Source organism: Halovivax limisalsi (assembly GCF_023093535.1).
Lineage (GTDB): Archaea > Halobacteriota > Halobacteria > Halobacteriales > Natrialbaceae > Halovivax > Halovivax limisalsi.
In genome coordinates this window covers 2,448,094-2,502,770 of sequence record NZ_CP095757.1, presented here as the reverse complement: position 1 = coordinate 2,502,770, position 54,677 = coordinate 2,448,094, and the positions used below count along the sequence as shown (strand labels likewise).

Below are 54,677 nucleotides of genomic sequence, written 5' to 3'. Positions count from 1 at the left end.
ACCTCTCGATAGCCGTACGCGGACATGAGGACGGGATAGAACGGCTCGTCGGCCGTTCGGACCGAGCCGTCGGCAGCCGCGAAGGGAGTTCCCGACTCGACGCGTTCGAAATTGTCGACGAAGATCTCGTACTGATCGGCCGACTCCTTCGGGATCATCTCGACGAGCCGGAAGACCGGGAGCGATCGACTCGCCGCGTCGCCGGGAAGCACGCCAACGGCGGTGAGAAACGCAAGCGTCAGGCGGTACGCGTTCTCCGTCGCCGTCTCGGTCCCCTGCAGTCCGCACTCGACTTCGATCGTCTCGCCGCTCCCGAGCAATCGCCCCTCCGCGAACGGGCCGGTCTCGACCAGTGCCGTGATCGGCAGCCGAGGGCAGATGGACTTCACCCGGTCTGTCACGTCGTCGACGATCGCGAACGGTTTCGCGTGACTCTGCGTCGAGTGCATCGACCAGATCACACAGTCCTCGACTTCGTCGGCGAGTCGGGCGGCGAGACGTCCCTCGTGGGTCCCGGCCGACCGATCGCCGGGGAAGGCGCGATTCAGATCCTCGTCGACGTATCTGACGCCCGTCTCGAGGGCCCGCTCGTTCGCGATCACCAGTTTCACGGGCGCCGTCACCGAGGGGCGTTCGTCGAGGAGCCGCTCGATCGCGTTGACGCCGCAGGGTTCGTCACCGTGAATCCCGCCGACGACGGCGATCGACGGCGTCCCGGTGCCGAGCTGTTCGACGCGCATATCGTAGTACCCGGGCTCTCGGATACAAATACGATTCGAACTGGTCGGTTCCGCGGACCGTTGGACGGGCGACGGGTCGAGCGGGACGGATTCGGCGGTAGTCGTCGGCGATTACGCGACCGGTAGGAGGCGGATCAGATCGGAATCCAGTCGGTTTCGGCGTCGTCGTCCCTGAGGTTCCAGCGATGGGTCAGGTCGTCGCCGTCGGATCTGACGGTGATGACGGCGTCGAACAGCGGCTCGTAGAGGCGCACCGCCTCGTCGGTCCGATCGATCGGCAGGTGGTAGTGACCCATTCCGCGGCTCTGTCTGATCCGTGTCGTCATGGCGTGCAGGAGCCGGAAGACGTTCTCGGCATCGAAGGCGTCGATCAGGTCGGCGACGGAATCGACGCAGACCCGAAGCTCGGACGGGTCCAGGTCGGTATCGGCTTCGCACGCGTCGACCGTCTCGACGAACTCGGTCCCGAGCGTCCCGAGGAGGGAGACTTCCGTGACTTGATCGTCGTCGGCTGGCGTTCCCGCGGTGTCGTCTGTCCGAATCAGGAGATACCGCGTTTCCATCCCGCCGCACTCGCCGTGGCTCTCGATTCGGTTCGGATCGGTCGTTACGACGATGCGATACCGCGTCGATCCGCCCCCGTCGCCGAGCAACCGGTCGCATACGGCGTCCTGTGGTGCTCGGTTCTCCCCCCCGACGACCAGCACGTTGCTCCCCTGGCGCTTGAGTTCGTCGAGGGATTGGGCGAACGAAATCTGTTCGGATGCGCCGCCCCCTATCTCGCTTCCCATTCGGTATCATCCATACTGGGGCTACAAATAAGTATTCCGGTCGGAAATCCATCAGGTAGTAGTATCTACTGGCTATTGGCTCGACCGGGTCGGACGCCGGCGATACGTGATTCAGCTCCCATCGCTGCTCGTCGATCGCTCCGGTCGACGACCCTCGCCTTTTTCGTCCTGGGAGCGTAGTGTCAGGCATGGACGACGAACTCGCGAGTGCGATCGACGACCTCGCCGACGCAGTGGCGACCCTCGGCGAAGCACTCGACGCGCGGAGTGGCCCGCGGCTTCGACCGCCTCGCCCCGCAGAGGTGCTGCGAGCGACCGACGAGGTCGCGATTCCGACGTTGATCGCCGCGCTCGAGGCACAGATCCGGATGCTGGAACTCGCCCGGCGAGGGACGCGGCTCGTCCGGTACGACCGAGCGATCCGCGACCCTCCGCCCCGGGGCGATTCGACCCGACGGTCGGACGGACCGGATCGGCCCGAACGACTCCTCTCGCAGCTGGGACGGACCATCGACCGGATACGGAGTCAAGTAGACGCTGCCGAGGACGATCGCGTCGAGGATGCCCTCTCGCGAACCCAGTCGGTCTACGACGACCTCGAGCGTGCGCTTCTGGGGGCGTCCCAGTCCGATCGCGACCGAAGCGCCGATCGCCGCGCGACGACCGATTCGTCCCGGTCGACACAGGGGTTCGAGATCGAGATCGACGACGGGTCCGGGTCGACAGACGACGCCACGAGGGGATCGACGGACGACCCCTCGCGAACCGACGACGCCGGTAGCGTCGAGGTCGACGTCGACGCGGAACTCGAGACGCTCCGCGATCGGTATGGCAACGAGGACGAATCGGCGCACGCAGCCGACTCCGACGGGTCGACGCGCGCCGCCGACGACTCGGGGCCGGCCCCCGACCCGGACGGCTCGTCGAGCGCCTCGGCCGGGACGCCGGCGACATCCGACGACGCGGTCGCGGACGACCCGACCGAGACCGATCGGCGGTCTGGCGACCCACCGTCGGCCGAGTCGAACGAGGCCGACGCGGACGAGCCGGACGACGCCGATACCGATTCGACCGGGGAGTCGTCCGACGGAGCGGAGTAGTCGGTTTCGCCTCCTATCTGGCCCGCTGTTCCTGGGAAGTTCGATCCGGCGAGCAGCGTCACCGATCGACGGGTCGAAACCGGAAACCGTCCCAGGACTGGCTCTCGGCGGCCCTGATGCCGGCGGACGGGTCGCGCAACTCGTCGACGTGGATCGGTTCGACGGGATCGCCGTTCTCGACGGGGGCGTCGGCGACGCCGCCGATCGCGCGGACCGATCGGCCGTCGACGTCGAACTCGACGATCGCGAGCGCGTTCGGCTCTCGCACGCCGGGCGGCGTGGCCGTACTCGTCGTCCAGGTGAGAACGCGGGCCGGATAGGCGGCGAGATCGACGGTCTCGCTCGGCTCGGCGCCGCCGGGGCCGACCGGATGGCCGGGATACTCGATCGTGCCGTCGTCGTACAGCGTCGCTTCCATCGCCGGCCCGTCGTCACCTTGGTCGGTGAATCGGTCGCTCGGTTCGTCGCCGCCGTGGCTCGGTCGCTCGTCCGTTAGACCCGGAGTCCCGTCAGTTACGCCCGATTCTCCGTCCGACGTACTCGGGTTCCGGTCCGTCACGCCTCGTTCCCCGTTGGTCTCGACCGGTCTCTCGTCGCCCGCGCCGACTTCCAGTATGGTCGTCGTGACGCAGTTGCCGAACCCGCCGACGTTACAGCAGAGTCCGACGTCGGCGTCGACCTGCCGCGGGCCGGCCTCGCCCAGCAACTGCTCGTAAATTTCGACGGCCTGGGCGACGCCGCTCGCACCGAGCGGGTGGCCCTTGGACTTCAGCCCGCCGGAGGTGTTCACCGGCAGGCGGCCAGTGTCGCGGTCGAATTCGCCGGCTTCCACTCCCTTCCACGCCTCGCCCTTTGGGGCGAAGCCGAGCGCTTCGAGCTGGAGCAATTCGAGGATCGTGAACATGTCGTGTAGCTCGGCCACGTCGACGTCCTCGCGGTCGAATCCGCTCATCTCGAAGGCGCCCGCCCCGCTCCGTTCGACTGCGGCCATGTGCGTCGGCTCCGGGCGCTGGTGGACGACGTGGGTGTCCGTCGCGCCGTCGATCCCCGCGACGGTCACGTACTCGTCCGTGATCTCGCGTGCGACCGATTCGGGGCAGAACACCAGCGCGGCGGAGCCGTCCGTGATCGGACAGAAGTCGTAGAGACGGAGCGGATCCGCGACGATCGGCGACTCGAGGATCGTCTCGACGTCCACCGCCCGCTGGAACTGCGCGTTCGGGTTGTCGACGCCGTTTCGGTGGTTCTTCGCGGCCACCGCCGCGAGCGACTCTCGCGGGGCGTCGTACCGATCGAGGTAGCGTCGTGCGGTCAGCCCGGCAAAGGAAGGGAGCGTCACGCCGTGTTTGTACTCCGCCGGGTGGGTGAGCGAGGCGATGACGTCCGTCGCCTCGGCCGTCGGGCGGTGGGTCATCTTCTCGCCGCCGACCAGCAAGGTGCAGTCGCTCGCCCCGCTGGCGATCGAGCGCCAGGCGGCGTAGATGCCGGCGCCGCCGCTGGCGCTCGTCTGGTCGATCCGTTCGGTGTATGATCCCAGGAGGTCCAGATCGTGTGCGAGCGCGTTGGCGACGCCGGTCTGGCCCTCGAACTCGCCGCTTGCCATGTTCGAGACGTAGAGGTGATCGACCCGGTCCCCGTCGATCCCCGCGTCCGACAGCCCTGCCAGGCCCGCTTCGACGAGGAGGTCGCGAATCCAGCCTTCCCGCGAGCCGAAGCGGGTCATCGCCGCGCCGATGATCGCTACGCGTTCCATATCCCGTCGTCGGCCACCGGCCAGTTAAACGGTCCTGTTCGCGCAGTTCCAGCCGAGCCCCTTCGAGCGCGTCGAATGGAACCGTCAATCGCTGACAGCTGGTTCGAACGGCGCCGCGTCGATCGATTCGTCCGCCCGGAGATAGCCGATTCGTCCGGATTCCTCGTCCGCGACGCGCTCGGCGGCGCCGCGGTCGACGAGGTACTCGACGTGGGAGTGGGCTTCGCCGGGGCCGTGGAGGATGTGGACGCGATCGAGTTCGCCGAACAGTTCCGCGCTGATCTCCCAGGCCGTGTGCGTCTCGTCCGGTTCGAGGACGTCGAGAACGTTTTCGAGCCGGTCGCGGTGGTGGGCCAGGATTTCCCGCGCACGCGCGGCCGGTCCGTCGATGACGTCCCGGTGGCCCGGCCAGACGCGTTCGTAGTCGCGTTCGACGACGGCGGTGAGCGTCTCGACGTAGCGCGTCAGCGGGCGATCGAGCCGGAGGTCGGCCCCGCCCACGTTCGGCGTGTACGTCGGGAGGACGACGTCGCCGACGAGGGCCTCGGTCGCCCCCGCCCGGTCGAACTCGTAGATCGCGTGGCCGGCCGTGTGGCCGGGCGCGAATCGAGTCCGAAGCGTCGCGTCGCCGACGTCGATCTCGTCACCGTCGACGAGCTCCACGACTCGCGCCGGCGGTTCGGCCGTCGGCGCCCGATCGAAGAACGCCTGTAGCGCCGACCGCTGGTCGGCCGGCATGCCCCACTCGTCGAATCGCCGGGCGCGCAGCGCGTATTCGGTCGCGACCGCGTCGTCGTCGCGTCGAACCAGCGGCGCGTCCGTTTCGTGGACGAAGACGTCGGCACCTCCCGCGTCGGCGACCGCGCCGGCGAGTCCCGCGTGGTCGAGGTGGTGGTGCGTGAGGACCACGGCATCGACGTCCGCGAGCGTCCGGCCGGCCGCGTCGAGTCCGGCCTCGAGCTGGGTTCGGATGGCCGGCCGCGGGATGCCGGTGTCGATCAGGGCCACCTCGCCCGCCGACTCGAGGAGGTAGGCGTTGTTCTCCCCCTCGAATTCGTGATTTCCGAGGCTGATCGCGTGCAGGTTCACACGGCAGCACAGACGGCGGGGGACCGTATCGTTGTTGGATCCGGCGAACGGGCTGGGGGTAACTACGGGATCCCGGGCCTCAAGCGCGGACTTTCTCCCGAAACGCTTCCCGAACCTTCTCGATCTTCGGCTGGGCGTGCATCCTGCAGTAGGCGTCGTTCGGGTTCTTCTCGAAGTAGTTCTGGTGTTTGTCCTCGGCGCGGTGGAACGTCTCCAGCGGCTCGATCTCGGTCACGATCTCGTCGTCGTAGCCGCCCGCTTCCTCTAGGGCCTCGACGTAGTCCTCGGCCAGGTCGCGCTGGTCCTCGTCGTGGTAGAGCACGATCGAGCGGTACTGCGAGCCGACGTCCGGTCCCTGGCGGTTCAGCTGCGTGGGATCGTGAATCGTGAAGAACACCTCGAGCAGTTCCTCGTAGGTGATCGCGTCGGGGTCGAACGTCAGCTGGACGACTTCTGCGTGGCCGGTGGTGCCGCTGCACACCTCGCGGTACGTCGGGTCCTCGTCGTGACCGCCCGCGTAGCCCGAGGTCACCGACTCGACGCCGTCGATCTCCTCGAACGCGGCCTCGACGCACCAGAAACACCCGCCGCCGAACGTTGCGCGTTCCATACCCGATTGTGGTCGCCCGCGACCAAAGGCGTGACGGAGCCGCGGGCGAGCGCGGGTCGGGTTCGGGTGGGAACCGACGAGCGGAACCGTCGTCCTTTTTGCCCGACCACCCCTGACGTGGGGTATGGAACCCGAATCGGTCGAACGCCTCATCGAGGACGAACTCGAGGACGCGAGCGCGACGGTCCGTCGAGCGCGCGACGAGCACGACGACGATCACCTGGCCGCCACCGTGATCTCGCCCGCGTTCGAAGGCGAGTCGCTGGTCGACCAGCACCAGCTCGTCTACGACGCCCTCGGCGAGCACATGACGACCGACATTCACGCCTTGGAACTGTCGACGTACACGCCGGAGGAGGACGCGGAGTGACGACCGGCTGAATCGAGCGGGGAACGGTTACATCGGGGGACGCGACGTTCGTCGCCCGTCGCCGACGGCTCGGGACGACGAGCTGGGGACGGTAACCGGCTGTCGATGCTGTACTTTTATCGTTCGGCCCTGAAATATGCCGATCATGGAAGCACTGCACGGCCGGACTCGCCTCCTCTGGATGGTCTTCGGACTGGTGTGGGGGGTCGGCGCGGCGGTCTGTCTCCTGGCGATCGATCGGTGGCTGTACGGCCTCCCGACGACCGCCGTGGCCGCCGTCGGCGCCGTCGTCGCCCTCGTCGGGCTGCTCTACGGTGCCAGGCGGTACAGCGCCTGGGGATTCGAACTGCAGGCGGATTCGCTCTACCTGGAGCGGGGCGTCGTCACGTTCGTCGAGACGGCCGTTCCGTTCGTCCGGGTCCAGCACGTCGATACGCAGTTCGGCCCGCTCGAACGCCTCCTCGGACTCTCCTCGGTCGTCGTCTACACCGCGGGGTCGCGGAACGCGGACGTACGAATCCCCGGTCTCAGACCGGAACGGGCCCGCGAGCTCCAGGATACGCTCCGCGAATTGGCCGTCGAGAGCGCCACGGAAGACGCGGTATGAAGCGACTCCATCCGCTGAGCGCGGTGTTCCTCGCGCTCAACCGCGGCGTCTCGGCCATGTTCATCCTGTTCTTTCTGGTGTCGTTCGCGGAGAGCGTCTTCGAGTTGCCCGGCGTCGCGCTCCCGATCGTCGCCGGCGCGCTCGGCTTCGCCGTCGGGAGCGCGTACGGCGTCGCGTACTACTATCGCTTCGGCTACTCGCTCGAACCGGACACGTTCGACATCGCCTCGGGCGTGGTCGCCCGGCGCTCGCGCGAGATTCCGTATCGTCGGATCCAGAACGTCGACATCACGCAGGGGATCCTCCTGAAGCTGCTCGGCCTCGCGGTCGTCGCCATCGAAACGGCCGGCGGCGGGAGTACGGAAGGGACGCTCAACTTCGTCTCCAGGCGGGAGGCCGATCGCCTCCAGCGCGAGATCAGGGCCCGGACGGCGTCGTCGGACCGCGGTCGTCGGCGGCGATCGGCCGAGCGGGACGCCGCTTCGAGGACGGCGGACGATCGCGGCAGCGTCGCCGACGAGACCCTCGAATCCGGAACGGGGTTCCCGGCGTCGCAGCGGTCCGACGTCCCTGGTTCTGAAGACGCGGAGCGACGCGAAGAGGGCCAGCGCGACGAACCGGCCGGGGATGGATCGGACGAGTCCGGCGCGGGTGCGGAGCGCACGCTCGACGGAGCCGACTCGACGTATCGACCGCGAACCCTCTTCGAACTCGACGCGAAAGAGCTCCTCCTCTACTCGTTCGCCTCGTTTCGGCCCGCGGCGGTGGCCGCGGCCGGCTTCCTGTTCTTCTTCGCCAGCGAGTTCGCCCTGGAGTACCTGGTGCGGGCGGCCCAGCCCGTCGGCGGACCCAGCGAGATCGGCGCCGGCACGACCGGAAACTACCTCGTCCTCAGCCTCGTCTCGATGGTCCACGCCGTCGTCGTCACCTACGTCATCAGCGTCGTGTACTCGTTCGTCTCGTACTACGGCTTTCGCCTTGGGAAGGCGGGCGAGGACCTGGTCTACGAACGCGGGCTCCTCCAGCGCTACAGCGGCAGCATTCCCCTCGAGAAGGTCCAGTCCGTGACGATCACCGACAACCCGTTGCAGCGGGCCATCGGATACGCCGGTCTCTGGGTGGAGACGGCCGGCTACGGCCCCGAGAGCAACGGGGGCAGTCAGTCCGCCGTGCCGCTGGCTCGCGTGCCGCGCGTCCACCAGTTCACCGAGCGCCTCTCCGGGATCGAACCGCCGACGTTCGACCGACCGACGCGAATCGCGAGACGTCGCTACCTCGTTCGGTTCTCCCTCGTGGCGACCGCCCTGGTCGCCCTCGCGTACGGCCTCGACCGGGTGTGGACGTTCCCAATCTGGTGGCTCAGTCTCGCCGCTTACGTCGTCGTGCCGCCGGCGGCGCACCTCCGGTGGAAGCACCTCGGCTACTACGTCGGCGAGGATCACCTCGTGATCCGGCAGGGCTTCTGGCGCCGACGCACCACCGTCGTCCCGTACTACCGGGTTCAGACGGTGTCGACCAGGCGATCGGTCTTTCAGCGACGGCTGGGACTCGGCTCGCTCGTCGTCGACACCGCGAGTTCGCGGAGCTTCTTCTGGTCGTCGCCGACCATCCCGGACGTGAAACTGCCCGTCGCCAGACGCATCCAGCGAGCAACCCGCGACCGACTGCAGGAGGCGGTCGCCGAACGCGCGAGCGACGCCGCGTCCGACGTGGATCTGTGACGATATCGAGGCGCTGGGGTGGATCGCTCGAACGAGCCGACCGCACCGCTGTGGGACCGTGCGGGCCGACGCGAATATGTTCCGCCGAGAATAGGTGGATTTTATACGCCGGATGGTGCAAATTGCCGGTGGAGGTAAGTACTGTGACCGACGAACCACGCACCCGTCGACGGATCTGTTCGCTCATCGGAACCGTCGCGATCGGCAGCCTCGCCGGCTGTCTCGAAGGCGACGGCGGCGAGGATGGGTCCGCCGATCCCGGCGAATCGAACGAATCGACCGCGGACGCGGGATCGAACGATCAGTCCGGTGATTCGAACGAGAGCGATGACCAGCACGACGACGGCCACGGTGACGAACACGGAGACGACGATCACGGGCACGGGGATGGCGACGACGGTCACGGCCACGGCGGGCCACCGGACGAGCCGCGTTCGTCCGCCGAGGTCACGATGCTGACGTCGGACGGCGAGCACCACTTCGATCCGCACGTCGTCTGGGTCGAGACCGGTGGAACCGTTCGCTGGCACACAGAGAGCGGGAGTCACTCCAGCACGCTCTACCATCCGGACGCGGACCGACCGCGGCTCGCACCCGAGGGGGCCGAGGCCTGGGACAGCGGGACCCTGTCGACGGACGACGATCCGTTCGAACACACGTTCGAAACGGACGGAGTGTACCACTATTACTGCGTCCCGCACGAGGAGTCGGGCATGATCGCGAGCGTCATCGTCGGCGAGCCGGACCCCCACGAGCAGCCCGCCCTCGAGGAGCCGCCGACGGAGTTCTCCGAGACCGTTCGCTCGAAACTCCGGTCGCTGAACGAGACGTGCAACGAGGCGCTCGGGCACACCCACTGACCAGTTCGACGGGGCGCGTGCCGCCGTCCGACTCGGGACCGCCGGGTCGTTCGAGCGATCCGGATCGGTCGGACGCAATTTCCGTCTCGACGGATCGACGCCGATCGCAGCGGATCGGGTTCGGTGCCACCGACCGCTGGACCGACGGTGGCAGACCCGCCGGTTTTCGGTGCCCTGCCCGCTTTCGGTGGCTTTTACCACGCGCGCGGGCAATCGCCGGGTATGGCAGACGAGTTCCGAACGGAATCGGACAGTCTCGGCGAGATGCAGGTACCGGCGGACGCCTACTGGGGCGCCCAGACCCAGCGGGCGGTCGAGAACTTCCCCATCTCCGGCATCACGTTCGGTCGGCGCTTCGTGCGTGCGCTCGGCGTGGTGAAGAAGGCGGCCGCCCAGGCCAACCGCGATCTGGACCTGATCGATGCCGACGTCGCCGAGGCCATCGTCGAGGCCGCCGACGAGGTCATCGCCGGCGAGCACGACGAGCACTTCCCGGTCGACGTCTTCCAGACCGGCTCCGGGACGTCCTCGAACATGAACGCCAACGAGGTCATCGCGAACCGCGCGGCCGAACTGATGGGGGCGGAGATCGGCGACCGCGTCGTCCACCCGAACGACGACGTCAACTTCGGCCAGTCCTCGAACGACGTGATCCCGACGGCGATGCACGTCGCCGCCCTGGAGGCCGTCGAGAAGGACGTCATCCCCGCGCTGGACACGTTACGCGAGGCCCTGGAGGCGAAGGAGGACGAGTTCGACGACGTCGTCAAGACGGGTCGCACGCACCTGCAGGACGCGACGCCGGTCACGCTGGGCCAGGAGTTCGGCGGCTACCGCACCCAGATCGCGAAGGGGCTCTCCCGGGTCGACAAGACGCGCGAGCACCTCGCCGAGCTCGCCCTCGGCGGAACGGCGACGGGGACGGGACTCAACACCCACGAGGAGTTCCCCGGCCGCGCCGCGGAGTACATCACGAAGGAGACGGGCGTCCAGTTCCGCGAGGCCGACGATCACTTCGAGGCCCAGGCCGCCCACGACGCGATGAGCGAAGCTCACGGCGCGCTTCGAGTCGTCGCTGGGTCGCTCAACAAGATCGCCAACGACCTCCGCCTGCTCGCCTCCGGGCCGCGAAACGGCCTCGGCGAGATCGAACAGCCGGAGAACCAGCCCGGCTCGTCGATCATGCCCGGGAAGATCAACCCGGTCGTCGCCGAGGCGGTCAACCAGGTCCACAAGCAGGTCGTTGGCAACGACGCCGCCGTCGCCGCGGGCGCGGCGGAGGGCCAGATCGATCTCAACCTCTACAAGCCGGTCCTCGCGCACAACTTCCTCCAGTCCGCCGAGCTCATTTCGAACGCGAGCCAGGTGTTCGCCGAGCGGTTCGTCCGCAAACTGGAGGCCAACGAGGACTACTGCGAGGCGCGCGTCGAGCAGTCGATGGCGATGGCCACCTCGCTGAACGTCCATATCGGCTACGACAAGGCCAGCGAAGTCGCCAAGACCGCGCTCAAGGAGGACAAGACCGTCCGCGAGGTGGTCCTGGAGAAGGGCTACCTCGACGAGGACGAGGCCGACGAGGTGCTCGATCCCCGGAAGATGACCGAACGCGGCATTCTGGGCGACGACTGAGGGCGGACGGCCACGGCCGCCCGTCACCGCCGGACGGTCGGTCTCACCGACGTCCTGTGCGGCCGAGCCGAGACGCGCCCGATACGTCCGAATGCGACCGCGTCGACGTCAGAAGAGACCTGTGCGTGAACACGGCGCACGTTCCCGAACAACCGCCGGAATGCGCCCCGATCGCGAGGATCGCGTCCGAAATAAAATATCCAAGCGGTTTTCACGGCGACCGTCGTCGGACGAATCATGCACACCTGTCGCAACTGCAATCAGTCGTTCCAGACGGAATTAGCGCTCGAATTACACGGGGATTCCTGCGAGAACGGGCAGCTGTTCTGCCAGGTCTGTGGTGACCGATTCCGGGAGGCGGACGCGACGCGGGACGGCTGGCACTTCGCGTGTCCGAACGAGGGCTGCGACGGCGCCGGCCTCACGGAGGACCTCTTCGAGGTCGAGGACGTCCGGACGGCCGGCCACTGACGGCGAACCGCACGGACGAGCCGGTGACGGCGGACCGGACGGCGACCGTATCGGCGGCACCGGTGACAGCGGCCCCGCCTGGATCGGTTCTTCGATCCGATCGTCGCGATCGAGACTGAACGGTTTTTTACCCCAGCGACTCTCACGTTCGCCTAATGGACGCAGACGACTACGCCGAGCTCGGGCTGGTCGCCGGTCTCGAGATCCACCAGCAGCTGGATACCGAGACGAAGCTCTTCTGTGCGTGTCCGACGACGCTACGCGAGCCGGCGGAATCGACACGTCGGTTCACCCGCTACCTCCATCCGACCCGGAGCGAACTGGGCGAACTCGACGAGGCGGCGGTCGAAGAGAGTCGCGTCGACCGCGAGTTCGAGTACCTCGCATACGACACGACGTGTCTCGTGGAGGCTGACGAGGAACCGCCGGGCGAACTCGACGCGGAAGCCCTCGAGACGGTGCTCGAGATCGCGCAACTGCTCGACATGACGCCGGTCGATCAGGCCCACGTCATGCGAAAGCTCGTCGTCGACGGCTCGAACACCTCGGGCTTCCAGCGCTCGGCGCTGATAGCGACCGACGGCGAGATTCAGACCGATGCGGGGCCGGTCGGCATCGAGGACCTCATGCTCGAAGAGGAGAGCGCACAGCGGGTCGAAGAGACGGACGAGGGCGTCCGCTACAGCCTCGACCGCCTCGGCATCCCGCTCGTCGAGATCGGGACCAAACCCGACCTGCGGACGCCCGAGCAGACCCGCGAGGCCGCAGAGCGCATCGGAATGTTGCTTCGCTCGACCGGCAAGGTCAAGCGCGGGCTCGGCACGATCCGCCAGGACGTCAACGTCTCGATCGCCGAGGGCGCACGGGTTGAGATCAAGGGCGTCCAGAGCCTCGACGACGTCGACGACATCGTCCGCACGGAGGTCGAGCGCCAGGTCGCGCTGGTCGGGATCGCCGACGAACTCGACTCGCGCGGGGCGGCCGTGGACGAACCGCGGGACGTGACGGAGGTCTTCGAGGACACCGACAGCGGCGTGATCCGGGGCGCGATCGACGGGGATGGAGCCGTCTACGCCGTCAGACTGGCCGGCTTCGACGGACTCGTGGGCCGCGAGATCGCGCCGGATCGCCGGCTGGGCACGGAACTCTCGGATCACGCGAAGCGCCACGGCGCCGGCGGCATCTTCCACACGGACGAGCTGCCGGCCTACGGCATCACCCAGGAAGAGGTCGACGCGCTCCGCGACGCCGTCGATGCCGGCCCGGACGACGCGGTCGCGCTGGTCGCCGCGGACGAAGCCGTCGCCGAGCTCGCGATCGAGGCGGCGGCCGAGCGGGCCGAGACGGCCATCGAGGGCGTCCCGGAGGAGACACGCGGCGCCAACGAGGACGGGACGACGCGATACCTCCGCCCGCTCCCCGGCGCGGCCCGAATGTATCCCGAGACCGACGTTCCACCGGTCGAACCCGATCCGAGCGAGGTCCCCGTCCCGGAACTGTTGACCGAGAAGGTCGAGCGCTACCAGGCGGAGTACGATCTCGACGCGGGTCTGGCCGAGCAGGTCGCCTACGGGGAGTACATGCCCCTGTTCGAGCGCGTCGTCGCCGACGGCGTCGACCCGACGCTCGCTGCGGCGACACTCGAATCGACCCTGACGGAACTCCGTCGCGACGACGTTGCCGTCGACGCACTCTCCGAGGCTCACCTCGCGGACGCGCTCTCGCTCGCTGCGGACGGCGAGATACCCACCGAAGCCGTGCCGGAACTGCTCGCCGCGCTCGCGGCGGCTCCCGACCGGACGGCGGCGGAGGCGATGGACGCGGAAGATCTCGGCGGTGCGGACGAGGACGCCGTCAGGGAGGCCGTGGCCGAGGTCGTCGAGCGCAACGAGGCCCAGGTCGAGGACGAGGGCATGGCGGCCTTTTCCGGGCTGATGGGCGAGTGCATGGGTGCGCTGCGCGGCAAGGCCGACGGCGACCTCGTCAGCGAGATCCTGCGCGAAGAGATCCAGAAGCGGGCGTGAACGAGGTGCGGGGCTGACTGGCGCTCGCGATCACGGCTCTCCGTCGCCGTCCCTCAGATCGGGGCGCTCTGTCGCTCGCCGAAGGATTCCCGTCAGCGTCCGAACTTCCCGTTCGGTCGGGTCCGCGCGTCCGAGCACCCGTCTGAACAGCCGCGTCGCCTTGGCCCGCTTTTCGTCAGGGTGGTTGATCGCCGCGAGCAACGCCTGCCAGCGCTCGACGCAGCGTTCGATCGCGGGCTCGGGCGCCCGCGTCCGTTCGACGTCCGGCAGTTGGGTCGTCTCGAGTGCGAGCTCGCGGAGTTCGTACAGCGTCACGGTTGCCGCCTGGCCGAGGTTCAACACGGGATAGGCCGGGTTCGCGGGGATGGCACAGACCTCGTCCATCCGTTCGAGCTCGTCGTTGTGCAGCCCGACGCGCTCGCGCCCGAACACCAGGGCGGTCGACGCGTCGACGGTCGGCAACCGTTCGGCCAGCTCGGCCGGTGTCGAGAACGGATATCGGACGTGACTCCGATCGTCCTCGTTCGGCACGGCCGTACAGCCGATGGTGTGGTACTCGGTGACGAGTTGGTCGAACGCGATCTCGGTCGCGTTCGGGAGGACGTCCTCGCGCGCCTGGCCCGCGTAGCCGTAGGCTTCGCCGTCGGGATCGAGCGGCGGGGGATCGACGAGCAGCAGCGACTCGAAGCCGAAGTTCTTCATCGACCGGGCGATCGTCCCGACGTTGCCCGGCGTCTCGGCGCCGACGACGGCCACTGCCGGCGGCTCGCGCGCGTCGGCGCCTGCCCGTGGAAAGTCGTCGGTCACGGTCGCACCACCGACGAACCCGATGGCGGAGACGGTCGATGCGTTACTCGCGTGCGACGGTTCGAATCGGGCTCTCGGACGATCGTCGTCGATCTCCGGGTCGATTGCACCGCCAGTCCGGGTCGCGTCCGCGGAGTCATGCTGGTAGTTCGGGCGCCGGTCGACAAAAGTGGCGCCGTCCCGGACACGGGCTCGCCATCCGTGTCGTCACGCGCTCGGTCTCACCCGCTACGGACCGCCTCGTCGCGGCTCTCGTAGCTGGCTTCGGTTCGCCTGCCGGAATCGGGGCCCATATCTGACTCCGCGATTCATCACCGGTATGACCACCGTGGACGCGGCGGGACTCCCGATCGGCGACGGGCATCCACCCCGGATCATGGGTGTGCTGAACGTCTCGGCGGAATCGCCGTACGATCCGAGCGTCTTCGACGATCCCGAGGCGGCCGCGACCTACGTCGACGAGGAATTGATCGAGGAAGGCGCGGATATCGTCGATATCGGGCTCGAATCGGCGAACAAACGCTTCGAGGTGCTCTCCGCCGAGGAGGAGCGAGCGCGCCTCGACGTCGCGCTCGAGACGATCGACCGCGTCGACCGCGACGCCATCTTCTCGATCGAAACGCGCTACGCATCGGTCGCGGACGCGGCGCTCTCACGCGGGTTCGACATGGTCAACGATATCTGCGGCTTCGCGGATCCGGGTATGCCCGAGGTCTGTGCGTCCCACGACGCAGCGGTCGTCGCGATGGCCGGTCCACCCGACCTCGAGCGACCGGGTGCGATCGACGACGTCGACTGGGCCGAGCGGCGCTCGCCCGAGTGGGCCGCGGAGAGCGACTACGTCGATCGCCTCCTGGCGACGATCGAGGACCTGCCCGCGACCGAGAAGACGATCGTCGATCCCGCGTTCGGCGGCTGGAGCGACCGAAAGACGCTCGCGGACGATCGCGAGACGCTCCGGCGGCTGGCCGCGTTTCGCGAGTTCGACGCTCCCGTCCTGGTGTCGATCAATCGGAAGAACTTCCTCGGCGACCTCGTCGACCGGCGGACCTCGGATCGTCTACCGGCGAGTCTGGCCGGTACGGCCCTCGCCGTCGAACGCGGCGCGGACGTGATCAGGACCCACGACGTGGCGGCGACGCGCGACGCCGCACTGGTGGGTGACGCGTTCGGATCCGTCCGTTCGTGACCGGAACAGACCGGATCGCCCCGGTGGAAAACGCGGATCAACCTGGTTGAACGGCCGTGATCGGCGCTCTCGACCGGGATATCTTGAACGTTGGGATTGGTTTAATGCCGTCCGGTGAGACGGAAAGTGAAGAGAAAACTTATACCGGAGCCATCAGAAGGAGCGGATGGAAGCCGGGTCGCCTCTCGGGTAGGGGTATTCGGAGGTTGCCGCCCGGCTCGACACTTCATTTATGGCGTTACGTGATCAGTGACGACCATGAACGTCGAGTGGGCGACGTGGGAGCCGATCTACGAGGCCATCCGGTCGACGTTCGGCTTCGATCGGCGGGCCGACGAACGCGCTCGCGACCGGCTCCTGTCGCTGTCGACCCCGTTCGAGGGCGGGCTGTCGGGTGCGTTCGAGGGGCAATCCGTCGTCGTCGCCGGTGCGGGACCGTCGCTGACGAGCGATCGGTCGCTCGAACGGGCGCGATCGGCCGACGCGGTCGTCGCCGCGTCGACGGCGGTCGACGCGCTGGCCGATCACGGCGTCCCGGTCGACTGGATGGTGACCGATCTGGACAAGAATCCCGGGACGGTCGAACGGCTCGCTGCCAGCGGGACGCCGGTGGCGGTTCACGCCCACGGCGATAACGTCGCGCTGGTCGAACGCGTCGTTCCTCGCTGTCCCTCCGGCTCGATCCTGGCGACGACACAGGTTCGGCCTCGCGGACACGTCGTCAACACGGGCGGGTTCACCGACGGGGATCGCGCGGCGTTTCTGGCCGACGCGCTCGGGGCGGACTCGCTCTCGTTTGTGGGCTGGACGTTCGACGACCCGTCGGTCGACGACGAGAAGCGAGCCAAACTGGCGTGGGCCGAGCGACTCCTTTACTGGCTCGAACGCCGACGCGGCGAGCGATTCGCCCTCCTGGACGGACGCCGAGATGCCGTCGACACCGACCCGCTGCCGGTCGAGTGAGGGATCCGGTGGGCGGTCGCTCCAGCGACCCGACCGGCAACAACAGTTAAGCCGACGTCACGGCGACAGTACGATGTGGACGACCGACTCGTACTGACGGCCTCGTTCGCCGCGTACCTCGCCGCCGGCGGTCTCTACGTCGCAGGATACGTGGCCAGCGAGGCCGCGTTTACCGGCAGCGAGTACCTCTTTCTGCTCGGAATCGGTTACGGCGCGCCGCTCGTCGCGCTGTTGCTGGTGTGGGCCCGAAGCTACGCCCTGGGCGCCGGCGTCTACGCGGTCAGCGCCGCCTCTACGTGCTGGTACCTCGCCAATTACCTCGTCTTCGGTGACGGGACGGCGGCCGTCTTCAGCGTCGGGGGCGATGCCAGTCGCGCCTACACCGTCGGCGTGGCCGTTCTCTCGTTCGCCACCGTCGCGACGACGCTCGTCGCGTGCTGGCTGTGGTACCGACACAGTCCGGGCGTACGGACCGTCGTCGACTCCGTCCTGCGTCGATCGTCGAGCGGGTAATGGCGAAGCGGTCCGATCAGGCGGCCATCACTGATTCCTCCGCGCTCGTCACTCCCCGGGAGCGAGCGCGTCGATCGTCCGACGGACGTCCGCACGGTCGGCTTCGCGTGGGAAACTGATTGCGAGCTCGTCGAGACCGTCGATCGACTCCCAGCGGTCGAGCTGTGCGCGCGCCTCGGCCGGCGTGCCCGCGATCGCGAGTTGTTCGAGCAGCGGGTCGTCGATGAGCGTCTCCAGCCGGTCGAACTCTCGGTTGGCAACCGCCTCGGCGATCGCCTGGGCCGCCTCCTCGTGGCCCTGGCGGGCCAGCGAATCCCGGTAGAACGTCCCCATCGCTCCGACGTAGAAGCCGATGTGATTGCGACACTGCTCGCGCGCTCGCTCGCCGTCCGGGGAGACGGCCGCCGGGATCGAGAGCGAGACGGGGACGTCCCCGCGCGACCGATCGCCGAGTTCGATTCCCCGTTCGAGGTCGGAAAGCCGGTCGCGCAGACCGTCCGGCGTGAGGACGATGGCGTGCCAGCCGTCGGCGAACCGACCGGCGAGCTCGACCGACTTCGGGCCCATCCCGGCGGCCTCGATCGGCACCGGTGTCTCGGGGGGATCACACCGGAGCCGGAATCCGCCCAGCGTGAACACCTCGCCGTCGTACTCGGCGACCTCTCCGGAAAGTACGGTCCGGACGATCTCGACGAACTCGCGGGTTCGTCGCAGCGGTCGGTCGAACGACTCGCCGTGCCAGCCCTCGACGACCGCCGGGCCGCTCGGCCCGACCGCGACGCGCAGCCGCCCGTCCGAGATCTCCTGGAGGGTCGCCGCCGTCTGGCCGACCAGCGCGGGCGAGCGCGAGTAGACGTTCCACACGCTCGGACCGAGCCCGATCGTCGCCGTCTCGTCGGCGATCCGGGTCAGGACCGAGACCGCGTCGCGACCCCAGGTTTCGGGCAACCACGCGTGGTCGTAGCCGCCCCGTTCGCCGCGCCGGGCGTACTCGACCAGGTGGTCGACGTGCTCGGCGGCTGCAACCGGCAGGTGAAGCGTTCGCGCCGTCATCGGTCCTCCGCCGTCGCAGACGGCCGCGCTGTCACGTCCGCGTTCGGCTCGGTCGATCGTTCGCGTCCGAATTCGTGCATCGTCCGAAGTGTGGCGCGCGATTACTAAAGGATCTTGCCCGACCGCCGGACCGGTGCCCGTCCGATCGGTCCTCGTGGGCGCCGAGTGGAACGAACCGCACGATGAGTCGGATCGAGCGGTTTCCAACGGGTCGCTGGAGCGGTACTGGGCAGTGTCTCCGGGTATCGTCGACGACCCTCCCGATTTCGTCAGTTGGTAGGAGGACCGGCTGCTTCACGCTCGATTGGCCAGTAAGTATTTACTCCCGTCCGAAATGGTTAAACTATGGGAATCACACAGCATCGCCCCGGTTCGACGACGACGCCGGTGAGCCAAGCGGTGGTCGAAGCCGTCGCGGAGGCGGAGGGCATCGACGTCACCGACGTCGAACCGCCGGCGTTCGAGCCGCTCTACGAGGTCGTCGACCCCGAAGCGCTCGACCTGCTGTTCGCGCCGACGGTCGGCGGTGCCGAGCGGGCGGCCGGGTCCGTCTCGTTCGAGTACGCCGGTCACGACGTAACCGTCTACAGCGACGGGCGCGTCACGCTCGACGAGTAAGGATCGACGCGACGCCCGGGTAGCACGGGCGCCGTCCGCATCGCCGCGACGATGGCCACCGCTGTTCTTCGTCCGCTGGTCCGTGCTTGCGATCACGCCGCGAGGGAACCCCTTCGGTGGTAGAATGAGGCTCGTCGGAACCCGTCCGGCCGTCGGTATCCGTCTGCTTCAGTCGCTCGCGAGGGCCGGGGCCTGCACGTCGATCTCGCCGTCGTCGAGCGCCGCCTCGACGTTCCGGGCCGCGGTCACCATGTTCGCCATCTTCTCGTAGGCGACCTCGCGGGGGAGCAGCTTCAGGCCGCAGTCCGGCGAGACGACGAGCTGGTCGGGCGGGACGATCTCGAGTCCCTTCCGGATGTTCGTCTCGATCTGGGCGACCGACTCGACCTCCGCGACGTGGGCGTCGGTCACGCCGAGGGCCAGGTCTTTGCTGAACGACGGATCGGTGAAGACATCGAGTTGCTCGTAGTCGCCGTTCGCCAGCTCGAGGTCGAACTCGTCGACGGGGAACTCGAGGATTTCGGGGTAGATCCGGGAGTAATCGCCGTAACAGACGTGCAGTCCCGTCCGGACCGACTCGGGGATATCGTCGACGATGCGCTCCAGGCACTCCCCGACGATCGCGTGGTCGTCCGGCGTCGTCGCGAGCGCGGGTTCGTCGATCTGGATGTACCGGGCGCCGGCGTCGACGAGCTTTCGGATCTCCTCGTTGACCAGATCCGCGAGGTCGTAGGCCAGTTCCTCGTCGGCATCGTAGGCCTCGTTGAACGACCAGTTCGCGAGCGTGTACGGACCGGTGATCGGCACCTTCACCGGGCGGTCGGTCGCGTCGGCGGTGAACTCGTACTCCTCGACGAGCCACTGCTCGTCGTAGGCGACCTCGTCGACGACCGAGGGCTTGTCGAAGTAGTTGTGCCCCCAGACCTTGACGGGCCCGTTGAACTCGTAGCCCTCGATGCGGTCGGCGAAGTACTCCACCATCTCGTTGCGGCGCATCTCGCCGTCGACGACGACGTCGAGGCCCGCCCGGACGTGCTCGTCGGTGATGAGCCGCGCCGCGTCGTCTTTCGCCTCCGCCCAGTTATCCCGGTCGAAGTCGGCGTCGGGATCCTCGTACAGCTCTTTCGCCCGGTTGAACCACTTCGGCTTGGGATAGCTCCCGACGACGGTCGTCAGGATGAAGTGCTCGTTCTGGTGGTCTGCGGGTCGGAACTGCGATTTCGTCTCGCTCATGCGGGGCTCACCTCCGCGATCGAGGCCGCCTCGCCCAGCGCGGCGAGTTTCTCCTCGAACGTGGCGTAAGGCAGGTAGAACGTCTCGGTGTTCGGCGCGAGGTAGACGGTCTCGAAGTCGGTGACGGGGACCCGTTCGAAGATCCACTCGGCGCGCTCCCTGACGGCTTCGGGCTCCTCGAGGAGCGTGTTCTGGCCGTCGACGAGTCCGAGCCAGACGTCGTCGGTCGCGCCGTACTCCTGGAGGTTGTAGAGGTTGTCGTCCTGCTCGGTGACGAAGTCGAATCCGACGGCGTCGATGTCGGCGTCGAGCAGGTGCGCGTAGACTTTCTCCTCGAGGGCGCCCCAGTAGGTCGTGACGACCACGTCGGCCTCGGTCGCGGCCGCGATCCGGTCGATCGCCTCGCTCGCTCGCTCGTCGAGCCCGTCGCCCGGCGGGTCGGTCACGAGCGACGGTTCGAGGAGACAGAGCGTCCCGTGGGCGGGGAATCGCTCGACTTCACCCTCGAGGAAGTCAGCGATCCCGTCGAGCAACGCCGCTTCGTCGCCGTAGTACTCGTCCGTCGCGAGATCGGCCAGGCTGTAGGGGCCGGGGAGCGTGGCCTGGAGGGCGTTCGACTCGACCGACGCCGCGGCGGCCTCGAGTTCGGCGGCCACGTCGCCGGTCGGTTCGAGTTCGTCCGTGACGACCGGTTCGCGATAGAAGTTGTTGTTGTCGTAGTAGCGGACGATTCCGCGGGTCTCGACCGCGTCCGAGACGGCGAGCGGGTGGGCCAGCATGTCGTCCCACCGGAGCTGGCCCTCCACGATCCGGTCCAGGCCCGCGTCCTGCTGGAGTGATAGCACCGCCGATCGGGCCTCGTCGTACCGGTCGCGGATCGCCTCGCTCTCGGTACCGTCGATGAGGTCGTGCTTCTGGTGGCCTTTCAGGTCGGCCAGGTCCGTCTTCGCCCCGTCGGGCAGGGGACACAGCCCGGTCGTCGTCGAGACGTACTCTGTCATGCGTACCGGTCGGTATGCTATGCTGCTGTTTAATATTTTCCATCCAATATTATGAACTTCGGTTATCCACCGGCCGCCGCGGCTCACCGGTGGAGTTCGAGGACGGTCAGCGTCTCGTAGGGAAACGACTCGTCGGCGACGGCGATCGCGCTGAAGCCGGCGTCGCCGGCCAGTTCGACGACGGCGTCGACGTCGGTGAGCGTGCTGACGAGCAGCAGGACGACGCCGTCGGGCACGAGCACCCGGCCCACGCGTGAGAGAAACCGGTCGATCACCGCCCGACCCGTCTCGCCGCCGGAGAGGGCCCGCTCCATCCAGTCGTCGCGCGCGGCGTCGGCGGAAAACGGCAGGTACGGCGGGTTGAACACGACGGCGTCGAACGACGCGCGTGCGAACGGCGAGACCAGGTCCGCGCGGACGGCGTCGATCCCTCGCTCGGCCGCCTGCCGGCAGGCGTGCGGGTTCACGTCCGCCCCGACGACGCGTGCGTCCGACCCCTCGCGGAGTCGCTCGGCGATGTATCCGGACCCGGTCCCCACCTCCAGAACGCGGTCGGGCGATCGCGATTCGAGCCGGTCCAGGGCCGTCCGCGCCAGCAGGTGCGAATCCTCGGCGGGCTGGTAGACGTCGGTTTCGAGGCCTCGGCGATCGGCCAGGTCCATCACTCGCCCTCCCCGGCGTTCGCGTCGGACGTTCGAACTCGCGATTCGTCGTAGGTGACGCCCGTCGCGTCGTCGCCCGAACCGGGGAAGCTCCCCGGATCGGGCCGGCCCGAGAGTTCGCGCTGCGGGAACGGGATCTTGATTCCCTCGGTCGCGAACGCGTCGGCGATCCGTTCGATCGCTTCGGACTGCAGGCGAACCGCCCGCTGGCGCTTCGGGTCGGGGATCCAGAATCTGACGCCAAGGACGACCGCCGAATCGCCGAACGACTTCGCGACCGCGTTCGGCTCCGGCGGATTGCGGATCCCCTCCATGTCCGAGACGGCGTCGGTCGCGACCGCGACGGCCCGCTCGACGTCCGCGTCGTAATCGACGCCGACCTCGACCTCGAGGCGGAGGCGGCCGGAGCGCGATCGGTTCGTGATCGGCGCGGAGCTGACGACGTCGTTCGGCACGACGACGTACTCGTCTTCGATCGTCCGAATTCGGGTGTTGACGATCGAGATGTCGGTGACGATCCCCTCGTACTCGCCGTCGAGGACGACCCAGTCGCCGATCTCGAACGGGCGGGAGAACATCAGCAAGAATCCCGCGAGCAGGGCGCCGAGGGTCTGCTGGGCGGCGATCCCGACGACGATCCCGAGGAACCCCGCTCCGACGAAGATGGCGCCGAGGTCCTCGACCCAGATTCCGAGGACGGTCACGAACGCCATCACGTAGATCACGACCTGGGCGAGCCGGAAGGTGACTTCCCGCTGGTGTTCGGTGACGGTCGCGGCCGATTCGAAGACCTCGTCGATCAGCCGCTTGACGAACCTGGTGACGATGAACGCCGTCACCGCCACGAGGATCGAGACGACGACGAGGACGAGCGTGTCGGCGCCGAGCCCGTTGTCGCGCCAGGCCGTCTCGATCGTCCCGGTCTGCTCCCAGACGCCGAGCACCACGGCGATCGCGACGATCGACGTCGAGAGGATCAGCGCGGCGCCCGCGACGTCGGCGTACAGCGGTCGCGTGCGCTCGCTCAACCGGCGCGTAAGGCGCCTGCTCCCGACGAGCGCGCCGGCCAGGGCGGCCAGGGTCACCAGCGTGACCGCGAGTCGCTGGCCGTCCGTCTCGAACTCGGCGGCCAACCAGTCCATCGCGAGTACGGACCAGTCCATGCTCTACGTCTCGATTGGCCCGACCGCCTTAGAATGCGTCGGTACGGCGGCTCCGATGGCAATCCCCTGTCGGTTCGCGATCGGTCCCGCTGGGCTCACTCGTTCGACGGGTGGCCGACGCGGCCGGCGATCGCCGCCAGTTCCGCGAACGTCGACGGCTCGATCGCGTCCGGTCGCTTCGCGAGGATCGCGTCGTCGGTCGCCTCGACCACCGCCTCCGGATCCTCGAGGCCCGTGATGTGGGCGGTGTTTCGGATGCCGTTGCGGATCGTCTTGCGCCGCTGGGTAAACAGCGCTTTGACAAACCGCAGGAAGAACGCCTCGTCGTCGACGACGTAGTCCGGCGCTCGCGGGGTCATTCTGACGACGGCGCTCTCGACCGCCGGCGGCGGCGAGAACGCCTCCGGCGGCACCGTCTCGACGATCTCCGGATCGACGTAGTGTTGGGTCGAGACCGATAGCCGGCCGTACGCGGACGTCCCCGGCTCGGCCACCATCCGCTCGGCGAACTCGCGCTGGTACATACAGACCAGCGGCCGCCCCGTCGGCAGCAACCTGAACGTGATCTCGCTCGAGGCGCCGTAGGGGAGGTTCGAGACGCAGGCGTCGAACGACGGAATATCGACCGAGAGCGCGTCGCCCTCGCGGAGTTCGAGCCTGTCGGCCTCGATTTCGGCGGCGAACTCGCGACGCAGGAAGGAGACGAGGTCGCCGTCGCGCTCGATCGCCACGACGGTCGCCCCCGTCGCGAGCAGGCGGTCCGTCAGGGCGCCCGTTCCCGGCCCGATCTCGAGCAGTCGTTCGGGCTCGATGGAGAACTCGTCGAGATACGTCGGGAGCCGGTCGAGGACGCGATCGTCGATCAGGAAGTGCTGGTCGCGGTCGGGATTGCCCCGCACGCCCGCCCGGCGCAACAGCCCGTCTGGATCTCTCATCGACTCGCCGTTCGAGGCGGGGTGGCTAAAGGCCGACGTTCCCTGCGAACCGCGACCACTCGCGAGAATCAGCGCGGACCGACCCGTCGCGGAACCGCCCGGCGGTCGCTCACTACCCGTCCGTCCGGTTCCCGCCGACGAAGGTGCGGTACTTCAGGTCGTCTTCTTTAAGCTCCTCGAGGATGCGGTCGACGAGGATCTGGTCCGGATCGTGGAGCCCGGAGACGCGCTCCTCGAGATCCTCGAAGCTCTCGAAGGGTTTTCGCTTCCGTTCCTCGAGGATCGTGTTCCGCAGTTTCTTCCCGATGCCGGGCAGCAGGTTGAGCTGGTGGAGCCGCAGCGTGATCGGCTGGGCCTCGTTGTAGAAGTCGACGAAGCGTTCCTCCTCGTCCTCGACGAGGTCGCTCACGACGTACTCGAGTTCGGACTTCGCGCCGGAGGAGAGGTCGTCGTACTCGATCTCGCGAGCTTGCTCGACGACGGTGCGCTCCGATCGCGGTTCGACGACGACGTCGGTCCCGATCGTCAACCGCTCTGCCTCGTCGAACGCCACCTCGAAGAGATCGAACGCCTCCGTATCGAGGGCGTAGCCGGCCGGCTGACTCTCGTAGGCCGGCCGACCGCCCGAGGAGAGGCCGTGTGCCAGATAGTCGAGCACCACTGCCCGGCGGACTGCTGACTCGTCGCGCTCGGATTCGCTCATCACCGTGTCGGTACGACCACCGATCACTTAAAGAATCCCCAACAGTTCGGCCCTCGAAGCAGCCGTCGGTCCGGTTCGCGGCCGCCACCGAAATCGTCGTGAACTCGACGGGTCCGCGACGCGGTCGACTGGAGCCGCCGTCGCCCTCAGGCGTAGCGCGCGACGATGGCGAGAATCTCGTCGAGTTCGTCGCCCGATAGCGAGTACCGCTCCTGGGCGAAGACCGCCCGCAGTTCGTCGCGATCGCGGGGCAGGAGATTCGCGATCTTGAAGGCGGTCGGTTCGGACACCTTCTCGAGACCCTCGAGTTCCGCGACGAGTTCGCGCGACTCCTCGGGTGCGAGGACGGCGAACCGATTGGTGTGGTCGATCGCGCGGGCGAGCTCGTAGCGGAGTTCGCGATCCTCGTCGAGCGCGCGATCGGCCTCGATATCCGAGAGGAGCTCCTTGGCCTCCGAAACCGTCAGGTACTCCTCGTCGACGATCTCCTTGAAGATGGTCATTCGTCCTGAGCGCGAAGGTGAGCGGCGGTGACGATCACCGTCTTCTCGCTCCCGCCGTCCGTGACGGCAACCTGGAACGCGTTGCCCTGGGTGCCGACGACCTCGCCGGTGCGACCGTCGAACCGGGGATGAAAGCGGCCGTCGGGGACGCTCGGATCGATCTTCAGGTGGACCTTCTGGCCTGTCTCGTAGTCCTGAATCGCGCGCTGCGGCGGCGACGTGCCCCGCTCGCGGGGGTCGTTGCGGAGTTTGTTTCGAGTTCCCTGTCGAGGGCCATTTGATTTCGGCATAGTCGTACGTCCCCGTTTCTCCGTGACAGTTATAAAAGGCACGTTCCGCGGGCGCCAGGACGGGACCGCGCGTCGACGGTCCGGTTCGGCGTGCGATCACGCGACATCCATCGCGCCGGCTCGCACTCTGCGGCGTTCGGCTTCCCCGAAGTCGTCACCCTCCACCGATCGCGGGCTTTCTTCAGCCACTTTCGCTTCGACAGTATAACGGTCTCGGGAGTCGTTGGCCCGCGCATGGACGACGACTTTCGGTTCGAGACCCGATCGATCCACGCCGGCCAGGAACCGGATCCGGAGACGGGAGCGCTGATGACCCCGATCCACGCCAACTCCACCTACGAGCAGACCGCCCCTGGCGACCATCGCGGCTACGAGTACTCGCGGACGGGTAATCCGACCCGTGCGGACCTGGAAGCGAACCTCGCCAGCCTGGAATCGGCCGACTACGGCCGGTGTTTCTCGAGCGGGATGGGCTCTATCAACACGGTACTCAACCTGCTCGAAGCCGGCGATCACGTCGTCACCGGCAACGACGTCTACGGCGGCACCCACCGGATCTTCACGCAGGTCTACGAGGACTACGACCTCGAATTCACCTTCGTCGACATGACCGACCTCGACGCGATCGAGGCCGGCTTCCGCGAGAGCACGGAACTCCTCTGGCTCGAGACGCCGACGAATCCGCTCATGTCGATCGTCGACGTCGAGGGTGCGGCGGAGATCGCCCACGCCCACGACGCCATCTGCGCGATCGACAACACGTTCGCGACGCCGTACCTCCAGCGCCCGCTCGAACTCGGCGCCGACGTCGTCTCGCACTCGCTCACGAAGTACCTCGGCGGCCACTCCGACGTCGTCGGCGGCGCCCTGCTGACCAACGACGCGGAGCTGGACGAGCGCTTCGGCTTCTACCAGAACGCCGTCGGTGCGACGCCCGGCCCGTTCGAGAGCTTTCTCGTGCTCCGGGGGACGAAGACGCTACCAGTCCGGATGGATCGCCACTGCGAGAACGCCCGGGCGATCGCCGAGTGGCTCGACGACCACCCGGACGTCGAGACGGTGTACTATCCCGGTCTCGAATCCCACCCGGGTCACGAGCTCGCCGCGCGCCAGATGGACGACTTCGGCGGCATGCTGAGCTTCGAACTCCACGCGACGATGGACGAGGCGAGCGCCGTCGTCTCGAACACCGAGGTGTTCACGCTCGCGGAGAGTCTCGGCGGCGTCGAGAGCCTGATCGAACAACCGGCACCGATGACGCACGCGGCCGTGCCGCGCGAGGAGCGCATCGCCGCCGGGTTGACCGACAGTCTGATTCGGGTCAGCGTCGGCATCGAACACGTCGACGATCAGATCACCGACCTCGAGCGCGCGATCGACGTGGCGCTTTCCTGATTCTCGCTCGGGGTCGTCCGAACCGGCCGCCGTTACCGCCGCACGTCGAGCGCGTTCGCGACCAGCCGCGACTCGGCCCGTCGGAGGAGGTCGGAGGCCGTCGACACCGCACAGTCGAGGTCGGCTGCGACGGCCTCGATCCCCCGATCGCGGGGCACGTCGTAGTAGCCGCAGTCCCACGCGACGGCGACTGCCTCCCGCTGTCGCTCGGAGAGTTCGCTCGCCGGGCCGCCGACGGTATCCCCGACGCGAAGCACGTCCACGTCGACCGCGTCCGGGAACTCCTCGAGAACGGCCTGGACCTCCGACGGTGATCCGACGACGGTCATGCGAATCGACCCGTCGGATCGGCACTCGTAGGGCGGCACAACGACGATCGTGTCCTGAAAGAACGCGTCGAACAGCGTCAGCGCCGACTCGGACAGTTCCTGTCGACAGTACACGAAGCACCCGCCGTCGGTCGGCGTGATATCGTACTCGTCGACGGTCGGCGCCGACTCGAGGATCGGCTCGACGTCCTCGGCGGCGCCTTCGACGTACGAGATCGTCGTCTCCGTGCCGTCGAGGACGGAGCCGCCGAGAATCAGGTGTCGGTCGACGCCGGTCGCGGCGACGGCCAGGTTCCCCTCCGGCGCCATCAACTCCGCATTCGGTCTGATCGCGATCCTGAGGGACTTCACAGCCGACGATTGCAGCGGACCCATATAAAACCGGGAACCATATCGGGCGTGCGTTCTCCCGGCCGCGGCAACCACTCGGCGTATGGAAGAACGTACCCGCGACGGTGACGGCGACGCCGACGAGACGCTGCCGGCGAACCCGTTCGAACGACTGACGTCCGTTGTTCTCGTCAGGGAACCGATTCGCTCCAATGCCGCGGGATCCATCCGCGACGTGGTGGCGCACGTATCGAGTGATCGGTCGGTCGACGGTCCGAGCGCCCTGACGGGGATCGACGGTGTCCACACGGCCTCGATCTTTCTCGAGGAATCGAGCGACGATCCGACGCTCACCTGGTATCTCGAACTCGAGCTGACGGGTACCGGAAGCGACCGCACCGGGGCGTCGATCGCCCGACACCTCAGGACGCAGTCGCCGCTGTCCGACGCCGGGCTGGGCGAACACCTGGCCACGTCGGATCGAGCGCGGGCGATCGGCGGGACCCTCTCGAGCGAGGCCGTCCTCACCCACGCGTGGCATCCGGAACGTCCGCGTGCGTCGGTTGCCGTCGCCGAACGGGACGCACCGGTGATCTCGCCGGCTGTATCGGCCGGTCAATCCGTCGAGGTGGCTCTGGTCGAGCTGCGCGTCAAACCCGGGGTCGCGTCATGGCTCGTCGAGTGGATGGCGGCCTCCCCGCACGAATCGAGCGGGGGCTGGATCGAGCGGTCGACGACCGCCTGGGAAGAGGCGATCCTCCGGGCCGAGGGTATGTACACCGAGACGATCTTCCTCGATCGCAGCGCCGACGGCGTCCGACTCCTGCAATTCATGGAAGCCGATTCGTTCGAACGGGTGTACGAGGCGTACGCGAACACGTGGAACCCGATGGCGCGCGGGACGGCGTTCGCGTTGAAACGGCTGCTCGAACGGCCCGAACGCATCCTCGAACGACCCCTTCCCGCGGAGAACGAACTGCTCGCCCACGCGGTCGGATCCAACCGGCCGCGAACCTGGCGACTACGTCGAGAGCCATCGATGCGATCGCGTCGGGGGACTTAAACGGCCGAAAGGGATCGTCGGTGGAGTGAGGGAGTCGGCGATCGAACTCACGATCGAGCGCGAATGACTTCGAACGCGGACGACGGACGACGGGCGGGGCACGGGACGGAGCCAGGCGTCGCCGAGGGCGAGCATCGACCGTCCTCGATGGACGCGACAACTACCGAGACGACGGGCAGGAACACCGTCGATTCTGCCCTCCTCGATAGCTTCCGGGCCGATGGGGCGACTGTCGTCACGACCGATCCAGGGGGATCGGAACCGACGAGAGCCGAAGGCGATCGAGGGCGATCGCTCTACGACTGGTGGAGCGACCGCGATTGGCTCTACGATCGGGTGATGGCTCTGACGGCGGGGATGCGAGACGAGACGTTCGACGCGCTCGCTCTCGAGTCCGGCGAGACCGTCCTCGATCTCGCGTGCGGGCCGGGGACGAACTTCGAACGACTGCGCGAGGCCGTCGGCCCCGACGGAACCGTCGTCGGTCTCGACTACTCGTCCGGGATGGTGCAGTCGGCGCGAAAAGCGGTCGACGAACGGGGCTGGGAGAACGTCCACGTCGTCCGGGCCGACGCCGCGGCGACCTGTGGCCCCGACGACGCGTTCGACGCCGTCGTCACGACGTTCGCGCTCCACACGTTCCCCGATGCGGCGGGCGCACTCGAGAACGTCCGCGACGCGCTGGCACCAGACGGCCGCTTCGCCGTGCTCGACTCGCGCCCGCTGACCGACGGCCCGTTTCGGTTTCTGAACCCGCTGTACGAGCGAGTCATCGCACGCACCGTGAATCACCAGCGAGGCGTCGACACGCTCGAACTCCTCGAGGCCACCTTCGAGACCGTCGACGTGGTCGAAACGTGGGACGCCGGCGCTGGCTACCTCGCCGTGGCCCGCCCCACGCCTCCGGAGTGAGCCTCGAACGTCACCGGTCGCCCGACCGATGGCCGTCCACCGCTACACTTTCCTCCCGCGGGCCGAATTCTCGAGTGATGACCGACGACACCACGGTCCACGCGCTCACGATGTCGGTGCCGTTCGGGGACCGAACGGTCTCGATCACCCCCACGGCGATCGAGACCGACGCCGGACTCCTCCTCGTCGACGTCGGCCCGGAGGGCGAGCTAGGGGAGCTGGAACGCGCCCTCTCGGACGCCGGGTTCGACCTGTCGGACGTCGAGCGCGTCCTCCTCACGCACCACGACGCCGACCACGCCGGCGGACTCGCCGCCATGCGGGATCGAACCGACGTCACGGTCGCCGCCCACCCCGACGAGGCGCCCCACGTCGACGGAGACGAGGATCCCGTAAAGGGGTCCGGGGACGGCCGGTATCCGCCGACGTCAATCGACGAGCACCTCGCGGACGGGGACGAGTTCGAATCCGAGGCCGGACCCGTCCGCGTCGTCGAGACGCCCGGCCACACGGCGGGGCACGTCTCGCTGTACCTCCCCGACGAACGTCTCCTCGTCGCCGGGGACGCGCTGACGTCGGACGGGGACGAGGTCCTTTCGGGCCCGAAACCCGGTTACACGATCGACGTGGACGCCGCGGCCGAGTCGGTCGACCGGCTCGCCGGCCGCGACGTCGCCCACGTCATCTGCCATCACGGCGGTTACGCCCAGGCCGGTTCCGATCGCATCCGCGAGATCGCCGACGAACTCGCGGACGGTCGGTGAGTGACTGCGCGGGTGGAATGACCGCCGGGTGAGAGCTGATCGCGTGGCGGTTGACTCACTCCGTGGCGGAGAACCGCCACGCGACGGGTCGATCGAACGGCGACGGCGGTTCGAACGGAATTCTCATCCGATTGCGACGGTTAGGGACGCCCATGCGCATCGAACTGCGGGTCTGCGAACACTGCTACGAACGCGACCACGGCGAGACCGAACGGCAGGATCTCGTCAACGACATGGTCCGCTGTGCCGAACGCATCCGCGAACACAAGGACGTCATCGATCTCGATTCCGTCCACATACGGACGGTTCGCGACGACGAACCCGGCAAACCCGAAGCGCTGCCGGTCGTCACCGCGTCGATCCACGACGATCAGGTGATGATCAACGACACTCAGCTGGCGACCGAAGGGAAAGACGGGAACATGCTCGTCTATCCGAACCCGCCGGACATTCTGACGGTTCTCTCGAAGAACATCAACGAGATCAGCAAGGGGCTGAACCGGGACGTCTCCGTCGATCTCTCGCCGGCGAGTGCGAAACTCCTCTCCGCGCGAACCGACAGTTCCGACGCGACGGACTGACGACGGTACGGGACCTCCGTTCGAAGCAGATCGACGGGCTATCACCGACGGTCGTCCGATAGCGTCCGCTGGTCGCGATTGACGACGAAGTACTCAGTATGGCGGGCGTTCAGATGCGACCGACGTTCTCGACGTCGACGCTCTCGACACCCTCGACGGAGCCGAACTCCTCTTCGACGGCCTCCGTGCCGCCCGAGCCGTCGGGAACGATGACGGTGGGAATGAGCGCGACGAGGCCGAAGGCGACGTCTTCACGCTCGACGCCGTTGATCTTCGCCCCTTCAGGGAGCGAGGATTCCAGGCGTTCCTGGAGCTCGTCGAGGTCGATTTCGGGGCTGTTCGGCATGACCTTGATTTTGGCTGCTACTTTCCCCATGGCTGATCAGGGACCGGTAAAGCCGCAGTCGGGACACTCGTAGAGGTTGCTCTGCTTCCGGCAGGTCGCACACCGGTAGATTTGCGCGCCGCAGTCGGGGCACTTGAACCTCGCCGCGTTCGTCCCCGAGACGTCGATGCCACAGGAGACGCACGCGCGCCCGCCGCGTTCCTCGGTCGTACTCATACCCGCCAGTTCCCGGCGGGCGCTTTTAACGGTTGTCTTTCGGGGTGACGCTCCCGGCACTCCCGGGTCTCAGTCGCCGTCCGCGGGCTCGAATCCGCGGTTGAACGAGACGAGCGTCACTCCGGCGAGCACGACGCACGCGACCGCCCAGCCGAGCCAGAGGGCCAGGTGATCGAGCCAGTACGCGAGGGCGAACCCGCACGTAAGGAGGACGAACTCGCCGGCGACGATGCGATCCCGCCGAGTCGTCCGGCCCGAGTCTGCCATGGCGAAAGGGTTCTTGACCGGACAGCAAATAGGCTGCGCCCCGACGACCTCCGCATCGGGTTACCAGCCGGCCAGCATCAGCGGGCCGATCAGTACGCCCATCAGGTGAACCCGCCGGGTTCGCAGTCTGACCGGCACCAATCCGATCGCGCTCGCGACGGCGAAAACGAGCACGCCCATCCAGCCGGCGAAGAGCGCCGACAGTGCCACCAGCAGTCCCAGGATCGCCAGCGAGAGCCACCGGTAGTCGAGGCGGCCGACGAGCGCCAGATACCGATCGCCGGCGACGAACACGACCAGGGACCCGCAGGCGCCGGCTACGAGCGCGGCGAGCAACAGGAGCGGAAGCGCGACCGGCGCTCCCGTACCGTCGAAGGCGACCATCACTCCGGTTCGCGGCCGGCCGATCGTCCAGAGCGCGACGAGTGCGAAGACCGTGTTCGCGGTGTCGACGCCGCTGGTCGCGACGATGTAGCTACGATCGTCGGCCGACCCGAATCCCCCGGTACCGCCCGGGAGCACGACCAGCACGCCCACGGCGGCGATCGCGGCCGAGATTCCGGGCAGAAAGCCGACGACCGCACCCGCGACCGTTCCCGCCGCGCCCGTCAGAACGAGCCCGGGGCGAGACATTCGGATCGCCGAATCGTCCTGCGGCGGAATCCCGCCGCCCGCCACGGCATCGATCAGGACCGGCGCACCGAAGCAGCCGGCGAAGACCGGCGCGAGGATGCCGCCGGCGTCGAGCGGGGCCGCCGGATCGACGTCGAGCGTGAGCGCCCCGAGTGCCGTCGCGAGCGAAAATGCGAGCCCGCCGGCGAGCACGCGTCGCGGCGTTCGTTCGGCGACGAGGAGGGCGAGCACGACTCCGGCGAGCACGAACTGCAGGTGGTCGATCACGACGGCGTACCACCGGTTGACGGCCCAGGTGACCGGCACGGCGAGGGGCATCGCGAGGAGGATGGCCAGGAAGCTCCCGAGCGCCGAGAGACGGATCGCCTCGCGGCCGCGACCAGCGAGGACGAGCCGATGGCCCGGCAGCGCCGTCAACGCCATCTCCGCGTCGGGCACGCCGAGCGCCATCGCGGGGACGGCGTTGACGAACGTGTGGACGACGCCCGCCGCGAGCATCGCGACGCCGACTAACAGCGGCGGACCGGGGACCGCGGCCGCGACGCCGGCCAGCAGGAACGCGAAGTTGTTCGCGTGCAGCCCCGGAATCAGGCCGCTGATCGACCCGGCCAGACACCCGGCGATCGTCCAGCCGAGCAGTTGGACCGAGAGCGCGGGATCGACGACGAACTCGACGCTGCCCATTCCCGCGGCCTTCGCCGCGGCCTCCTATTTATATGGTCGGCCCAGAACGCAGGCGGGCAGCGGATTCGTCCGCTGGTTGCTGGCGGCCGCCAATCGGTGCGAACGCCGTCGATCCGGTGTGAACGCCGTGGCTCTCTCGAACGCACAGAACGGTGAGAAATCGCGAGTGTTCGGCCGGATTAGCCGAAGAGTTCGCCGAGGCCCTCGCCGCTGGCCTCGTCCTCCTCGTCATCGTCGTCCGTCGTGTCCGGCACGTCGCTGGTCTCTTCGACCTCCTCGTCCTCCTCCTCGTCGCCGCCCTCGGCCGGCGCGGCAGCGCCGGCGCCACCCGCCGCGGGCACGGCGGCGGCGTCGGCGACGGCCTCGTCGATGTCGACGTCCTCGAGCGCGGCGACGAGCGCCTTCACGCGCGATTCTTCGACGTCGACGCCGGCGGCGTCGAGCACGTCGGTGAGGTTGTCTTCGTTGATCTCTTCGCCCGATTCGTTCAGGATGAGTGCAGCGTAAACGTATTCCATTGTCGTGTATCTCCGTGATTAGCCGAACATCGCACCGAGGCCTTCCGCGCCATCACCGTCGTCTTCGTCATCGTCGCCGGTGTCGTCCTCGGCCGCGTCGGCGTCGTCTTGGTCGTCGGTCGATTCGTCGGCCTGCTCGTCGGTCTCGTCGTCGGTCGCCGGTGTCGGCGCCTCGACGTCCTGCAGTTCGTCGGGGAGCGCGTCGGTGTCGTCGATCTGGGCTGCGAGCGCGCGCAGCTGCGCGTCGGCCTTGCCCACGAGATCCGGTACGAGCTCCTCGTCCTCGATCGCGGCCTGGAGGCCGAGGCTCTTGGCCTCGCCCGTGGCCTTCGCGACGAGCAGCGGCGCCGTCGACTCGGTCGGAATGACCGCGTTCACGGCGAGGTTGCGCGCCTGAGCGGCCGCGCTCGCGACGTCTTGCTCGTATGCTTCGACGTCGATGTCGAGGTCCTCGGGATCGAACGTGACGCCGTCGGCGTAGACGGCGCGCAGGTCGAGGCCGACCTCCTTGGCCTCGATGCCGAGTTCGTTGAGGACGTTCGCGAGGTCGGCGGAGACCTCCTCGCCGGCTTCGAGCACCGTCGAGTCCTCCATGACCTGGATCGAACCGTCCTCGATGCGCGCGTTCGCGCCGATCTGCTGGAGTTCGCCGACGAACGGGCCGGGATCGACGCCGGTATCGCCTTCCGGAATGACGATGTCGTTCGGCGCGACCTCGCCGGCGCCGATCGGCGCCGGCGTCTTCGAGGCCTCGAGTTCGCGATAGAGGCTGAACGGGTTCTCGTCCGTGAGGACGATCCCGACCTGGCCCTCGACGTACTCGCTGAGTTCGTCGATCCCGGCGGCCTCGAGCGACCGGCGCTGGAGCGTGTTACGGCTGACGCGCAGTTGCGCGGTGCCGTGGAGCTCCCGGCGCATGTCCTGCAGTTGCTTCGACGGAATGCCGGCGATGCCGACGATGCCGACGTTCTCGTGGGCCTCGACGAGCGCGGTGATCTCGTCGACCTCGGCTCGCTTCCACTCGGGAAGGTTCTCGGTCTTGCGAGTCGCCTCTGCGCTCATCTCAGGCCACCTCCACGGACGGGCCCATCGTCGTCTTCACGTAGACGGAGTCGATGTTTTGCGGGCCCTTCTCGAGGTCTGCGTGCAGCCGACGCAGGATGACGTCGACGTTGTCGGCGATGTCCGCCGCGTCCATATCCTCGGCGCCGACGCGCGTGTGGAACGTGCGCCGATCGCCGGAGCGGATCTGCACGGTGTTTTTCATCCGGTTGACGGTCTCGACGACGTCGTCGTCCCGGCCGAGCGGGGTCGGCATCTTGCCCCGTGGACCGAGGACGGTCCCGAGATAGCGACCGATATCCTGCATCATCGCCTCCTCGGCGATGAAGAAGTCGGTGTCGTCGGCCAGTTCTTTGGCCGCATCGTCGTCGTCACCGAGGTCTTCGAGGGCGTCGCCGTCGAGGACGTCGTCGGCGACGTCCTCGGCTCTGAGCGCCGTTTCACCCTCGGCGAAGACGACGATCGTCGTCTCCTGGCCGGTGCCGGCCGGGAGGACGACGGACTCGTCGACGCGATTCGACGGTTCGTCAAGGTCGAGGTCCCGGAGGTTGATCGCGAGGTCGACCGTCTCGGTGAAATTCCGAGCCGGCGACTCCGCGAGCGCGTCCGCGACTGCTGTTTCGATATCCGAATCTGCCATCGTTCACCTCCGTAGTACGCAGGGTATGCTCCTACGGGTCAGTGAAACAGGCAAAGCCTGTCTCAGGCTAACCGAGGGTCATTGCGGACTTAAACCCGTCGAACTGCCTACGAATCGAGCCCGTCCGGATCGCCCTCCCAACGATCCGATCCGGGCGTCCGTGACGGTTCCAGTCCGACAGCCCTCGGCGAATCCCGGATCGGTCGGTTCGATCGTCGGCGGTCCAGTCCCCACTCCGGCGAGCGTCGCTCCGGAAACCGCGATCGAGACGGTCTCGATCCAGCGTTCGGGATCGTCGCTACCACGATCGAGCGTCGCCCGTCGTCGCTCGAGTTGCTATCACCGATTTCGATATCTGAGCCGTAATGGGGAACGAACGGTAACGTTCTAGTCATCGAACCCTGATTTATCGAAATCTATTTCCTCCGTCCACGTCAGGACGTGGACGATGGCCCCCTTCGGACTCGCGCCCCCGCCCGGTCCGCTACAGGCCGCCGTGTCACTCTCGGTTCACGAGCGCTCGATCGAGTTCGTCGTCGAGCGCTCGCTCGGAGGTCGCGTTGCCATCGCGGTCCTCACGACGCTCGTCCTCGCGCTGATCCTCGTCGGGATTCTGCCGGACTACAGCCGACGGACGATCGAGTTGGCGCGGGCGAGCCCGATAATTTCGGTGCTCGTCGGACTCCCGGCGACGCTCGTTCTCGGCGCGTTCCTCGCACTCGCGATGTTACTCTCCGAATCGAGTCTGGGGATCTTCTTCGCCATTCCGCTCGTCTCGGTTTCGGTCGGGCTGTTGCCCGCGTGGACGGTACTCGGGGTCGTCGCACTGGGGCGGACGCTCGACGCAAGGGTCGGTCGCGACTCCCTTCCGACCGGCATCGTCGCCGCCTCGATCTGTGCCGGTCTGGCCGCCCTGTCGATGGAACTCCTCCTCGTTTTCACCACGATCGTGGCGTGTCTGGGCGCCGGCGCCGGGGCTCGAGTCCTCGTCGGCGGCTCGACGACGACCGATCCGGACGATCGAACGGTCCCGCCGGCGAACAAATTCTGATCCGAGCCGTGTGGTCCGGGACGGGGCGGACTCCCGCCGTTCACGGGAGTCTCGATCCGCCGCCGGAGTCACACGGCTCAGCACGGCCGTCGAGACCTCCCGTCGAGAAGCGGACGGCGCCGCGGCGGATCAGGCCTCGGCGAAGATGTCGTCGTACTCGCCGCTGTCGATGCGCTCTTTGAACTCGCGCGGATTCTCGCCCTCGATGGTCACGCCGAGGGAGGTACAGGTACCGACGACCTCCTTCGTGGCGTTCTTCAGGTCGTACGCCAGCAGATCGGGATGTTTCTGCTCCGCGATGGTCCTGACCTGATCGACGGAGAGGTCGGCCACGAACTCCTCCTGTGGTTCGCCGCTGCCCGTCTCGAAGCCGGCCTCGTCCTTGATCAGCGCCGCGGTCGGCGGGACGCCGACGTCGATGTCGAACGACCCGTCGTCCTCGTAGTCGACGGTGACGGGGACTTCGGTGCCGTCGAACGCGGCCGTCTGGTCGTTGATCTCCTGTACGACTGCCTGCACGTCGACGGGCGTCGGCCCGAGCTCCGGACCGAGTGGTGGGCCAGGATTGGCCTCCCCGCCCGGAACGAGCACTTCGATAGTTCCAGCCATACGGGACCAAACCCGCGCGCGATTTTTAAGGGTTGCTTTTTCCCCGCCGACGCCGGCCGCGCGTGGACAACTCCAACCCGGTCGTCCGACGAGACGTTCGTCGGCGGGTTGACCGACCGACGCGAGTCACTCGTCGTCGGTCGGTTCGTCGTCGGACCGAATTGGTTCCTCGACGGATCGACGACACCACTCCGCGTACGGATCGAGGACGGCCGTCGGCTCGAACTGTTCGATACACGGCACGTCGTGGGGGTGGTGGTCGCGGACGTACGTCGTCAGGTCCTCGGCCCGGTCGGTGGTTGTCTTCGCGATCAGGACGACCTCGTCGTCGTCAACGAGCTCGCCCTCCCAGCGATAGACCGATTCGCAGGAAATTGTATTGACGCAGGCGGCGAGTCGTCGCTCGACGATCGAACGGGCCAGCTCGTCGGCGGCCTCCGGCGGAGCGGTGAGGTAGACCGAGCGCATCGTTGCCGACGCTTGTCCGCCACGGAAGAAAACGTTGGCTCCAGCTGATCCGGCTCGCTTTCCGCGATGCGTCGCTCCCGGTCTCAGCCGTCGCGACTTATTCGACGGGCGAAAAGGTGCCCGTGATGTTCCACTCGTGGATGCACTGCGGACGTCCCGCCTGGGGCGTCTCGTTCTCGGTCACTACCTGCCAGCCTTGCTGGGTCGGATTCCATCGTTCGGATCGTCCGCAACGCTCGCAGGTGCGCCGCTCGGGCGATCGAATCGCGGTTCGAGCCTCGACGTCGCTCATTATCGGGGATCAGGAACCGGACCACCATAAGTAACCCAGGCGTCGGCGGAATTTGCACGCGTCTCGCCAGGCTTCACCAGGTGAAGCAGCCGTCTCCACGCCGGTCGCGTCCCGAGCGAACGGAGCGCGAGTCAGTAGACGGCGTCGACGATTTCCTCGCGCAGTTCCGGGAACTCCGCGAGGTACGCCCGCCGCTCCTCTCGGAGCGAGGCGATCGCGTCCTCGAAGTCCGAGACGTGATCCGGCACGTAGAACTCCTCGACGTCGATGCCGGGTACGTCGCTCGGGATCGTCATCCCCAGGCGCTCGTCGTGGGTCCACTCCACGGCGCCCCTGGCGATCTCGGTGAGGATCGTGACCGACTCCTCGACGCCGACATCCATGGACTCGGCGCCGACGTAGCCCGTGTTCATCACGTAACAGTCGACGTCGAGGTCCCGGACGAGGTCGTAAAAGCGGTTGCCCTCCCGGCCATCGGAGCCGACGATGAAGGGGTTCGTCCCGACGACGCGGATCGATTCGCCCGCGCGCGATGGATCGCCGGCGCTCGTCTCGATGGATTCGCCGAGCATGAACGCGACGGCGGCCTGCGGACCTTCGAGCTTCGCGACCGGCGGCATGAGCGGGTTACGCGTGATGAAGAAGATCTGATCGACCGTCTCGAGGTCGATCTCGTCGGCCGCGCTCTCGAGTTCGTCGCGCTGGATGACGGCGCGCCCGTTCGACGTGTAGCTATCGTCGTGGAAGTCGACCGTGCCGTCCTCGTCGACGGCGACGTTCTCGAGGACGGCCGACTCGGCCGTCGCCGCCTCGTAGAGCGCCGGCTGTTCCGAGGCCGTCAGTCCGATCGTCTTGATGTACAGTCCCTGGCCCTCGCTGCCCGCGACGGAGCCGTCCGGCAGCAACGCGCAGACGTCGTCTTGCAGCATGGTCGCCGACTCCGGCTCGGTGAGCCAGCAGCCGTGCGAGGTGAGCGTCGACTTGCCGGTCGCCGAGAGGCCGAGGAAGAGTTGCCCGACGGTGCGAAGGTCGTCGTCGGACTGGCCGCCGTCGCGAACTGTCAGGCGCTTGCTCCCGGCGTGGAGCCCGAGCCCGCCGGCCTGCTTGGTGCGGTACATGAACAGGCGGAGGAACGATTTCTTCGCCTCGCCCGTGTAGTCGCTGCCGAGGACGACCGTCGTCCCCTCGTCGGGGAGGATCCGGATCGCCGTCTCGTCGTGGTCGGGCACCTGAACGGTCTCGAAATCGGGCTCCCGGCCGTCCGACGGTTCGAACAGCTTCGCCCAGGTCAGCGCGATGCGCGCGTACTCGATTGGCACGTAGAGGCGACAGCAAAAGGTCGCGTCGGGGTGGCGGCCGACGAGTCGGTCCACGCAGAGCATTTCCCGGTCCGATACCGCGTCGAGACCCGTCCGCACGAGCGCCCAGTCCCGTTCCTCGAAGTCGTGATCGACGGCGTTTGCCGTCCGGTCGGCACAGCGCGATCGATACTCGCTGACGTAGGCGGGCGACCCGTACTCGGTCGTGCGCTCGTCGTCGCGCGCGAGCGATCGGAGCTCCTTCAGTGTCGGATTATACTGAATATTGCCGGACTGTGTGGGATCGGGGAACCGCCGAGCCGACGACGGGGGTTCGGTCCCGGTTTCGGACATGTGGTTCACATCACTCGTCCCCCTATTATAACGATGAGGTTCGACGCTCGCCGTGAGATTCGATATCGAATTTCGCCGTCGGCCGTCGCATCTCGACCGTCGTCCGTCGTAGGTTCGTCGAACCACCACGTTCCGGTCGGTATTCGCGATCGACGGACGGCCGTCGAGGGTCGAACGAATATCTGAACTGACAGTGAGGTCGGGGGTCTTACGGATCGCGTCCCCGCCGATTTTCACATTTGGTATTCGAGGGCGAAGCTAGATTAACTGTCGTTTCCTTCGACCGACATGGCCAACGGTCTGGATTTCGGGTCCGATGCGACGCGGGTGGCACGCGACGGACTCGATGGGGCGGTTATCGAGGTGGAACGACCCGTCATCTATCGGCTCACCGGGGACGAACCCGAGAGCACAGGAGCCGACGGTGACGTCGCACTGGACGACGTACTGACCGTCGAGACGACTGCGGGCACGTACGCGGTGGGCGAGGGGGCGGCCCGAATCGCGGCGGCGTCCGATTCGAGGGTGACCGAACTCTTCGTCGACGGCGTGCTGGTCGACGAGCCGTTCGCCGAAGCGGCGCTCGAGACGCTCCTCGACGCGGTGCTGGCCCAGGGCATGGGCAATCGCCTCTGTTACACCACGCCGGGGACGATCGTCGACGCCGACCGGCCGACCGCGCACCATCGCGACGTCGTCGACGAGACCATCGCCTCGATGGGATTCGACGCGACACCCGTAAGCACCGGCTACGCGGTCGTCGCCGACCAGCTTCGCGACGAGAACGTCACCGGACTCGGGATCAACGTCGATCGCGACCTGACGAGCGTCGCCCTCGTCTACTACGGCGTCCCGGTGCTGGCGTTCTCGATCGCGAAGGGCAAACGGTGGATCGTCGAACGGTCCGCCGGCGCCACCGGACACGCCGTCGACCAGATCGAATCGCGCCTCGAAAATTTTGCTCTCGATCCGGACGCGCCGGGAGACGATATCGCACGTGCGATCGCGGCCGCCTTCGACGACCTGACCGCCGAGCTCGTCGAGGCGATCCGGGTCGAGGCAGACGCGGAGGAGATCGAGCGGGGGATCGCCGTCCCCGTCGCGGTCGCCGGGCCGTGGGCCGTCGAGGGGTTCGAGTACCTCCTCGGAGGTCGTTTCGACGCGGCGTCGCTCCCCTTCTCGATCCGGGGGATCCGCCGGGCGGACGAGCCCGCCGAGAGCGCCGTTCGCGGCGCACTGGTCTCGGCACAGGAGGGCGTCGACGCGTTCGAATCCGTCACCTGGTCCGCCCACACGAGAAGCGAAGCGACCGACGCGTCGGCGACCGAGTCGGACGACGAATCGACGGGACAGCTCACGTTCGAGGAGTCCGTCGGAACGGCGGAGACGACCGACGCGGTGGCCGACGGCGCGATCGAGCAGCTGTTCGATCGACTCGGCACGCGCGACGACGAACTCGACGAGCTCGACGACCGCGTCACGGCCCTCGCGGACGCGCTCGACGAACTCGAATCGACGGCCGCCGACCGGTCGGCCCTCGACGCACTCGAATCGGACCTGGAAACCGTCTCGTCCTCGGTGGAGTCGACGGCCGCGACGATCGATCGCATCGAGGAGACGCTGACAGCGCACGAATCCGAGCACGACGACCTGGGCGACGCGATCGAGTCGGTCGAGTCCGATCTGTTCGACCGACTCGAGACACTCTCGGAGACCCACGAATCGGACGTCGACCGCATCGAAGCCGCCGTTTCCGAGCAGGAGCGAGCGCTCGAGGCCGCCGTGGCCGACCTCGAAGCCGACCTCGACGACGTCGAGTCGACGCTCGCGTCGGACCTCGGGGAGTCGGTCGACTCGATCAGAGAGGACCTCGCGCGCGTAGACATCGAGCTGGCCGCCCTCCCGGACGACCTCGAGGAGCGACTGGCGACGCTCGACGCCGCGATCGAGTCGGAGGCGGCCGACCGCGCCGCCGCTATCGAGTCCATCGAGGACTCTGTCGAATCGATTGACGCCGAACTGTCGGACGACGTCGCACGCGTCGAGTCGACCGTCGAGACGGTCGAATCGGACCTCGGGACGCTCGAAGGCGACGTCGACGATCTCGAGTCGGAGGTCGGCGACGTCGAATCGACCCTCGGCGATATCGAGTCGGTCGTCGAGAATCTCGAATCGACCATCGAGGAACGAGCGGACGACGGCGCGGACGAGGCGGCCGTCGACGAGCTGGAATCCTCGATCGACGACCTTCGTACCGCCGTCGAGCGTATCGAGTCCGATCTCGAGGCCGTCGACGAGCGACTGTCCGAGTCCGACCGACCGGACGAGGACGACGTGAACGCGCTCCGCGAGTCGATCGCCGAACTCGAGCGCGTCGTCGGCCCGGCCGAGTCGTCCGACGACGAATCCCTGACCGAATCGATCGCGACGCTTCGCTCCTCGTATGACGACCTGGCAGCCTGGCGGTCGGAGGTGATCGACCGGCTCGACGCCGTCGAATCCCGTCAGTCCACGCTCGCGGCGGAGGAGCGCCTGACAGCCGCGGATGTCGTCGGCGACGGCGACGAAATCGCGAGCACGGATGCCGTCGAGGAACGGGTAGGGCGCGTCGAGTCGTCGCTGTCGGCCGAGCTGGAGTCGGTCAGTGCGACGATCGAGCCTCTCGAATCGCTCGACCGGACCACCGCCGAGCTCGAAGACCGACTCGAATCGATCGAAGGAACGACTGCGGCCCTCGAAAACGGGCTCGAGTCGCTCGAAGGCGAGCTCGACGAAACCGTCGACCGGGCGGAACTTCGCGAGACGGTCGAGGCGGCAACCGCCGCAGACGAATCCGACCTGGAAGCCATCGAATCTCGCGTTTCGGCGCTGGAATCGACCTCCGGCGGCGAGACCGACGTACCGCCCGAACGGATCGCCGATCTCGATCAGCGGGTCCACGAACTCGGACGCCGAGTCGACGAGCTGGACTCCACAGGCGCCGGCTCGGCCGACGGCAGGGGCCCCGAGGCCGGCGACCGGAGCAGCCTGGCCCGGATTGGCACCGTCGGCGGTGTCGCGAGCCTGGTCGCGGGCGCGACGGTCGTCGGCGGTGCGGTGCTGCCGTCGATCGGTCCCGCCGGGTTCGGTATCGCGGTGATGGTGGTCGGAACCGTCATCGTCGCGGCGGCGAGCGTCGGCCGCTGAACCTTCTCGGACACGGAGCCCGACTAGGGCGAGTTCAGCTCCGGACGAAGCATCTCGGAACCGCCGCGGTGATCCGGCGGTTCCGCAAGTGGTGTTCGAGTCTCGGTCGCGACTGCGCTCACCCGGCGCCGTCTGACTAACGCTTAAGAGTCCGCCCCGTAATGTTCGCCCATGGACGAGACACCGCAGGAGATTACGGCGCTCGTGGGTCGGGAGGTATATACGAACAACGGCGTCTACGTCGGCGAGGTCGAGGACCTCAAACTCGACCTCGACACCCAGACGGTGACGGGATTGGCCGTCGGGACGCTGAGCGGCGAACTGTTCGAGGAGGAATCGCGGCAGGGCCTCGGCATCATCGTCCCCTATCGGTGGGTCCGCGCGGTCGGCGACGTCATCCTCGTCGCCGACGTCGTCGAGCGGGTTCGCGAACCCGACGAGGAAGAAGAGGTCGTGGCCTGAATCGCTCGGTTCGGGTTTCCCGTCCGTCAGTCCCCGTTCTGTCGGGTGCTGGTTGTCCTCAGTTGCCGTTCGAACTCTCGCTACTTCCCTCGACGCCCATCGCGTCGAAGAGGGTCCGGGTCACGGCTTCTTCGGTCAGTTCGAGCAGCGTCTCGCGCGTGTCGTCGGAGATCTGGATGCCGGTGAAGATGCCGAGCGGAATCTCCGCCGTCGACTGGGTCGAGTGGCCGGCCACCTCGCCGATCTCGCCGTAGGCGTCGTCCAGCACGCGCCCGATGTTCATTCGGATGTCCTTCGAGCGCGCGGCGAGGAAGATGGTCTCGTCGGCGATGCCGAAGACGGCCGTCGTGGTCACGCCCTCGAGGTTGAGCAGGTGGTTCGCCGCCTGGGTGAGCGCCTCGCGATCCCGGATGAAGCCGGCGTTCGAGACGAGGTGGCTGCCCTGCACGTCGCGGTTGGCGATGGCCTCCGCGAGGACGTCGAGCGTCTCGGGCGACATGGAGGGCGACTCGACCTGTTCGAGCGTGTCGTGATTGGCGAACGGATAGAGGTAGGCGGCCGCGGTCAGGTCCGCTGGCGTGGTGTCGCGTTTGAAGTCGAGCGTCTCGGCCCGGATGCCGTAGAGCAGCGCCGTCGCGACCTCCTCTGAGACGTTGAGGTCGAACTCCTGGATGTACTTCGTCATGATGGTCGACGTCGAGGACATGCTGGGTCTGACGTCGAGGAACTCCGGATCCGCCTCGAGGTCCGTCTCCCGGTGATCGATGATGGCGTCGGCCGGCCGATCGAGCGCGGGCGAGCTGGTGTGATCGACGAAGATGAGGGTGTCGTATGCGTCGGTCCCCTCCGGGTCCTCCCAGAGGGTGAGTTCGATTCCGAGCAGGTTGACGAACGCCCGGTTCTCCTGGTGACCGATGTCGCCGAGGTAGACGATATCGGACTCGACCCCCAGGTGCTCGGCGATGGCCTGCATGGCCGCAGCGCTGGCGATCGAATCGGGGTCCGGGTTGTCCTTCGTGACGATCGCGAGGCGGTCCTCGGTCCCCTCGATGATCCGCGCCAGCGTTTCGGCGTTGTGTGCGAGTTCGCCGGATTCGAGCGCGCGGAGCGCCGAGTCGGCGATCACCGCCGACGGGTTGATGACGACGTCGGCGCCTCGATCGGAGAGTTCGTCGCCTGAAACGGGGTCGCTCGCACGCGCGATGACGAACGAACCTGTGCCGGCGGATCGAACGTGTTCGACGGCGGCGACATTCGCCTCGACGTCCGAAGCCAGGATCAACACCACGTCGCAGTCCTCGACGTGTTCGACGACCGCCGAGCTCGAGATGTCGGCGACGCGTGCGTCCATGTCCTGATCGCGAAGCGATTCCACCCGGTTCTCGTCGCGGTCGACGATCCGGACGTCCTTGCCCTGCTCGACCAACTCCTCCGCGACGGCGTACCCCACGCTTCCGCACCCGAGAATAGCGTACTCCGAAGCAGACGAGATGGTAGCCCCCACACTCATTGACCGATCCGTCGGCGTCCCCCCACTTAACCCTCCCGAAGATTGATACGCGCTGACAATGATCGTCGACGCGGTGGGCACGGCTGCGGCGATGGCAAAGGAAATGTATTTCAACGGCCGGCGAAAAATCGACGATACAGGGCCGGTAGCTCAGTTAGGCAGAGCGTCTGACTCTTAATCAGACGGTCGCGTGTTCAAATCGCGCCCGGCCCGTCTTCGCGTCGCGAGCAATCCGCGAGCGACGCGTGTTGGATCCGGCGTGATTTGAACGCAGAGAGGGCGCGCGCAACGGAGTGATCACGTCCGACCGTGTGTTCAAATCGCGCCCGGCCCGCTTCTGCGAGGGTTCCGTGAGCGCAAGCGAACGGAACGTCGTGAGACGAACGTCTCACGGAAAACGGACGTGACGAGCGAAGCGGCCACCAGCGATTTGAGCCCTACCAGTCGCAGCCCGCGTAGCCGAACGAAGTGAGGCGAGCAGGACCGTCTGGTTTCGGTTCAAATCGCGCCCGGCCCGCTTCTGCGTGGGGTTCGTGAGCAGAGCGAACGAACGCTCGCGAGAACTCCGTTCTCGCGGTGAACGAAGGTGATCGCACCGTCGTCTATCGGGCGAAGTAACCCTTCGTTGCTCGAATCGAGGGCACAGTTAGGTTCTCGCCGCGGATGTGCAAGCACCACGACCATACCGGATTCCCCCGACAGTAGCGGTGTCATGTGCGCATCATTCAGTGACGACGACGTGGGCAAGACCGTCGTGAACGCCAACGGGGACGAGGTGGGGATGGTCACGGCCGTCGAACACGATACGATCCGCGTGAAACCCGATGCCGGGATCACGGATAGCATCAAAGCAGCGCTCGGCTGGGAGGACACCGGTGAGGATACCTACCCCTTGCAGGAGGCGTCGATCGACCGGGTCACGGCCGACGAGATTCGTCTCGCGGGCGACCTTCGGGAGGGAGGCTCCTCGACCGCCGGCGGTGGGACGAGTTCCGGCGGTAGCGAGACAGGAATCGACGACGGAGTCGGGACCGACCGGGGTGACGAATCGGGAACGCTCGACCGCGATCGCGACGAACCCGGGACGACCGAGTCGGTTCACGACGAACCGCGGGCTGAGGAGGGGTTGAGCGGCGACTCGGACGACGTCCGATCGGCGGATTCGCGCGACGTCGGCACCGAGATCGGCTCCGGATCCGGGACCGGCCGGCGGGCTGTCGAGGGCGCCGGGGATCGGGCCGCCGAACGCAGCGATCGCAGTGGGGAGCTCGGTGATCGAGAGCGCGACACGGACGTGTCCGAGACGGCGGAGCCTGGACGCGAAGACATGGTCGGCGGTGGCGAGCCGCCGGGTGGCGAGCGAACGGGCCGCACTGGTCGCACGCCCGACGAGGGACTCGACGACGTCGGCGAGGAGCGCCTCGACTCCGGTGAGGGTCGCGATCGGGCCGGCGCCAGCGAGCGTCGGGGTGGCGGCGGCACGGCCGGCGACCGGGGCTCCATCGATGCCGACGCAGACGCGGATTCCGACCGTGGCGAGGGACGGCGCGTGACGGATAGCGACCGGGGAGACGCGGATTCCGACGCCGACTCGGATCGTCTCGACGGCGATTCCGACTCGGACCGCTTCGGTGCCGACTCGGACGACGAGGACGAGTGGCCGACTACCGATTCGGACACGGACCGATAACGCGACCGGCCCGTCGATCAGTTCGGCTCGCCGAACGTTTCGCCGTGGCGATCGTCCGCCGTCATTCGTCGGAGCGCGGCGCGAGCGTTGCTGGCGTCGTAACCGAAGTACACCCCGTCCGCGTACGACTCGGCCACGGCAGCGGCCTTGATGAGCGCGTCGACGTCGACGTTCACCGCGTAGAGTTCGATCCCGACCGGCGTCTCCAGTCGGCTCCGGAACCCGCTGGCGATCGTTTCGAGCCAGTAGGTCGTCCCGTAGGCGGTGTCGTACAGCGGGACGACGAACTCGTCGACGTGGTCGGCGAGCGCGTCGAGATCGAGCCCCGACCGGTCGTAGAGGTGGCCCGGATAGGGATCGGGATAGAGCGTCAGGTAGACCCGGCCGGGGATCCGGTCGGCCGCCCGCTCGACGAAGCTCGTGATGGTCGCCGCGCGCCACTCGCTCCACGTGTCGTGGTCGCTCGCTTCGAACCGTTCTGTGCAAGTGTCACACCGGCAGTATTCGGCTCGCGGGAACCCGACGTCGTCGAGTCGGACGTCGGCGTTGGCCGCGACGCAGTCGTCGATGACGTCGAGTAAGCCGTCGCGGTAGGCCTCGCGACTCGGACAGATGTAGTCCCAGTCGAAGTAGGGCTGCTCGCGCGTCGCGCGATTCCCGTCGTCGTCGATCGGGACGAGTGCGGGTTCGGCGTCGGCGGCGGCGTTGTCACCGAAACACGAGACCATGTTGACCGCGTTCGACAGCGGCTCCGCGGACCGGCCGGTGACGTCTTTGACCTCGTAGAACGAGCGGTCGAATTCCGCCCACGATACCTCGGGTTCGTTTCGCGTGACGACGCCGTACATGGCCGATCGTTGGGACGGCGGCCGGTAAAGCGATTCGAAAGAGCCGACGGTACAGTGAAACGAGGAAAACGCCCACGGCTTCAGCCGCGGGAGGATGTCAAGCGTCGGGTTCGTACTCGATCGTCTCTGTACTATCCGCGAAGACGGCCTTCCAGAGGACGACGACGATAGCCACCAGGACCAGGAACTTGACCGTTCTGGACATGCAATTGATAATTCAACGTGGGGAACTATATCTCTTCTGGATTCGGTCGAGCGTCGGCCGACGATCGACCGACCGCGACGGGTTCGGTGCGGTTGATGGGTTGCCGAAAGTGGTCGACTGCCGGGGAATCGCCGCGTCCGTCGTCCGTCCTACCGTTCGATGAGTTCGGGAATCCCCTCGCGGACGATGCGCTCGCAGTACCCACAGCGGACGCCGTCGTCGAGGACGTCGAAGCGGGAGGTGATCGGTTCGTCGGCGGTCGTGATACAGCCCGCGTTGGGACACTGGAGGATCCCCTCGACGGTCGCCGGTCGGTCGACGCGGTGTTTCTCGACGACCTCGTAGTCCCGGACGATGTTGATCGTCGCGTCGGGAGCGATCAGCGAGAGGACGTCGACCTCATCCTGGCTGAGTTCGCGACCCTCGACCTTGACGATGTCCTTGTTCGCGAGTCGGTCCGAGGGAACGTTCATCCCGATCGAGACGCTCTCGCCCTCGGCGCCGTCGATGCCGAGGATCGCGAGGACGTTGAGCGCCTGCCCGGCTCTGACGTGATCGATGACGGTACCGTTTCTGATCTTGCTGACGCGCAGCTGGTGGTCCTCAGGCATCGGTATCACCCGCGAGTAGATCGAGCAGCGCCATGCGAACGGGGACGCCGTTGTGCGCCTGTTCGAAGTACGCCGCGTGGTCGGTCTCGTCCACGTCCGGGGCGATCTCGTCGACCCGCGGGAGCGGATGCAATACGGTCAAATCGTCCCGGGCGTCGGTGAGGGTCCCTGCCGAGATCTGGTACTCGCCGGCGACTTTCTGGTACTCGTTCTCGTCGGGGAAGCGCTCGCGCTGGATGCGCGTGACGTAGAGGACGTCGAGTTCCGACAGGACCGCCCCGAGGTGTTCGTGTTCTTTCACCGACGCGCCTTGCTGGTGCAGATCGAAGACGACCTCTCGGGGCAGTTGCAGGCTCTCCGGGCTGATGAAGTGCTGGCGTGTGTCGAACTCCGCGAGCGCGTAGGCGAGCGAGTGGACCGTCCGACCGTACTTGAGATCGCCCATGATCCCGATCGTGAGGTCGTCGAGCCCGGCGTTCTCGCGGATCGTGTAGAGGTCGAGTAAGGTCTGTGTCGGGTGGTGGCCCGCACCGTCGCCCGCGTTGATGACGGGGACGTCGACGTACTCGCTGGCCAGTTTCGCGGCGCCCTGTTTCGGGTGGCGCAGGACGATCGCGTCCGTGTAGCCGGCGATGACGCGGACGGTGTCGGCCAGGCTCTCGCCCTTCTTGACGCTCGAGGACTCGATCGATCCCATGTCGACGACGTCGCCGCCCAGGCGCTTGATCGCGGTCTCGAAGCTCATCTTCGTCCGCGTGCTCGGTTCGAAAAACAGGAGCCCGAGGAGCGTCTCGGCGTGGGACGCGGCGGGCTCGGCCTCGCCCGCGTCGAATGCGGCGGCGCGGTCGAGCACCGTCTCCACGTCGGCCCGCGACAGCTGTTTGCTCGTGAGGAGATTTCCGTGGCGCATCTATCCGTGTAGCGAACGGGACGGCCCTTGAATCTCTCCATCCGACTCGACCCGCCGCCCGACCGATTGTCGTCGACCGTTCGGTTCCCCGATGACTGTTCGAAGGCAAAGAGTTATGCGACCGGTCTTCCCAACATGGGACGAGCGTATGGCTGGTCGGCTACAGACGGGTATCGACGTGTTAGATCGGAAACTCGACGGCGGGTTGCCGCCGGGGTGTACCGTCGCCTACACGGCCGAGCCGGCCAGCCAGTCCGAACTCCTGTTGTACCAGCTGACCGCCGCCAGAGGGACCCTCTACCTCTCGACCGAGCGCTCCGACGAGGACGTCCGCCACAGCATCGATCGGTCCTCGGCGACGGTCGGCAGTCCCACGATCAGACACGTCACGGGCCAGGACCCGATCGAGGACGCCCACCGACTCATCAGCGCCTTACCCGACGGCGCGAACCTGATCATCGATACGATGGACGTCCTCGAACGAACCGACGTCGAGGGGTTCCGTCGATTCTTCAGCGACCTGAAGACCCAGATGCTCGAAACGGGTTCGATCGCCGTCCTGCACTGTCTCGAGAGCGATCGAACGCCCCCCAACCGATCGACGACGCTGCACATGGCGGACGCCGTCTTCGACCTGGAGACGACCGTCGGCGCGACCGAGATCGAAAATTACCTCACCATCCCGAAGTTCCGCGCCGGCGGCGCGCCCACCGAGCGGATCAAGCTAGAGCTCGCCGAAGAGGTCGCCATCGACACGAGTCGCGACATCGCCTGACGGATCGACGGTGTGCTGACGACCGGTTCCGCGGATCGGGGCCGAGTTCGGTAGATCGATTCGTTGCTTGTACGCTCACCGCGTCTCGTCGTCGAAATCACCAACGACGGACGCAGCGCCGATCTCGAAGGCGTGAGTATCGGGAGTGAGCTAGTTTTCCCGCCACAACTACTGAGATATACCCTCCTCTCGAACTCATTGTCGGGTACTCGGGTTGATCGATCGGAAACCCATCTCGGCGACGTCCCTTCGATACCAACAGTTCCGCCGGCTGCTTGCTTTTTCGATGTCCTATCAGGCCCGGATTGGGCCCGGAACGCCACTGTTCTTGGTGACGGGAGACTCGGCTCGTAGCGAATCGGCTCTGTTTTACGCACTGGGAAACAGTATAACCAAAAGAATTTACTTCCAACAGTTATTAGTGATGGTATGGGACGTAGACCCAGTGCAACTCGGCGACACGCTCTGAAGACCGGTTTTGCCGGGCTGACCGGAGCTGTTAGTATGGTTCCCGTAGCGAAAGCCGACGACGGGCCGGATTCCGAGACCATCACGTACGATCAAAAGACCGACGCCGTCTTCGAGACAGCCGGCGGGACCACTTACGAGCACCATACGAGTGCTTCCCTCACCGTCACGACGAACGATTACGAACCCGGCTACCACTCGTTCCGGATGGCGAGCGATCACGTGGTGACCGAGTCCGGGGGCGAGGCGATGCCAGTGACCGAGGCCGAGGGCTACGACGACGATCCCGACAGTCGCGTAGACCACCCGGCCGCGGCTAACGCGCAACAATTCGATTTCAGCATCGACAACGCCGACACCAACCACGGACAACTGCACATGTCCGGCCGGGACATCTACATGTCGCCGGCCCGAGAGGACGGGACCGACGCCTACGACGACGGTCCGAACCAAACGTTCGCCGCGGCGGCCTCCGCTCTGCTTGGTATCGGCGCTGCCTATCTGGCCGGGCCCCATACCGGCGCGACCATTGCGGGGACGAGCTTTCTGGTTAGCCTGATCGGCGACACCATCACCCACACCGACGCCCACATCAGCGAGTTCTATAGCACTCCGTTCTTCCGGGGCTCGACCCACGCTACCTGGGAGATCGAGGTCTACGATGACGAGTGGGTGTCCTCGCAGGCGTCGATCACCAGCGGCAACGACCCCATGGGCGAGAACTGGCTGGGCTGGAACATCACCGCGACGCCCACGGACGTGTATGTCAACCAGCCGTAGCCGACACCGGTAGGGGCCGGTTCCGCCGCGGGCGCTTCCGCACAGATGGGTACTGATCGGCGTACGGTTCCGTTCGTGTGAGGGCGGCAGTCCCCCGCTCGAACTGCTGGAGTCACCGGCTGTGCCCCACCGTGATCGGGTCGTTACAGCCACCGCGGGCCGCAAAAACTGTCTCTGGCACTTCGGCAGGCTATCGTGCGACCGTCACTCCTCGACGTCGGCTTCGAGTTCCTCGACGAGTTCGTCCGCGTCGACGTCCGCGTCTTCGAGCGCGTCCTCGAGGTCGCCGCCGTCACCGCCGCCCATGCCGCCCATCATGCCGGGCATGCCCATGCCCATGCCGCCGGCGCCGTCGATGACGTCCTGGACGATGACGCGGTCGACGCCGACCTTCTCGATGACGTCCTGGGCGATCTGCTGCTTCGAGAACATCCACTGCTGGTTCATCGTCAGCTGCGGGGTGGATTCGACGTAGAGCGTCTCCTTCTCGACGACTTCGGTCTCGTACTCGGGTTCGGCGTCTGACTCGTCTTCGTCACCCTCGTCCTCGTCAGGCTCGACGAGAACCTCCTCTTCGACCTCGTCGGTTTCGATCCAGAGGTCGGGCGTCACGTCGAGGTACATCTCGAAGAGGCTGGCGGCCTGTCGTTCGCGGTCGTCGACCTCGTCGAGGATCTCGTACTCGTACTCGACGTCCTCGCCGGCGAGGGGATGGTTGAAGTCAACGCGCGCTCGGCCGCCGACGATCGTCTCGAGGTAGCCGGTCCGTCCTTCGAGCTGGATCTGAGCGCCCGGGTAGCGGTCGTCTTCGTCGATCTTCTCCGCGCTGACGGTTTCGACGGCGTCCGGATCGTAGGTGCCGAAGGCCTCCTCGGCCGGGACGGTCACGGTGGCGCTATCGCCGACCTCGCCGCCGATGATCTCCTCCTCGACCGTCTCGAACAGGTGGCCCTCGCCGAGGACGATCGTGCGCGGTTCGAACTCCTGGTCGGCCTCGACGCCCTCTTCGTCGGCGACGTCCTGGTCGGTCGTGTCGACGAGCTGGTCGTCTTCGACGGTGCGAGCCGTGTAGTCGATCTCGACGAAGTCCCCGGCCTGCAGGCCGGATTCCGTCTCGGTCTCGGTCTCCGCTTCGGCGTCATCGGCCGGCGCGTCGGCCTCCTCTTCCTCGGTCATACGTGGTACGTCCCGCCGTCACCATTTAAGGAACACGTTTTGTCGCCGTCCGACCGCGCGGCGGTTGCGGTGGACGCCAATTGCGTTCCGTCTCAGATGCGGGGAGAACCCGTCAGCTGCGATGGGATCGGCGACGGGTTGCAACGAGGCAACTTGACGCCGGCCGTATTTCGCCACTGCGGACCGCGTGGGGGAGACGGTCGCTCGACGTGGCCCGCCGCGCGAACCGACGTTTCTTATCGGTTCGAGTGAAAACCGACCTATGGCAGAGCGGGATCGCCGATCAACGGAAGATGGCGAGGGGGACGGGGCGTACGAAGTCGAAGTGAAAGTGCCGGCGGATCACGACCGTGTGCGCGACCGCCTCGCGGAACTCGACGCGACGTCGACCGGCGGCGTCGTCCAGGTTGATACGTACTTCGACGCGCCTCACCGATCCTTCGCCGAGACCGACGAGGCGCTGCGCGTGCGTCGAGAACGCGCGATCGATGCGGTGGCCGCTGCTGACGACCCGGTCGACGAGGATCACCCGGCGGACGAAATCGTCGAACTCACCTACAAGGGCCCGCTCGTCGATGCGGGTTCGAAAACGCGCTCGGAGGTCGAAACCGTCGTCGCGGACGGCGACAGCGTCGAGACGATCCTCGAGTCGCTCGGATTCGAGGCGGCGGCGACCGTCCGAAAGGAGCGCGAACGATTCGACGTCGACGACGTCACGGTCTCGCTCGATACGGTCGACGGGGTCGGCAGGTACGTGGAAGTCGAACGGCGGGCCGAGGAAGCAGCCATCGAAGAAACCAGGGCCGACCTCTACGCGGTGCTCGATTCGCTCGGACTCGATCCTGCCGATCAGGTCCGAACGTCGTACCTCGGGCTGAAATTAGATGGGGCGTAGGCTTCGAGACGGAACCCACCGATTTCGTCGTCTCTGGCGAAATATCGAACGAACCGGCCCAACGGCCGGCGCCGAGTCGGAGTAATGAGACAGTACAATCTCATTTCCGCAAGTTATAGAACCTGCCGCGGGGAATAGGCGGTCAATGACCGATCGGAACATCCGGATCGAGCCGTTCGAGCGGCGTGCCATCGAGGCCCAGGAGATCGAGATCGTCGAGCGGAAGGGACTGGGCCACCCCGACTCGATCTGCGACGGCATCGCCGAGCACGTCTCGCAGGCGCTGGCTCGCGAGTATCTCGACCGCGTGGGGACGATCCTGCACTTCAACACGGACGAGACCCAGCTGGTCGCCGGGGAGGCGGCGCCGGCGTTCGGCGGCGGCGAGGTCGTCGATCCGATCTACGTGCTCATCGTCGGCCGGGCGACCAAGCACTACGAGGGCCGGACGATTCCAACCGAACGCATCGCCCTGCGGGCCGCACGCGAGTACCTCGAGGAGACGATTCCCCAGCTCACATTCGGCGAGGACGTCGTCGTCGACGTCAAGCTGGGCGAGGGGAGCGGGGACCTCCAGAACGTCTTCGACGAGGACGGCGGCGGCCCGGTCCCGATGGCCAACGACACGAGCTACGGCGTCGGGCACGCGCCGCTGTCCGAGACGGAGCGGATCGTGCGCGAGGCGGAGCGTCGACTCTTCGAGGAGTACGCCGAAACGAACCCGGAAGTCGGCGCAGACGTCAAGATCATGGGGAAACGCGAGGGCGACGTGATCGACGTCACCGTGGCCGCCGCCATGGTCGACGCGCACGTCCCCGACATGGACGCATACGTCGACGCGGTGGACGGCGTTCGGGACTTCGTCGCGGACGTCGCGGCCGAGCACACCGACCGCGAGGTCCGCGTCCACGTCAACACCGCCGACGAGTACGAGTCGGGCTCGATCTACCTGACCGTGACCGGAACCTCGGCCGAGCAGGGCGACGACGGCTCGGTGGGCCGGGGCAACCGGGCGAACGGCCTCATCACGCCCAACCGCGCGATGTCGATGGAGGCGACGAGCGGCAAGAACCCCGTCAATCACATCGGCAAGATCTACAACCTCCTCTCGACGGAGATCGCCCGGGCCGTCGTGGGCGAGGTCGACGGCGTCACCGATCTTCGCGTGCGCCTCCTCAGCCAGATCGGCCGCCCGATCGACGAGCCACACGTCGCCGACGTCCACGTCATCACCGACGAGGCGGTCTCGCTGGCCGACGTCGAGGACGAGATTCGGACCATCGTCGATCGCGAACTCGCGGGCGTCGGCGGGCTGACGAACCGCGTCATCGAGGGCGAACTCACGACGTTCTAACCGGTTCGGTCCGGATGCGATACGGAACCGCGTTCTGACGGAAGGGTATGCGAATCCCCTTATAGGTCGCGCCACTACGGCAGGCCATGCACCCGCCGGGAGCCGACACCGTGCTCGTCCGCCACGGTGATCTGAACACGAAGAGCACCTCCGTCAAGCGCTACATGGAGGGGCTCCTCGTCGAGCACCTTGGGGGGCTCCTCGCGGATCGCGACGTCCCGGGCGCGGTCGAGCGCGAGTGGAACCGACCGCGAATTCACACCGACCCCGAGGCCATCGGCGCGGCGCTTGACGCGGCGACGGACGCCTTCGGCGTCGTCTCGGCCAGCGCCTGCCTGACCGTCGAACCGACGAAGGCGGCGATCGTCGACGGCCTCGAAGCGACGGCCCGGGCCTGTTACGACGGCGGCACGTTCGCCGTCGACGCCCGACGGGCCGAGAAAGACCTGCCCTTCACCAGCGCCGAGATCGCCGAAGACGGCGGCAGCGCGATCTGGGGGGCCGTCGACGACGAGTTCGAACCGGCCGTCGACCTGGACGATCCCGACGTGACCTTCGGCGTCGAGGTCAGGGCCGAGCGGGCCTATCTCTACGTCG

General features: G+C 67.1%; 58 protein-coding genes, 1 tRNA gene and 1 pseudogene (2 of these 60 only partly in view). 27 read left to right on the top strand and 33 right to left on the bottom strand.

Translation table 11 applies throughout. The features are described 5' to 3' along the window. Both MXA07_RS11520 and MXA07_RS11515 read right to left on the bottom strand, forming a co-directional pair. Nucleotides 1-740: the 5' portion of a M14 family metallopeptidase gene (locus MXA07_RS11520; protein ID WP_247728745.1), read on the bottom strand. Its footprint begins 58 nt before the window's first position; only the first 740 of its 798 coding nucleotides appear in the window; the start codon lies at nt 738-740; its stop codon lies beyond the left edge, outside the window. 134 nt (nt 741-874) lie between these two features. After that, nucleotides 875-1,531 (bottom strand): DUF7504 family protein, encoded by a 657-nt coding sequence (locus MXA07_RS11515; protein ID WP_247728744.1) that lies wholly within the window; start codon nt 1,529-1,531, stop codon nt 875-877. Between the two features lie 188 nt (nt 1,532-1,719). Between MXA07_RS11515 and MXA07_RS11510 the strand changes: the two genes are divergently transcribed. Further along, a complete protein-coding gene (locus MXA07_RS11510) occupies nt 1,720-2,631 on the top strand; it encodes a DUF7547 family protein (protein WP_247728743.1) in 912 nt (303 codons plus the stop codon). Nucleotides 2,632-2,689: 58 nt separating this feature from the next. Here the strand turns inward: MXA07_RS11510 and MXA07_RS18250 are convergent, their stop codons facing one another. The 4 genes and pseudogenes from MXA07_RS18250 to msrA form a co-directional block, all read right to left on the bottom strand. Next, nucleotides 2,690-3,049 (bottom strand): OB-fold domain-containing protein, encoded by a 360-nt coding sequence (locus MXA07_RS18250; RefSeq protein WP_343217270.1) that lies wholly within the window; start codon nt 3,047-3,049, stop codon nt 2,690-2,692. 189 nt (nt 3,050-3,238) lie between these two features. After that, a pseudogene (locus tag MXA07_RS11505) lies at nt 3,239-4,384 on the bottom strand (thiolase family protein); the annotation flags it as partial. Between the two features lie 84 nt (nt 4,385-4,468). Then, nucleotides 4,469-5,473, bottom strand: coding sequence for an MBL fold metallo-hydrolase (locus MXA07_RS11500; RefSeq protein ID WP_247728742.1), 1,005 nt, complete (start codon nt 5,471-5,473; stop codon nt 4,469-4,471). 79 nt (nt 5,474-5,552) lie between these two features. After that, nucleotides 5,553-6,083, bottom strand: coding sequence for a peptide-methionine (S)-S-oxide reductase MsrA (gene msrA, locus MXA07_RS11495; RefSeq protein WP_247728741.1), 531 nt, complete (start codon nt 6,081-6,083; stop codon nt 5,553-5,555). 124 nt (nt 6,084-6,207) lie between these two features. On the opposite strand from msrA, the gene MXA07_RS11490 reads away from it, so the two are divergent. The 7 genes from MXA07_RS11490 (at nt 6,208) to gatE (ending at nt 13,765) form a co-directional block, all read left to right on the top strand. Next, nucleotides 6,208-6,453 carry a BolA family protein gene (locus MXA07_RS11490; RefSeq protein WP_247728740.1) on the top strand — a complete coding sequence of 82 codons (246 nt, stop codon included), beginning with the start codon at nt 6,208-6,210 and terminating at the stop codon, nt 6,451-6,453. Nucleotides 6,454-6,598: 145 nt separating this feature from the next. Continuing rightward, nucleotides 6,599-7,060, top strand: coding sequence for a PH domain-containing protein (locus MXA07_RS11485; protein WP_247728739.1), 462 nt, complete (start codon nt 6,599-6,601; stop codon nt 7,058-7,060). After that, a complete protein-coding gene (locus tag MXA07_RS11480) occupies nt 7,057-8,781 on the top strand; it encodes a PH domain-containing protein (protein WP_247728738.1) in 1,725 nt (574 codons plus the stop codon). Before MXA07_RS11485 ends, MXA07_RS11480 begins: the two co-directional genes overlap by 4 nt. A gap of 143 nt (nt 8,782-8,924) precedes the next feature. Further along, complete coding sequence (locus MXA07_RS11475; RefSeq protein ID WP_247728737.1) at nt 8,925-9,641, top strand: plastocyanin/azurin family copper-binding protein; 717 nt, start codon at nt 8,925-8,927, stop codon at nt 9,639-9,641. A 222-nt stretch (nt 9,642-9,863) separates the two neighbouring features. Continuing rightward, nucleotides 9,864-11,270, top strand: coding sequence for a class II fumarate hydratase (locus tag MXA07_RS11470; protein WP_247728736.1), 1,407 nt, complete (start codon nt 9,864-9,866; stop codon nt 11,268-11,270). A gap of 237 nt (nt 11,271-11,507) precedes the next feature. Next, nucleotides 11,508-11,741, top strand: coding sequence for a transcriptional regulator (locus MXA07_RS11465; protein WP_247728735.1), 234 nt, complete (start codon nt 11,508-11,510; stop codon nt 11,739-11,741). A gap of 155 nt (nt 11,742-11,896) precedes the next feature. Next, complete coding sequence (gene gatE, locus MXA07_RS11460; RefSeq protein ID WP_247728734.1) at nt 11,897-13,765, top strand: Glu-tRNA(Gln) amidotransferase subunit GatE; 1,869 nt, start codon at nt 11,897-11,899, stop codon at nt 13,763-13,765. 30 nt (nt 13,766-13,795) lie between these two features. On the opposite strand, the gene MXA07_RS11455 is transcribed toward gatE, so the two are convergent. Next, a complete protein-coding gene (locus tag MXA07_RS11455) occupies nt 13,796-14,572 on the bottom strand; it encodes an RNA methyltransferase (protein WP_247728733.1) in 777 nt (258 codons plus the stop codon). Nucleotides 14,573-14,891: 319 nt separating this feature from the next. On the opposite strand from MXA07_RS11455, the gene folP reads away from it, so the two are divergent. The 3 genes from folP (at nt 14,892) to MXA07_RS11440 (ending at nt 17,237) form a co-directional block, all read left to right on the top strand. Next, nucleotides 14,892-15,761, top strand: coding sequence for a dihydropteroate synthase (gene folP / locus MXA07_RS11450; RefSeq protein ID WP_247728732.1), 870 nt, complete (start codon nt 14,892-14,894; stop codon nt 15,759-15,761). Nucleotides 15,762-16,019: 258 nt separating this feature from the next. After that, a complete protein-coding gene (locus MXA07_RS11445; RefSeq protein ID WP_247728731.1) occupies nt 16,020-16,724 on the top strand; it encodes a 6-hydroxymethylpterin diphosphokinase MptE-like protein in 705 nt (234 codons plus the stop codon). A gap of 75 nt (nt 16,725-16,799) precedes the next feature. Next, nucleotides 16,800-17,237, top strand: coding sequence for a hypothetical protein (locus MXA07_RS11440; protein WP_247728730.1), 438 nt, complete (start codon nt 16,800-16,802; stop codon nt 17,235-17,237). A 48-nt stretch (nt 17,238-17,285) separates the two neighbouring features. On the opposite strand, the gene MXA07_RS11435 is transcribed toward MXA07_RS11440, so the two are convergent. After that, entirely contained in the window at nt 17,286-18,290 is a 1,005-nt protein-coding gene (locus MXA07_RS11435; protein WP_247728729.1) for a TIGR04024 family LLM class F420-dependent oxidoreductase, read from the bottom strand. Nucleotides 18,291-18,635: 345 nt separating this feature from the next. Between MXA07_RS11435 and ddfA the strand changes: the two genes are divergently transcribed. Beyond that, entirely contained in the window at nt 18,636-18,908 is a 273-nt protein-coding gene (gene ddfA / locus MXA07_RS11430) for a DdfA family disk-determining factor (RefSeq protein ID WP_247728728.1), read from the top strand. Between the two features lie 168 nt (nt 18,909-19,076). Here the strand turns inward: ddfA and MXA07_RS11425 are convergent, their stop codons facing one another. From MXA07_RS11425 to MXA07_RS11390, 8 genes are all read right to left on the bottom strand, one after another. Next, nucleotides 19,077-20,141 carry a methionine synthase gene (locus MXA07_RS11425; protein ID WP_247728727.1) on the bottom strand — a complete coding sequence of 355 codons (1,065 nt, stop codon included), beginning with the start codon at nt 20,139-20,141 and terminating at the stop codon, nt 19,077-19,079. Continuing rightward, entirely contained in the window at nt 20,138-21,142 is a 1,005-nt protein-coding gene (locus tag MXA07_RS11420; RefSeq protein ID WP_247728726.1) for a 5-methyltetrahydropteroyltriglutamate--homocysteine methyltransferase, read from the bottom strand. The genes MXA07_RS11425 and MXA07_RS11420 overlap by 4 nt, the downstream gene beginning before the upstream one ends. 83 nt (nt 21,143-21,225) lie before the next feature. Further along, complete coding sequence (locus MXA07_RS11415) at nt 21,226-21,804, bottom strand: HemK2/MTQ2 family protein methyltransferase (protein WP_247728725.1); 579 nt, start codon at nt 21,802-21,804, stop codon at nt 21,226-21,228. Then, nucleotides 21,804-22,967: a mechanosensitive ion channel family protein gene (locus MXA07_RS11410; RefSeq protein ID WP_247728724.1), complete on the bottom strand. Its 1,164-nt coding sequence runs from the start codon at nt 22,965-22,967 to the stop codon at nt 21,804-21,806. The genes MXA07_RS11415 and MXA07_RS11410 overlap by 1 nt, the downstream gene beginning before the upstream one ends. A 95-nt stretch (nt 22,968-23,062) precedes the next feature. Then, nucleotides 23,063-23,902 (bottom strand): 16S ribosomal RNA methyltransferase A, encoded by an 840-nt coding sequence (locus MXA07_RS11405; RefSeq protein WP_247728723.1) that lies wholly within the window; start codon nt 23,900-23,902, stop codon nt 23,063-23,065. Nucleotides 23,903-24,014: 112 nt separating this feature from the next. Next, nucleotides 24,015-24,605 (bottom strand): DUF655 domain-containing protein, encoded by a 591-nt coding sequence (locus MXA07_RS11400; RefSeq protein WP_247728722.1) that lies wholly within the window; start codon nt 24,603-24,605, stop codon nt 24,015-24,017. 146 nt (nt 24,606-24,751) lie between these two features. Then, nucleotides 24,752-25,108 carry an RNA polymerase Rpb4 family protein gene (locus tag MXA07_RS11395; RefSeq protein WP_247728721.1) on the bottom strand — a complete coding sequence of 119 codons (357 nt, stop codon included), beginning with the start codon at nt 25,106-25,108 and terminating at the stop codon, nt 24,752-24,754. Continuing rightward, nucleotides 25,105-25,398 (bottom strand): 50S ribosomal protein L21e, encoded by a 294-nt coding sequence (locus tag MXA07_RS11390; protein ID WP_247728720.1) that lies wholly within the window; start codon nt 25,396-25,398, stop codon nt 25,105-25,107. The genes MXA07_RS11395 and MXA07_RS11390 overlap by 4 nt, the downstream gene beginning before the upstream one ends. Before the next feature lie 234 nt (nt 25,399-25,632). Between MXA07_RS11390 and MXA07_RS11385 the strand changes: the two genes are divergently transcribed. After that, a complete protein-coding gene (locus MXA07_RS11385; RefSeq protein WP_247728719.1) occupies nt 25,633-26,793 on the top strand; it encodes a cystathionine gamma-synthase in 1,161 nt (386 codons plus the stop codon). Between the two features lie 32 nt (nt 26,794-26,825). On the opposite strand, the gene MXA07_RS11380 is transcribed toward MXA07_RS11385, so the two are convergent. Further along, entirely contained in the window at nt 26,826-27,473 is a 648-nt protein-coding gene (locus MXA07_RS11380; protein WP_247728718.1) for a helix-turn-helix domain-containing protein, read from the bottom strand. Nucleotides 27,474-27,555: 82 nt separating this feature from the next. Here MXA07_RS11380 and MXA07_RS11375 point away from each other — a divergent pair, with 82 nt between their 5' ends. From MXA07_RS11375 to MXA07_RS11360, 4 genes are all read left to right on the top strand, one after another. After that, on the top strand, nt 27,556-28,515 hold the full coding sequence (locus MXA07_RS11375) for a hypothetical protein (protein WP_247728717.1): 960 nt from the start codon (nt 27,556-27,558) through the stop codon (nt 28,513-28,515). A gap of 63 nt (nt 28,516-28,578) precedes the next feature. Next, nucleotides 28,579-29,427 (top strand): class I SAM-dependent methyltransferase, encoded by an 849-nt coding sequence (locus MXA07_RS11370; protein WP_247728716.1) that lies wholly within the window; start codon nt 28,579-28,581, stop codon nt 29,425-29,427. A 77-nt stretch (nt 29,428-29,504) separates the two neighbouring features. Further along, on the top strand, nt 29,505-30,191 hold the full coding sequence (locus MXA07_RS11365; RefSeq protein ID WP_247728715.1) for an MBL fold metallo-hydrolase: 687 nt from the start codon (nt 29,505-29,507) through the stop codon (nt 30,189-30,191). A gap of 152 nt (nt 30,192-30,343) precedes the next feature. Then, entirely contained in the window at nt 30,344-30,772 is a 429-nt protein-coding gene (locus MXA07_RS11360) for a hypothetical protein (protein ID WP_247728714.1), read from the top strand. A 109-nt stretch (nt 30,773-30,881) separates the two neighbouring features. Here the strand turns inward: MXA07_RS11360 and MXA07_RS11355 are convergent, their stop codons facing one another. The 7 genes from MXA07_RS11355 to MXA07_RS11325 form a co-directional block, all read right to left on the bottom strand. Next, nucleotides 30,882-31,148: an elongation factor 1-beta gene (locus MXA07_RS11355; RefSeq protein ID WP_247728713.1), complete on the bottom strand. Its 267-nt coding sequence runs from the start codon at nt 31,146-31,148 to the stop codon at nt 30,882-30,884. 6 nt (nt 31,149-31,154) lie between these two features. Then, complete coding sequence (locus tag MXA07_RS11350) at nt 31,155-31,334, bottom strand: HVO_2753 family zinc finger protein (protein ID WP_247728712.1); 180 nt, start codon at nt 31,332-31,334, stop codon at nt 31,155-31,157. Nucleotides 31,335-31,403: 69 nt separating this feature from the next. Then, entirely contained in the window at nt 31,404-31,601 is a 198-nt protein-coding gene (locus MXA07_RS11345) for a hypothetical protein (protein ID WP_247728711.1), read from the bottom strand. 60 nt (nt 31,602-31,661) lie between these two features. Next, nucleotides 31,662-32,918, bottom strand: coding sequence for a tripartite tricarboxylate transporter permease (locus MXA07_RS11340; protein ID WP_247728710.1), 1,257 nt, complete (start codon nt 32,916-32,918; stop codon nt 31,662-31,664). A gap of 179 nt (nt 32,919-33,097) precedes the next feature. Next, nucleotides 33,098-33,436: a 50S ribosomal protein P1 gene (gene rpl12p, locus MXA07_RS11335; protein WP_247728709.1), complete on the bottom strand. Its 339-nt coding sequence runs from the start codon at nt 33,434-33,436 to the stop codon at nt 33,098-33,100. An 18-nt stretch (nt 33,437-33,454) separates the two neighbouring features. Beyond that, on the bottom strand, nt 33,455-34,498 hold the full coding sequence (locus MXA07_RS11330) for a 50S ribosomal protein L10 (protein ID WP_247728708.1): 1,044 nt from the start codon (nt 34,496-34,498) through the stop codon (nt 33,455-33,457). 1 nt (nt 34,499) lies between these two features. Further along, the gene (locus MXA07_RS11325; RefSeq protein WP_247728707.1) at nt 34,500-35,138 is read right to left on the bottom strand and encodes a 50S ribosomal protein L1; all 639 of its coding nucleotides are present in this window, start codon (nt 35,136-35,138) and stop codon (nt 34,500-34,502) included. 448 nt (nt 35,139-35,586) lie between these two features. On the opposite strand from MXA07_RS11325, the gene MXA07_RS11320 reads away from it, so the two are divergent. Then, on the top strand, nt 35,587-36,189 hold the full coding sequence (locus tag MXA07_RS11320) for a DUF8173 domain-containing protein (protein ID WP_247728706.1): 603 nt from the start codon (nt 35,587-35,589) through the stop codon (nt 36,187-36,189). A gap of 129 nt (nt 36,190-36,318) precedes the next feature. Here the strand turns inward: MXA07_RS11320 and MXA07_RS11315 are convergent, their stop codons facing one another. The 4 genes from MXA07_RS11315 to MXA07_RS11300 all read right to left on the bottom strand — a co-directional run bounded on the left by MXA07_RS11315 (nt 36,319) and on the right by MXA07_RS11300 (nt 39,210). Continuing rightward, nucleotides 36,319-36,798, bottom strand: coding sequence for a 50S ribosomal protein L11 (locus MXA07_RS11315; RefSeq protein WP_247728705.1), 480 nt, complete (start codon nt 36,796-36,798; stop codon nt 36,319-36,321). 126 nt (nt 36,799-36,924) lie between these two features. Further along, nucleotides 36,925-37,266, bottom strand: a complete 342-nt coding sequence (cutA, locus tag MXA07_RS11310; protein WP_247728704.1) for a divalent-cation tolerance protein CutA — start codon at nt 37,264-37,266, stop codon at nt 36,925-36,927. A 97-nt stretch (nt 37,267-37,363) separates the two neighbouring features. Next, nucleotides 37,364-37,558: an HEWD family protein gene (locus MXA07_RS11305; protein WP_247728703.1), complete on the bottom strand. Its 195-nt coding sequence runs from the start codon at nt 37,556-37,558 to the stop codon at nt 37,364-37,366. Between the two features lie 131 nt (nt 37,559-37,689). Then, on the bottom strand, nt 37,690-39,210 hold the full coding sequence (locus MXA07_RS11300; RefSeq protein WP_247728702.1) for a phosphoenolpyruvate carboxykinase (ATP): 1,521 nt from the start codon (nt 39,208-39,210) through the stop codon (nt 37,690-37,692). Between the two features lie 288 nt (nt 39,211-39,498). Here MXA07_RS11300 and MXA07_RS11295 point away from each other — a divergent pair, with 288 nt between their 5' ends. Continuing rightward, a complete protein-coding gene (locus MXA07_RS11295; RefSeq protein WP_247728701.1) occupies nt 39,499-42,396 on the top strand; it encodes a disk-shape morphogenesis protein volactin in 2,898 nt (965 codons plus the stop codon). 171 nt (nt 42,397-42,567) lie between these two features. Further along, complete coding sequence (locus MXA07_RS11290) at nt 42,568-42,858, top strand: PRC-barrel domain-containing protein (RefSeq protein ID WP_247728700.1); 291 nt, start codon at nt 42,568-42,570, stop codon at nt 42,856-42,858. A 58-nt stretch (nt 42,859-42,916) separates the two neighbouring features. Here MXA07_RS11290 and MXA07_RS11285 read toward each other — a convergent pair whose 3' ends face one another. After that, complete coding sequence (locus MXA07_RS11285) at nt 42,917-44,368, bottom strand: DHH family phosphoesterase (RefSeq protein WP_247728699.1); 1,452 nt, start codon at nt 44,366-44,368, stop codon at nt 42,917-42,919. A gap of 139 nt (nt 44,369-44,507) precedes the next feature. Between MXA07_RS11285 and MXA07_RS11280 the strand changes: the two genes are divergently transcribed. After that, nucleotides 44,508-44,581, top strand: a tRNA-Lys gene (locus MXA07_RS11280). A 499-nt stretch (nt 44,582-45,080) separates the two neighbouring features. After that, nucleotides 45,081-46,058: a hypothetical protein gene (locus MXA07_RS11275; protein WP_247728698.1), complete on the top strand. Its 978-nt coding sequence runs from the start codon at nt 45,081-45,083 to the stop codon at nt 46,056-46,058. A gap of 17 nt (nt 46,059-46,075) precedes the next feature. On the opposite strand, the gene MXA07_RS11270 is transcribed toward MXA07_RS11275, so the two are convergent. From MXA07_RS11270 to pyrB, 3 genes are all read right to left on the bottom strand, one after another. Further along, complete coding sequence (locus MXA07_RS11270; protein WP_247728697.1) at nt 46,076-46,906, bottom strand: hypothetical protein; 831 nt, start codon at nt 46,904-46,906, stop codon at nt 46,076-46,078. Nucleotides 46,907-47,260: 354 nt separating this feature from the next. Beyond that, complete coding sequence (gene pyrI / locus MXA07_RS11265) at nt 47,261-47,722, bottom strand: aspartate carbamoyltransferase regulatory subunit (protein ID WP_247728696.1); 462 nt, start codon at nt 47,720-47,722, stop codon at nt 47,261-47,263. Beyond that, on the bottom strand, nt 47,715-48,632 hold the full coding sequence (gene pyrB / locus MXA07_RS11260) for an aspartate carbamoyltransferase (RefSeq protein ID WP_247728695.1): 918 nt from the start codon (nt 48,630-48,632) through the stop codon (nt 47,715-47,717). The genes pyrI and pyrB overlap by 8 nt, the downstream gene beginning before the upstream one ends. A gap of 148 nt (nt 48,633-48,780) precedes the next feature. Between pyrB and MXA07_RS11255 the strand changes: the two genes are divergently transcribed. Both MXA07_RS11255 and MXA07_RS11250 read left to right on the top strand, forming a co-directional pair. Then, a complete protein-coding gene (locus MXA07_RS11255) occupies nt 48,781-49,407 on the top strand; it encodes an RAD55 family ATPase (RefSeq protein ID WP_247728694.1) in 627 nt (208 codons plus the stop codon). Between the two features lie 504 nt (nt 49,408-49,911). Next, on the top strand, nt 49,912-50,655 hold the full coding sequence (locus tag MXA07_RS11250; protein WP_247728693.1) for a hypothetical protein: 744 nt from the start codon (nt 49,912-49,914) through the stop codon (nt 50,653-50,655). Between the two features lie 204 nt (nt 50,656-50,859). On the opposite strand, the gene MXA07_RS11245 is transcribed toward MXA07_RS11250, so the two are convergent. Next, a complete protein-coding gene (locus tag MXA07_RS11245) occupies nt 50,860-51,831 on the bottom strand; it encodes an FKBP-type peptidyl-prolyl cis-trans isomerase (RefSeq protein ID WP_247728692.1) in 972 nt (323 codons plus the stop codon). 262 nt (nt 51,832-52,093) lie between these two features. Here MXA07_RS11245 and cyaB point away from each other — a divergent pair, with 262 nt between their 5' ends. The 3 genes from cyaB to MXA07_RS11230 form a co-directional block, all read left to right on the top strand. Next, nucleotides 52,094-52,726: a class IV adenylate cyclase gene (gene cyaB / locus MXA07_RS11240; protein WP_247728691.1), complete on the top strand. Its 633-nt coding sequence runs from the start codon at nt 52,094-52,096 to the stop codon at nt 52,724-52,726. A gap of 145 nt (nt 52,727-52,871) precedes the next feature. Further along, nucleotides 52,872-54,080 (top strand): methionine adenosyltransferase, encoded by a 1,209-nt coding sequence (locus MXA07_RS11235; RefSeq protein WP_247728690.1) that lies wholly within the window; start codon nt 52,872-52,874, stop codon nt 54,078-54,080. 86 nt (nt 54,081-54,166) lie between these two features. Next, nucleotides 54,167-54,677 carry the 5' end (the start) of a tRNA sulfurtransferase gene (locus tag MXA07_RS11230; protein WP_247728689.1) on the top strand. 668 nt of this gene lie beyond the right edge of the window, so 511 of the gene's 1,179 nt are visible here — the first part of the coding sequence; it begins with the start codon at nt 54,167-54,169; its stop codon lies off the right edge, out of view.

Excerpts from the sequence above, each read along its gene's own strand:
- MXA07_RS11325 (WP_247728707.1), bottom strand. The coding sequence starts at position 35,138 with ATGGCAGATTCGGATATCGAAACAGCAGTCGCGGACGCGCTCGCGGAG.
- MXA07_RS11350 (WP_247728712.1), bottom strand. The coding sequence starts at position 31,334 with ATGAGTACGACCGAGGAACGCGGCGGGCGCGCGTGCGTCTCCTGTGGC.
- msrA (WP_247728741.1), bottom strand. The coding sequence starts at position 6,083 with ATGGAACGCGCAACGTTCGGCGGCGGGTGTTTCTGGTGCGTCGAGGCC.
- MXA07_RS11385 (WP_247728719.1), top strand. The coding sequence starts at position 25,633 with ATGGACGACGACTTTCGGTTCGAGACCCGATCGATCCACGCCGGCCAG.
- MXA07_RS11405 (WP_247728723.1), bottom strand. The coding sequence starts at position 23,902 with ATGAGAGATCCAGACGGGCTGTTGCGCCGGGCGGGCGTGCGGGGCAAT.
- pyrI (WP_247728696.1), bottom strand. The coding sequence starts at position 47,722 with ATGCCTGAGGACCACCAGCTGCGCGTCAGCAAGATCAGAAACGGTACC.
- MXA07_RS18250 (WP_343217270.1), bottom strand. The coding sequence starts at position 3,049 with ATGGAAGCGACGCTGTACGACGACGGCACGATCGAGTATCCCGGCCAT.
- MXA07_RS11420 (WP_247728726.1), bottom strand. The coding sequence starts at position 21,142 with ATGACAGAGTACGTCTCGACGACGACCGGGCTGTGTCCCCTGCCCGAC.
- MXA07_RS11470 (WP_247728736.1), top strand. The coding sequence starts at position 9,864 with ATGGCAGACGAGTTCCGAACGGAATCGGACAGTCTCGGCGAGATGCAG.
- MXA07_RS11510 (WP_247728743.1), top strand. The coding sequence starts at position 1,720 with ATGGACGACGAACTCGCGAGTGCGATCGACGACCTCGCCGACGCAGTG.
- MXA07_RS11375 (WP_247728717.1), top strand. The coding sequence starts at position 27,556 with ATGGAAGAACGTACCCGCGACGGTGACGGCGACGCCGACGAGACGCTG.
- MXA07_RS11400 (WP_247728722.1), bottom strand. The coding sequence starts at position 24,605 with ATGAGCGAATCCGAGCGCGACGAGTCAGCAGTCCGCCGGGCAGTGGTG.
- MXA07_RS11250 (WP_247728693.1), top strand. The coding sequence starts at position 49,912 with ATGGTTCCCGTAGCGAAAGCCGACGACGGGCCGGATTCCGAGACCATC.
- MXA07_RS11355 (WP_247728713.1), bottom strand. The coding sequence starts at position 31,148 with ATGGGGAAAGTAGCAGCCAAAATCAAGGTCATGCCGAACAGCCCCGAA.
- MXA07_RS11275 (WP_247728698.1), top strand. The coding sequence starts at position 45,081 with ATGTGCGCATCATTCAGTGACGACGACGTGGGCAAGACCGTCGTGAAC.
- MXA07_RS11395 (WP_247728721.1), bottom strand. The coding sequence starts at position 25,108 with ATGACCATCTTCAAGGAGATCGTCGACGAGGAGTACCTGACGGTTTCG.
- MXA07_RS11320 (WP_247728706.1), top strand. The coding sequence starts at position 35,587 with ATGGCCCCCTTCGGACTCGCGCCCCCGCCCGGTCCGCTACAGGCCGCC.
- MXA07_RS11315 (WP_247728705.1), bottom strand. The coding sequence starts at position 36,798 with ATGGCTGGAACTATCGAAGTGCTCGTTCCGGGCGGGGAGGCCAATCCT.
- MXA07_RS11480 (WP_247728738.1), top strand. The coding sequence starts at position 7,057 with ATGAAGCGACTCCATCCGCTGAGCGCGGTGTTCCTCGCGCTCAACCGC.
- MXA07_RS11245 (WP_247728692.1), bottom strand. The coding sequence starts at position 51,831 with ATGACCGAGGAAGAGGAGGCCGACGCGCCGGCCGATGACGCCGAAGCG.
- MXA07_RS11515 (WP_247728744.1), bottom strand. The coding sequence starts at position 1,531 with ATGGGAAGCGAGATAGGGGGCGGCGCATCCGAACAGATTTCGTTCGCC.
- MXA07_RS11390 (WP_247728720.1), bottom strand. The coding sequence starts at position 25,398 with ATGCCGAAATCAAATGGCCCTCGACAGGGAACTCGAAACAAACTCCGC.
- cyaB (WP_247728691.1), top strand. The coding sequence starts at position 52,094 with ATGGCAGAGCGGGATCGCCGATCAACGGAAGATGGCGAGGGGGACGGG.
- MXA07_RS11425 (WP_247728727.1), bottom strand. The coding sequence starts at position 20,141 with ATGAGCGAGACGAAATCGCAGTTCCGACCCGCAGACCACCAGAACGAG.
- ddfA (WP_247728728.1), top strand. The coding sequence starts at position 18,636 with ATGGGAATCACACAGCATCGCCCCGGTTCGACGACGACGCCGGTGAGC.
- pyrB (WP_247728695.1), bottom strand. The coding sequence starts at position 48,632 with ATGCGCCACGGAAATCTCCTCACGAGCAAACAGCTGTCGCGGGCCGAC.
- MXA07_RS11300 (WP_247728702.1), bottom strand. The coding sequence starts at position 39,210 with ATGTCCGAAACCGGGACCGAACCCCCGTCGTCGGCTCGGCGGTTCCCC.
- MXA07_RS11370 (WP_247728716.1), top strand. The coding sequence starts at position 28,579 with ATGACTTCGAACGCGGACGACGGACGACGGGCGGGGCACGGGACGGAG.
- MXA07_RS11340 (WP_247728710.1), bottom strand. The coding sequence starts at position 32,918 with ATGGGCAGCGTCGAGTTCGTCGTCGATCCCGCGCTCTCGGTCCAACTG.
- MXA07_RS11415 (WP_247728725.1), bottom strand. The coding sequence starts at position 21,804 with ATGGACCTGGCCGATCGCCGAGGCCTCGAAACCGACGTCTACCAGCCC.
- MXA07_RS11445 (WP_247728731.1), top strand. The coding sequence starts at position 16,020 with ATGAACGTCGAGTGGGCGACGTGGGAGCCGATCTACGAGGCCATCCGG.
- MXA07_RS11345 (WP_247728711.1), bottom strand. The coding sequence starts at position 31,601 with ATGGCAGACTCGGGCCGGACGACTCGGCGGGATCGCATCGTCGCCGGC.
- MXA07_RS11330 (WP_247728708.1), bottom strand. The coding sequence starts at position 34,498 with ATGAGCGCAGAGGCGACTCGCAAGACCGAGAACCTTCCCGAGTGGAAG.
- rpl12p (WP_247728709.1), bottom strand. The coding sequence starts at position 33,436 with ATGGAATACGTTTACGCTGCACTCATCCTGAACGAATCGGGCGAAGAG.
- cutA (WP_247728704.1), bottom strand. The coding sequence starts at position 37,266 with ATGCGCTCGGTCTACCTCACCGCTCCGCCGGAGGCCGCCGACGAGCTG.
- MXA07_RS11435 (WP_247728729.1), bottom strand. The coding sequence starts at position 18,290 with ATGACGGCGCGAACGCTTCACCTGCCGGTTGCAGCCGCCGAGCACGTC.
- MXA07_RS11255 (WP_247728694.1), top strand. The coding sequence starts at position 48,781 with ATGGCTGGTCGGCTACAGACGGGTATCGACGTGTTAGATCGGAAACTC.
- folP (WP_247728732.1), top strand. The coding sequence starts at position 14,892 with ATGACCACCGTGGACGCGGCGGGACTCCCGATCGGCGACGGGCATCCA.
- MXA07_RS11410 (WP_247728724.1), bottom strand. The coding sequence starts at position 22,967 with ATGGACTGGTCCGTACTCGCGATGGACTGGTTGGCCGCCGAGTTCGAG.
- MXA07_RS11360 (WP_247728714.1), top strand. The coding sequence starts at position 30,344 with ATGCGCATCGAACTGCGGGTCTGCGAACACTGCTACGAACGCGACCAC.
- MXA07_RS11285 (WP_247728699.1), bottom strand. The coding sequence starts at position 44,368 with ATGAGTGTGGGGGCTACCATCTCGTCTGCTTCGGAGTACGCTATTCTC.
- MXA07_RS11490 (WP_247728740.1), top strand. The coding sequence starts at position 6,208 with ATGGAACCCGAATCGGTCGAACGCCTCATCGAGGACGAACTCGAGGAC.
- gatE (WP_247728734.1), top strand. The coding sequence starts at position 11,897 with ATGGACGCAGACGACTACGCCGAGCTCGGGCTGGTCGCCGGTCTCGAG.
- MXA07_RS11465 (WP_247728735.1), top strand. The coding sequence starts at position 11,508 with ATGCACACCTGTCGCAACTGCAATCAGTCGTTCCAGACGGAATTAGCG.
- MXA07_RS11295 (WP_247728701.1), top strand. The coding sequence starts at position 39,499 with ATGGCCAACGGTCTGGATTTCGGGTCCGATGCGACGCGGGTGGCACGC.
- MXA07_RS11305 (WP_247728703.1), bottom strand. The coding sequence starts at position 37,558 with ATGAGCGACGTCGAGGCTCGAACCGCGATTCGATCGCCCGAGCGGCGC.
- MXA07_RS11270 (WP_247728697.1), bottom strand. The coding sequence starts at position 46,906 with ATGTACGGCGTCGTCACGCGAAACGAACCCGAGGTATCGTGGGCGGAA.
- MXA07_RS11290 (WP_247728700.1), top strand. The coding sequence starts at position 42,568 with ATGGACGAGACACCGCAGGAGATTACGGCGCTCGTGGGTCGGGAGGTA.
- MXA07_RS11365 (WP_247728715.1), top strand. The coding sequence starts at position 29,505 with ATGACCGACGACACCACGGTCCACGCGCTCACGATGTCGGTGCCGTTC.
- MXA07_RS11485 (WP_247728739.1), top strand. The coding sequence starts at position 6,599 with ATGGAAGCACTGCACGGCCGGACTCGCCTCCTCTGGATGGTCTTCGGA.
- MXA07_RS11235 (WP_247728690.1), top strand. The coding sequence starts at position 52,872 with ATGACCGATCGGAACATCCGGATCGAGCCGTTCGAGCGGCGTGCCATC.